Source organism: Rhodanobacteraceae bacterium (assembly GCA_016713135.1).
Classification (GTDB): domain Bacteria; phylum Pseudomonadota; class Gammaproteobacteria; order Xanthomonadales; family SZUA-5; genus JADKFD01.
The window spans coordinates 1-57671 of sequence record JADJPR010000007.1 but is presented as its reverse complement, the minus strand read 5'-3'; the positions used below and the strand labels follow the sequence as shown (position 1 = coordinate 57671).

The 57671-nt window shown below is 68.9% G+C and carries 41 protein-coding genes, 1 tRNA gene and 2 pseudogenes (1 of these 44 running past the window's edge); 20 read left to right on the top strand and 24 right to left on the bottom strand.

Annotation, left to right across the window (positions count from 1 at the left end):
- The 9 genes and pseudogenes from IPK27_08560 to IPK27_08520 all read right to left on the bottom strand — a co-directional run.
- A protein-coding gene (locus IPK27_08560; protein MBK8067671.1) for a choice-of-anchor D domain-containing protein crosses the window boundary here: on the bottom strand, positions 1 to 2455 show its 5' end (the start). Its footprint begins 4049 nt before the window's first position; only the first 2455 of its 6504 coding nucleotides appear in the window; the start codon lies at positions 2453 to 2455; the stop codon falls past the left edge of the window.
- A gap of 124 nt (positions 2456 to 2579) precedes the next feature.
- Complete coding sequence (locus IPK27_08555; protein ID MBK8067670.1) at positions 2580 to 3116, bottom strand: TlpA family protein disulfide reductase; 537 nt, start codon at positions 3114 to 3116, stop codon at positions 2580 to 2582.
- Positions 3113 to 5355: pseudogene (locus IPK27_08550) on the bottom strand (protein-disulfide reductase DsbD). The gene IPK27_08555 and the pseudogene IPK27_08550 overlap by 4 nt, the downstream one beginning before the upstream one ends.
- Positions 5356 to 5636: 281 nt before the next feature.
- Positions 5637 to 5957 (bottom strand): divalent-cation tolerance protein CutA, encoded by a 321-nt coding sequence (locus IPK27_08545; GenBank protein MBK8067669.1) that lies wholly within the window; start codon positions 5955 to 5957, stop codon positions 5637 to 5639.
- Between the two features lie 3 nt (positions 5958 to 5960).
- On the bottom strand, positions 5961 to 6242 hold the full coding sequence (locus IPK27_08540; protein MBK8067668.1) for a DUF493 domain-containing protein: 282 nt from the start codon (positions 6240 to 6242) through the stop codon (positions 5961 to 5963).
- Positions 6239 to 7447, bottom strand: coding sequence for a D-alanyl-D-alanine carboxypeptidase (locus tag IPK27_08535; protein ID MBK8067667.1), 1209 nt, complete (start codon positions 7445 to 7447; stop codon positions 6239 to 6241). Before IPK27_08535 ends, IPK27_08540 begins: the two co-directional genes overlap by 4 nt.
- A gap of 162 nt (positions 7448 to 7609) precedes the next feature.
- Entirely contained in the window at positions 7610 to 8419 is an 810-nt protein-coding gene (locus tag IPK27_08530) for a septal ring lytic transglycosylase RlpA family protein (GenBank protein MBK8067666.1), read from the bottom strand.
- Between the two features lie 222 nt (positions 8420 to 8641).
- On the bottom strand, positions 8642 to 9643 hold the full coding sequence (gene mltB, locus IPK27_08525; GenBank protein MBK8067665.1) for a lytic murein transglycosylase B: 1002 nt from the start codon (positions 9641 to 9643) through the stop codon (positions 8642 to 8644).
- A gap of 90 nt (positions 9644 to 9733) precedes the next feature.
- Complete coding sequence (locus IPK27_08520) at positions 9734 to 10084, bottom strand: helix-turn-helix transcriptional regulator (protein ID MBK8067664.1); 351 nt, start codon at positions 10082 to 10084, stop codon at positions 9734 to 9736.
- 116 nt (positions 10085 to 10200) lie between these two features.
- Between IPK27_08520 and IPK27_08515 the strand changes: the two genes are divergently transcribed.
- From IPK27_08515 to IPK27_08500, 4 genes are all read left to right on the top strand, one after another.
- Positions 10201 to 11472: an NAD(P)/FAD-dependent oxidoreductase gene (locus tag IPK27_08515; GenBank protein MBK8067663.1), complete on the top strand. Its 1272-nt coding sequence runs from the start codon at positions 10201 to 10203 to the stop codon at positions 11470 to 11472.
- 278 nt (positions 11473 to 11750) lie between these two features.
- Complete coding sequence (locus tag IPK27_08510) at positions 11751 to 11954, top strand: DUF2892 domain-containing protein (GenBank protein ID MBK8067662.1); 204 nt, start codon at positions 11751 to 11753, stop codon at positions 11952 to 11954.
- A 1-nt stretch (position 11955) separates the two neighbouring features.
- On the top strand, positions 11956 to 13026 hold the full coding sequence (locus IPK27_08505; GenBank protein MBK8067661.1) for an efflux RND transporter periplasmic adaptor subunit: 1071 nt from the start codon (positions 11956 to 11958) through the stop codon (positions 13024 to 13026).
- Positions 13019 to 16216 (top strand): efflux RND transporter permease subunit, encoded by a 3198-nt coding sequence (locus tag IPK27_08500; GenBank protein ID MBK8067660.1) that lies wholly within the window; start codon positions 13019 to 13021, stop codon positions 16214 to 16216. The genes IPK27_08505 and IPK27_08500 overlap by 8 nt, the downstream gene beginning before the upstream one ends.
- Positions 16217 to 16258: 42 nt before the next feature.
- Here the strand turns inward: IPK27_08500 and IPK27_08495 are convergent, their stop codons facing one another.
- The 8 genes from IPK27_08495 to glnA all read right to left on the bottom strand — a co-directional run bounded on the left by IPK27_08495 (position 16259) and on the right by glnA (position 26771).
- On the bottom strand, positions 16259 to 16516 hold the full coding sequence (locus IPK27_08495; GenBank protein ID MBK8067659.1) for a YkgJ family cysteine cluster protein: 258 nt from the start codon (positions 16514 to 16516) through the stop codon (positions 16259 to 16261).
- Positions 16516 to 17343 (bottom strand): shikimate dehydrogenase, encoded by an 828-nt coding sequence (aroE, locus tag IPK27_08490; GenBank protein ID MBK8067658.1) that lies wholly within the window; start codon positions 17341 to 17343, stop codon positions 16516 to 16518. Before aroE ends, IPK27_08495 begins: the two co-directional genes overlap by 1 nt.
- 310 nt (positions 17344 to 17653) lie before the next feature.
- A complete protein-coding gene (locus IPK27_08485; GenBank protein MBK8067657.1) occupies positions 17654 to 19009 on the bottom strand; it encodes a DegQ family serine endoprotease in 1356 nt (451 codons plus the stop codon).
- Positions 19010 to 19345: 336 nt separating this feature from the next.
- Positions 19346 to 21730 (bottom strand): TonB-dependent receptor, encoded by a 2385-nt coding sequence (locus tag IPK27_08480; protein ID MBK8067656.1) that lies wholly within the window; start codon positions 21728 to 21730, stop codon positions 19346 to 19348.
- A gap of 254 nt (positions 21731 to 21984) precedes the next feature.
- Complete coding sequence (locus IPK27_08475; protein ID MBK8067655.1) at positions 21985 to 22470, bottom strand: peptidylprolyl isomerase; 486 nt, start codon at positions 22468 to 22470, stop codon at positions 21985 to 21987.
- 210 nt (positions 22471 to 22680) lie between these two features.
- Positions 22681 to 24081, bottom strand: coding sequence for a nitrogen regulation protein NR(I) (ntrC, locus tag IPK27_08470; protein ID MBK8067654.1), 1401 nt, complete (start codon positions 24079 to 24081; stop codon positions 22681 to 22683).
- Between the two features lie 163 nt (positions 24082 to 24244).
- A complete protein-coding gene (locus IPK27_08465; protein ID MBK8067653.1) occupies positions 24245 to 25249 on the bottom strand; it encodes a PAS domain-containing sensor histidine kinase in 1005 nt (334 codons plus the stop codon).
- A gap of 112 nt (positions 25250 to 25361) precedes the next feature.
- Positions 25362 to 26771, bottom strand: a complete 1410-nt coding sequence (glnA, locus tag IPK27_08460; protein MBK8067652.1) for a type I glutamate--ammonia ligase — start codon at positions 26769 to 26771, stop codon at positions 25362 to 25364.
- 588 nt (positions 26772 to 27359) lie between these two features.
- Between glnA and rsmG the strand changes: the two genes are divergently transcribed.
- The 5 genes from rsmG (at position 27360) to IPK27_08435 (ending at position 32130) form a co-directional block, all read left to right on the top strand.
- Positions 27360 to 28007 (top strand): 16S rRNA (guanine(527)-N(7))-methyltransferase RsmG, encoded by a 648-nt coding sequence (gene rsmG, locus IPK27_08455; protein ID MBK8067651.1) that lies wholly within the window; start codon positions 27360 to 27362, stop codon positions 28005 to 28007.
- A gap of 70 nt (positions 28008 to 28077) precedes the next feature.
- Positions 28078 to 28524: a universal stress protein gene (locus IPK27_08450; GenBank protein MBK8067650.1), complete on the top strand. Its 447-nt coding sequence runs from the start codon at positions 28078 to 28080 to the stop codon at positions 28522 to 28524.
- 12 nt (positions 28525 to 28536) lie between these two features.
- Positions 28537 to 28890 carry a TraR/DksA family transcriptional regulator gene (locus tag IPK27_08445; protein ID MBK8067649.1) on the top strand — a complete coding sequence of 118 codons (354 nt, stop codon included), beginning with the start codon at positions 28537 to 28539 and terminating at the stop codon, positions 28888 to 28890.
- Positions 28891 to 29407: 517 nt separating this feature from the next.
- On the top strand, positions 29408 to 30121 hold the full coding sequence (locus IPK27_08440) for a response regulator transcription factor (GenBank protein MBK8067648.1): 714 nt from the start codon (positions 29408 to 29410) through the stop codon (positions 30119 to 30121).
- Entirely contained in the window at positions 30121 to 32130 is a 2010-nt protein-coding gene (locus IPK27_08435) for a PAS domain S-box protein (GenBank protein ID MBK8067647.1), read from the top strand. Before IPK27_08440 ends, IPK27_08435 begins: the two co-directional genes overlap by 1 nt.
- A 111-nt stretch (positions 32131 to 32241) precedes the next feature.
- Here IPK27_08435 and IPK27_08430 read toward each other — a convergent pair whose 3' ends face one another.
- Both IPK27_08430 and IPK27_08425 read right to left on the bottom strand, forming a co-directional pair.
- Positions 32242 to 34329 (bottom strand): TonB-dependent receptor, encoded by a 2088-nt coding sequence (locus IPK27_08430; protein ID MBK8067646.1) that lies wholly within the window; start codon positions 34327 to 34329, stop codon positions 32242 to 32244.
- Between the two features lie 194 nt (positions 34330 to 34523).
- Positions 34524 to 34724, bottom strand: coding sequence for a rubredoxin (locus tag IPK27_08425; GenBank protein ID MBK8067645.1), 201 nt, complete (start codon positions 34722 to 34724; stop codon positions 34524 to 34526).
- Positions 34725 to 34806: 82 nt separating this feature from the next.
- On the opposite strand from IPK27_08425, the gene IPK27_08420 reads away from it, so the two are divergent.
- The 5 genes from IPK27_08420 to IPK27_08400 all read left to right on the top strand — a co-directional run bounded on the left by IPK27_08420 (position 34807) and on the right by IPK27_08400 (position 41643).
- Complete coding sequence (locus IPK27_08420; protein MBK8067644.1) at positions 34807 to 35433, top strand: thiamine phosphate synthase; 627 nt, start codon at positions 34807 to 34809, stop codon at positions 35431 to 35433.
- 220 nt (positions 35434 to 35653) lie between these two features.
- A complete protein-coding gene (gene alr, locus IPK27_08415; protein MBK8067643.1) occupies positions 35654 to 36754 on the top strand; it encodes an alanine racemase in 1101 nt (366 codons plus the stop codon).
- Entirely contained in the window at positions 36751 to 39510 is a 2760-nt protein-coding gene (glnE, locus tag IPK27_08410) for a bifunctional [glutamate--ammonia ligase]-adenylyl-L-tyrosine phosphorylase/[glutamate--ammonia-ligase] adenylyltransferase (GenBank protein ID MBK8067642.1), read from the top strand. Before alr ends, glnE begins: the two co-directional genes overlap by 4 nt.
- A gap of 149 nt (positions 39511 to 39659) precedes the next feature.
- Positions 39660 to 41063: a glutamate--tRNA ligase gene (gltX, locus tag IPK27_08405; protein MBK8067641.1), complete on the top strand. Its 1404-nt coding sequence runs from the start codon at positions 39660 to 39662 to the stop codon at positions 41061 to 41063.
- Positions 41064 to 41280: 217 nt separating this feature from the next.
- Positions 41281 to 41643 (top strand): hypothetical protein, encoded by a 363-nt coding sequence (locus IPK27_08400; protein ID MBK8067640.1) that lies wholly within the window; start codon positions 41281 to 41283, stop codon positions 41641 to 41643.
- A 158-nt stretch (positions 41644 to 41801) separates the two neighbouring features.
- On the opposite strand, the pseudogene IPK27_08395 reads toward IPK27_08400, so the two are convergent.
- A pseudogene (locus IPK27_08395) lies at positions 41802 to 42759 on the bottom strand (ribokinase).
- Positions 42760 to 42899: 140 nt separating this feature from the next.
- Complete coding sequence (locus tag IPK27_08390) at positions 42900 to 44189, bottom strand: NupC/NupG family nucleoside CNT transporter (GenBank protein MBK8067639.1); 1290 nt, start codon at positions 44187 to 44189, stop codon at positions 42900 to 42902.
- Between the two features lie 211 nt (positions 44190 to 44400).
- Here IPK27_08390 and IPK27_08385 point away from each other — a divergent pair, with 211 nt between their 5' ends.
- Complete coding sequence (locus IPK27_08385; GenBank protein ID MBK8067638.1) at positions 44401 to 45840, top strand: diguanylate cyclase; 1440 nt, start codon at positions 44401 to 44403, stop codon at positions 45838 to 45840.
- A gap of 2 nt (positions 45841 to 45842) precedes the next feature.
- Here IPK27_08385 and IPK27_08380 read toward each other — a convergent pair.
- Positions 45843 to 45916 (bottom strand) — tRNA-Gly (locus tag IPK27_08380).
- A gap of 68 nt (positions 45917 to 45984) precedes the next feature.
- Here IPK27_08380 and IPK27_08375 point away from each other — a divergent pair.
- The 5 genes from IPK27_08375 (at position 45985) to sppA (ending at position 55886) form a co-directional block, all read left to right on the top strand.
- Positions 45985 to 49824, top strand: a complete 3840-nt coding sequence (locus tag IPK27_08375; GenBank protein ID MBK8067637.1) for a response regulator — start codon at positions 45985 to 45987, stop codon at positions 49822 to 49824.
- The gene (locus IPK27_08370; protein MBK8067636.1) at positions 49821 to 50732 is read left to right on the top strand and encodes a diguanylate cyclase; all 912 of its coding nucleotides are present in this window, start codon (positions 49821 to 49823) and stop codon (positions 50730 to 50732) included. Before IPK27_08375 ends, IPK27_08370 begins: the two co-directional genes overlap by 4 nt.
- A 29-nt stretch (positions 50733 to 50761) precedes the next feature.
- Positions 50762 to 50962 carry a sulfur carrier protein ThiS gene (thiS, locus tag IPK27_08365; protein MBK8067635.1) on the top strand — a complete coding sequence of 67 codons (201 nt, stop codon included), beginning with the start codon at positions 50762 to 50764 and terminating at the stop codon, positions 50960 to 50962.
- A gap of 46 nt (positions 50963 to 51008) precedes the next feature.
- On the top strand, positions 51009 to 53909 hold the full coding sequence (locus IPK27_08360; GenBank protein MBK8067634.1) for a diguanylate cyclase: 2901 nt from the start codon (positions 51009 to 51011) through the stop codon (positions 53907 to 53909).
- A gap of 117 nt (positions 53910 to 54026) precedes the next feature.
- Complete coding sequence (gene sppA / locus IPK27_08355; protein MBK8067633.1) at positions 54027 to 55886, top strand: signal peptide peptidase SppA; 1860 nt, start codon at positions 54027 to 54029, stop codon at positions 55884 to 55886.
- 319 nt (positions 55887 to 56205) lie between these two features.
- Here sppA and ilvC read toward each other — a convergent pair whose 3' ends face one another.
- Both ilvC and IPK27_08345 read right to left on the bottom strand, forming a co-directional pair.
- Positions 56206 to 57219 (bottom strand): ketol-acid reductoisomerase, encoded by a 1014-nt coding sequence (gene ilvC, locus IPK27_08350; GenBank protein ID MBK8067632.1) that lies wholly within the window; start codon positions 57217 to 57219, stop codon positions 56206 to 56208.
- A gap of 201 nt (positions 57220 to 57420) precedes the next feature.
- Positions 57421 to 57671 (bottom strand): dihydroxy-acid dehydratase (locus IPK27_08345; protein MBK8067631.1); only part of this gene is annotated, 251 nt, incomplete at its 5' end.

Below are 57671 nucleotides of genomic sequence, written 5' to 3'. Positions count from 1 at the left end.
TGAGGCTGGGCGCGGGGTCGTCGTTGAGGATCGTGCCGATACCCGAGTTGTCAACCGCGGTGGCTCCAGTCACGTTGCCGACAGCAACGAAGAATGCATCGACGAACTCGTCGCGCACATCGCCCACGACCGCCACGCTGAAGGTGTAGGTCGAGTTGCCCGCGGGGATCGTCTGGCCGGTCAGGGTCTGGGACACGTAGTCCTCCCCGGCCACCGCGCTGCCATCGCTGGTCGCGATGATGAAACTCACGCCGCCCGGAGGCGCTGGCGAGTCCAGCGAGACCGTGAAGTCGAAGGCCGTGGTTCCGCTGTCGCCTTCGTTCATGCTGACGTCGTTGATGCTGAGTCCGATCGTCCCGGTGCCCTGGATCGCGAAGTCGTAGGTGGCCTCGTGCGGGTCGTTGTTGGTGAAGCTCACCGTGGCGGTGTGCAGGCCTGCCGCGCTCGGGTTGAAAGTCACCTGGAAGGTGGTGCTGCCGGGGCCCGCGACCGGACTGGTCGGGTTGGCCGTGACTGTGAAGTCCGCGGCATGCGTGCCCGAAATCGTCGGGGTGTTGACCGTCAGGTTGGCCGTGCCAGTGTTCTGGATGGTGAAGGTGCGCACCACCGTCCCGCCGGAGATGGCGATGCTGCCGAAGTCGGTATGGTCGGTCGCCGATGGCGTGGCGTCCCCGTCGGCGATCGAGACGCCGTTGCCCTGGACGTTGACCTCCGGGTCAACCCCCGTGCCCTGGATCGAGAAGTTGTAGGGGTTCTCGTTGGCGTCATTGTTGCTGAAGCTGACCGACGCGCTGCGCAGGCCGAGCGCGCTCGGGTTGAAGGTCACCTGGAAGGTGGTGCTGCCGCCGGCTGCGACCGAAGCGGCGGGATTGGCGCTGACGCTGAAATCCGCCGCGTGTGTGCCACTGAGGGACGGCGTGCCCACGGTCAGCGAGGACGTGCCGGTGTTCTGGATGGTGTAGGTGCGCACCACGGTGCCGGACGCCACGCTCTGGCTGCCGAAATCGGTGTGGTCGGTCAGACTGGGCGTGGCGTCGCCGTCGGCGATCGTGGTCGAGTTGCCCTGGACGTTGGCCTCTGGCGAACCCGAGGCGGTGTATTTCATCGTGACCGCGTCCTGGTCACCCGCCGCGTTGGTCGAGTCGACCAGCACATAGACCACGTCCGGTGCGGCCACGACGATGCCTGGACTGCCGGTGTTGGGCGCCGAATCGCTGCGCCCGGCACGGTCATACTGCTTGTCCCAGACCAGTGCACCGGTGTTGCCGTCGTACTTGACGGTGTAATGGTCGGTGAAGTTCGGGCCGGCGTTGTTGATCGAGACCAGCCCCGTCACGTAGACGCCACCCGCCGAATCCACGGCAATGTCGCGCCCTTCGTCGGTCAGCGCACCTGTCGGGCCATCGACGATGTTCTGCCAGATGACTGCACCGGTCGCGCCATTGAGGCGCCCGCTCAGGATGTCGCGAGTGGCCACGACGCCCGTCGCATAACCCACGAACACCGGGTCGTTGCCGATCATCGCCAGACCAAAGGCCTGGTCCAGCGCGGACCCGGGACCGTTGATCATGCGTCGCCACAACTCGGTACCGTTGGCACCATTGAGCTTGATCACGCCGGCGTCGCCGGAAGGCACACCGGCGTTGTCCTGATTGAAACGGCCGGCGACCAGGACGTTGTCGGCACTGTCCACGGCGACGTCGAAACAGCGGTCGGTACCTGGGAGGTTGCCCACCAGCTGAATGCTCCACCGCTGGGTGCCGCTGCTGTCGTATTTGACGACCTGGCAGTCGGCGTTGCTGCCGTTGTTGCGCTCGCCGACGGTGATCACGCTGCCGGCCGAGTCGAAGATGACTTCAGCCGCGATGGTGTTGAGCGGACCAGAGAACGATTGCGCAAAATTCTGCGTGCCGGCTGCGGTGAATGAGCGCGTGTCGAAATTCGCACTCGACGTGCTGCTGCCGCGCACGGCTGCGGTCGCCACGTTGTTGGACGGGCCGATGGCGACACCGTGGACGCCATCGGCGGGGAAGGAGCCGGCCGCGTAGGTCTGCGTCCACTGGACGACACCGCTCACGGATGCGAGTTGGTTCACCTGTGCCGAGAGCGAGGAACTGCTGCCGGAGGAGCCACCGACAATGATGTCGCTGAGCGAGTTCGCCGCGATGTCGAGCGGCTGCCCAAGCTGGCCGGTGGCAAGGTCGCGAACCCACAGCGACGCGCCGCTGGCGCTGTTCAACTTCTCCACATGGGTGATCGTGTTGGCGCGCGCGACGATCGCTGGATGACCATCGGGCCCGAGCGCAATGCCGTTGGCAAGTTCGCTGGTGGCGCCTCCACCCGCATTGTAGACCGCGGTCCAGGCGACGGTGACCGGAAGGCCGGCCTTCACGCTGTCTGGCTTGGAGGCCGCGAAACTGGGCCCGGGGAGCAGCAAGGGGGCGACCACAAGCACCAAGGGAAGCCTCAAGTCGGCCATCGCGAGTCTCCCTCTGCAATAGGTCGCCAATACTGGCCTGCATCTCATTGCGCGTCCATAGGCCGCAAGGGATCCGCCTGCCTGAGGGAAGGGCCTCGGCTCAGTCCAGGACTGCGCGCAGATCGGCGCGAAGGTCCGCCTCGTGGTACTCCCCGAGCTTGCGCCCGTGCAAGCGGCCCTGCGCATCGACGATCACGGTGAACGGCAGCGCGTCGCGGTCGTTGCCGTAGGCGCGCATCAGCGCGAAGTCGCTCATCGATGCAAGCAGGATCGGGTAGTCGATGCCCATCTCGCCGACGTAATTGCGCACCGCCTCGGGCTCATCCAGCGCGATGCCCAGGACCTCGACCCGATGCGCGCCGAACTCCTGGCGCAGGGCTTGCAGCACCGGGATCTCGCGGCGGCAGGGCGCGCACCAGGGCGCCCAGAAGTTGATCACCTGGACCCGGCCGTCGAAGGCCTTGCGCGCCACGCGGCTGCCATCGAGCGCCGGCAACTCGAACTCGATCGCCGGCGCGCCGATCGACAGCGCCCCCGGCGGCGGATTCAGGCCGAACCAGGCATGCCCGGCCCACAGCCCGCCAGCGCCCGCAGCCAGCGCGGCAACCACGATGGCGGCCTGCGCGCGCAGGCTCACGGCTGGCCCGCCTGGGCGAGCGCCTCGGCTACCGTGCCCTGGGTCAGCAGCGCCGGCAATACGCGCGGGGCGCCGCCGTTCTTCGGAAACACCACGTACAGCGGCACACCGACCGCCTTGAAGCGCTGCAGGAAGGCGGTGATCGCCGGATCCTCGTTGGTCCAGTCGCCCTTGAGGTAGGCGGAGCCGGATTCAGCCAGCGCGGCACGGAAGGCGTCGGTCGACAGCACCAGACGCTCGTTGACCTTGCAGGTGGCGCACCAGTCGGCGGTCATGTTGACGAACACCGGGCGACCCTCGGCCTGCAGCGCGGCCAGGCGCTGCTCGCTGTAGACCTCCGACACGTCCTGCGCCGCGCCGCGGCTGCTGATCGCCGAGGCATCCAGGCTGGCGACGAAGCGCAGCGGGAACGCCGCAATCCCGAGCAGCAACAGCACCAGGCCCCAACGGCGCACCCAGGTGTGCTCGCGGTGGCGCTCGAACCACCACAGCGCCATCGCCAGCGCCACGCCGCCGGCCAGCACCGCCCCGGCGCCGTCCATGCCCACCTGGTGGCCCAGCACCCACAACAGCCAGACGCCGGTCAGGTACATCGGGAAGGCCAGCGCCTGCTTCAAGGTTTCCATCCACGCGCCGGGGCGCGGCAGTTTGTCGGCCAACGCCGGGATGAAGCCGATCAGCAGGAAGGGCAGCGCCAGGCCCAGGCCAAGCGCGAGGAAGATCGCCAGCGCCAGCCAGGCCGGCTGCGCCATCGCGTAAGCCAACGCGCCGCCCATGAACGGCGCGGTGCACGGGCTCGCCACCACGCAGGCGAGCACGCCGGTGAAGAACGCGCCCTTGGCACCCTCGTCCTCGGTCAGGTTCTGGCCGAGGCCACCGAGCGAGGCACCGAAGGCGATCACGCCGGACATCGACAGGCCGATCGCCAGCATCACGTAGACCAGCAGGCCGACAAACACCGGCTGCTGCAGTTGGAAGCCCCAGCCGAGCGCGGCGCCGCCGCTGCGCAGGCCGAGGATGGCCAGGCCGAGCGCGGCGAAGGACACCAGCACGCCGATGGTGTACCAGATGGCGTGGCGGCGCGCATAACCCGAACCGTGCGCGCCATTGGCCAGCCCCAGCGCCTTGAGCGACAGGATCGGCAGCACGCAGGGCATCAGGTTCAGCACCAGGCCGCCGAGAAGCGCAAACAGGAGTGCGGTCAGCACACCCATCGGCGGGTCCGCCGCGGCGCTTGCCGCGCCAGATCCGCCGTCCGCGCCCTCGTGCCCTCCTGCCCTCATGCCCTCGTCGTCAGCGCCCTTCCCGGCCGGCAGTTCCAGCGACAGCGTGCGCCGCATCACCGGGTAGCAGATGCCCTGGTCCTTGCAGCCCTGGTACTCGGCATGGATCTCGATGGTCTGCGCGGCCTCGGAGTCGCGCACCACCGGCAGCGGCAGCTCGAAGGACTCGAAATAGACCTGCACCTGGCCGAAGTGCGCGTCCTCGTGCGGCTTCGCCGGCGGCCACTGCGGGGTCAGCAGGCGCACGCCGGGGCCGCGGCGCTGATCTCGGTCTTGTCGCGGTAGAGGTAGTAACCCGGCGCGATGGTGAAGCGCGCCAGGATGGTATCGGGCCTTGATGCGATCGCCTCGAAGCGGAAGGCCTCGTCCTCCGGCAGTGCGTCCTGCACCGCACCCACCGCCGGCTGCCCCGGCAGCCCGAGGTTCAGCCCGCCGACCGGCGCGGTCTGCGGCCAGCCGGTCGGCTCCACCGCCCCACTGTTGCCGCCCGGCGGCAGGCGCACCTCGACCTGGGTCTTCTGCGGCGGGTAGCAGATGCCGATATCGGCGCAGCCCTGGTAGCGCACCTCCAGCCGGATCGACTCCTGGCTGGCCGGAAGCTCGGGCAGCGGCTGGGTCAGCACCAGCGACTGGCGATAGGTCTCGACATCACCGAAGAACTCGTCGTGCTTCTTCGTGCCATCGGGAATCACCAGCGGCGCCAGCTTCGGCTCGCCGCCGACCACCGCGACCGCGAAGCGATGGCGGTACAGGTAGTAGCCCTCGGCGATCGCGAAGCGCAGTTCCGCCGCATCGCGCGTCGGCGCGTCGGCGGTCAGCGCAAAGGCGCGCTCCACCGGCAGCAGGTCCGATTCGTCGACCGCGCAGGCCAGCGCCGGCAACAGCAGGCTGGCCAGCGCCAGCAGCCAGCGGGCGGTTCGGCGATGGGCAGAAGCGGGAGGCGGCTGGACGGTCATGGGCGGCAGGGCTGGAGGTCAGTCGGTCTCGGACCGGCGCAAGGGGGGAAAAGTTTCACGCGCACGAGGGCACGAGGGCACGAGGGCACGAGGGCACGAGGGCACGAGGGCACGAGGGCACGAGGGCACGAGAAGGCTCGCGATCTTCGGGACCATTGCAAGTAACCGATGGTACTGGCCTTCCAACTACTCGCAGTGAGAGTCGGCTGGATCTGGGATGAGGTCTTGGCGTGCCCTCGTGCCCTCGTGCCCTCCAAACGCCCTCGTGCCCTCGCAAGGTGCTAGCCCACACTCTCCCGCACCCACGCCAAGTACTCCGGCAACCCGCCGCTCACCGGGGTGGCGATGATCTCGGGCACCTCATAGGGGTGCAGTTCGCGCAGCCGCGCCTGGAGCGCTTCGAAGCGCGCCGCGGTGGTCTTGATTGCGAGCAGGGTTTCGCTGGCGGACTCGATCGCGCCCTGCCAGCGGTAGGTCGATTGCACCGGGCCGATGCGATTCACGCAGGCGGCCAGGCGCTCGCCGACCAGCGCGGCCGCGAGCGCCTCGGCGGCTTCGACCGGACAGCTGCACCAGACCAGCAGCAGGTCATCGGCGGCCATGGATCAGAGCCGGTAGACCACGTCCGGGTGCGACTTGATCACGAGGTACAAGGCTTCCAGTTCCTCGCGGGTCGCGACATGCACCTCGATGTGCAGCGACTGGTAACGCCCGGTGCGGCTGAAACGTTGCGCCACCGGCGTGTCGGTGCGGCGGGCCCCGGCGTCGGCGAGCGCCGCGAGGAGTGATTCGCGGAAGGCCGCGTGCGGCGGTCCCATCGCGATCAGCACATGCGCTGCCGGGAACTTGAGACCTCGCGGTTCTTCTTCGCCCTGCTGCGCGCTCATTCGGCGGCCTCTTCGTCATCCTCGAACCACAGCCAGAAGCCGTCGACCGTGCGCCGCCACAACCCGCCTTCCGGCGCTGCCGCGATCGCCACCAGCGGGCGGTCGACCAGCGGTTTGCCATCCAGGCTGACGCTGACATTGCCGACCTTCTGCCCGGCCTCGACCGGCGCGATCAGCAGCGAGGGCAGATCCATGCGCGCCTTGAGCTGCTCGTACTTGCCGCGCGGGATCACCACCAGCACGTCGTCGGCCACGCCCAGTTGCACGCTTTCGACCTCGCCTTTCCACACCTTGGGTTCGGCCAGCACCTGGCCCTTGGTGTAGAGCTTGTGCGTCTCGTAGAAGCGGAAGCCGTAGTTCAGCAGCGACTGACTTTCCTGCGCGCGGGTCTCCTCGCTCTTGCTGCCCATGACCACCGCGATCAGGCGCATCTCGCCGCGGATGGCGGAGCTGGCCAGGCAGTAGCCGGCCGATTCGGTATGCCCGGTCTTGATCCCGTCGACGCTCTCGTCGCGGCGCAGCAGCGCATTGCGGTTGTACTGGCGGATGCCGTTGAAGGTGAATTCGGGCGTGGCGTACCAGGCGTAGTACTCCGGGAACTCGGCGATCATCGTGCGCGACAGGATCGCGATATCGCGCGCGGTGGAGTAGTGCGCCGGATCCGGCAGGCCTGGCGCGTTGGTGAAATGCGAGTACGTCATGCCGATGCGCTGCGCATGCGCATTCATCTGCTGCACGAAGGCCTCTTCGCTGCCGGCCAGGTGCTCGGCCAGCGCGATGGTGGCGTCGTTGCCGGACTGCACGATCATGCCGAGCAGCAGGTCCTTGGCCGGCACTTCGCTGTTGGCATTGATGAACATGCGCGAGCCGCCGAGACCGCGCTTCCACGCGTTCTCGCTGACGCGCACCTTGTCGTCCAGCTTCAGGCGTCCGGCGCGCAGCTCGTGGAACAGCACATAGGCGGCCATGACCTTGGTGATGCTGGCCGGCTCGACGCGCTCATCGGCGGCCTGGTCCACGATCACCTGGCCGGTGGCATATTCCATCAGGATCGCCGACTTGACCGGCAGCGAGGGCGGATCCGGGATCGCCACGGCCATCGGCTTGGGAGTCGGCAATGCCGGCTGCGGCAGCGCGGGCGCTGGCGCCTGCGCGGCGAGCGCGGCGGAGAACAGCAAGGCAAGGGCAGGAAACAGATTCTTCATCGGCTTGTCGGATGGCGGCCCGGAGCGCTGGCGCCCGCGGGCAGGGAGGGAGAATGGGGACGCAGCGCCCGGGGCAGGCGCGGATGGGCGGCGACGCTAACCGATCGTCGCACGCCGTGCGTTAACCAATGCGGTCCGGAAAGTGGCGGATCCAGGATCCGCTCACGGCTGGTGAATCACCCTCGGCTCGCCAAAACCGCTGCGGCGCAGTCGCTCGCGTACCGCGTCCGCCGCCTGGATATCCGGCAACGGGCCGATCCGCACGCGCCAGACACGGCCGGACTCGGTACTCGCGGTGTAGACGCGCACTCCGTCGAACCCAGCCTGTATCAGCCGCTTGCGGTAGGCAATAGCGTTTGCACGGGTGCCGAAGGCCGCGATCTGGACCAGGATGCGCCCGTGCGTGGCGACCACCGGCGGCACCGGGCGGTCAGCGTTGACATCATCCCCAGCGTGCAGCACGCGGACCTCGACCGGCGCGGTGCCGCTGGTGTGCACCCCGAGCTTGACCGCTGCGGCGTAGGACAGATCGATCAGCCGGTTGCCGACGAAGGGCCCGCGGTCATTGATGCGCACCACCACGCTCTTGCCATTGTCCAGCCGGGTGACCCGCGCGTAGCTCGGCAGCGGCAGGGTCTTGTGCGCGGCGGTGAACTGGTACATGTCGTAGGGCTCACGCGTGCTGGTCAGGCGCCCGTGGAACTTGGTGCCGTACCAGGAGGCGGTGCCGCGCTCCACATAGCCGGCGCTGCGTGGCAAGACCTTGTAGCGCTTGCCCATCACCACGTAGGGCGAATGGTTGCCGTAACGCGCCAGCGGCTCGTCCTTCGGCACCGGCTCGGGAATCGCATCCACGTCGAAGGGCACGTTCGGCGGGCCGTCCAGCGGCTCGTAGCGATGCGGCGCGGAGGATTCGCGCGGCCCGCGCTCCGGCCCGCGCGAGGCGCAGGCGGCGAGCAGGACTGCCACCATGACCAGGATTGCCAGCCGCGAAGGCTCTTGGCCGCGAAGGACGCAAAGGACGCAAAGAAAAGCGAATGTTCTGGGCGGATGCTTTCACATCGTTGGAACAGCGGCGCGCTTCCAGGGCGTCGACGACTCGCTGAATGCCCGTGCTCTTCTTTGCGTCCTTTGCGTCCTTTGCGGACAAAAAAAACTGCCCCCGGCGTTCAGGCCCCACTGACCGGAAGCCAATCACGGCGCAATCCCGCCGGTGCGTTCGCGGATCGCCTGGGCCAGCTCGTGCACCGCCATCGCGTACATCGGCGAGCGGTTGTAGGTGGTGATCACGCGGAAATTGCGGAAGATCGCGAAATAGCCGAAGTCGGCGTCGGCGACCTCCAGCATCAGCAGGTTGCAGGCCTCGTTGGGGGCAATCGCGCTGCCGTCGGGCGGCTGGTAGCCCCACTCGACCAGCTGGCTCAGCGGGAAGATCGGGTCGAGGCCGGTGTCGCGCAGGCGGCGCGCGCCGGGGCCGGGGACCATCGCCGCGGTCACCGGGCCGCCGGGCACCCAGCCGTGGTCGCGCAGATAGTTGGCGATGCTGGAGAAAATGTCGTCCGGCGTGGTCCACAGGTCGATCTTGCCGTCGGCGTTGCCGTCCACCGCCCACTTGACGAAACTGGTCGGCATGAACTGGCCCAGGCCCATCGCACCGGCATAGGAACCCTGCACATTGGCCAGGTCCAGCTCGATATGGCGCTCCTTCGGCAGGTTCAGGAAGCGCACCAGCTCGCCGCGGAAGAAGGGCGCGCGCGGCGGGTAGTACAGGCCGAGCGTGGTCAGCGCGTCGATCACTTTCCACTTGCCCGTGATGCGGCCGTAGAAGGTCTCCACGCCGATGATCGCGACCACATACTCGGCTGGCACGCCGTAGGCCGCCTGGGCTTTCGCCAGCAGCTCGCGGTTGGCCTCGAAGTAAGCCGCGCCGCCGGCAATGCGCTCCTCGGTCATGAAGATCGGCCGGTAGGCATGCCAGGGCTTGACGCCCTCGGCCGGGCGGCTGATCGCGTCGATGATTGCCTGCTGGTAGGTGGCGCCCTGCAACAGCGCGCGCGCCTGCGCGGCCCGCGCCTCATCGCCCGCCGCCACTTCGGCGATCACCGCGTCCATCCCCGGGTGCTTCTCTGTGGCGGCGTCAGCCGCGCCGATGAGCTGGCACAGGGTCAGGGCCGCGAGGCAGGCGCGTCGGAGCATCGTCCACTCGATCAAGTCAGGAACGCGGCGGATGCTACCTTGACCGGTCGTGCAAGTTGTTCAGGACGTGTCACGTCCTGGGAGGCCGCTTCAGCCCGGTTCCGGCGCCGCCTGGGTGACCGGTTGGCCGCGCGGCCGGCAATAGATCCCGTGCAGCGCCGACAGCACGCTGGCGACCGCCTCGCTGGCGACGCGGTAGTAGATGGTCTGCGACTCGCGCCGGGTGGCGACCAGTTCGTCCTCGCGCAAGACGGCGAGGTGCTGCGACAGCGCCGACTGGCTGAGGTCCAGTTCGGCATTCAGCTGGCCCACGGAGCGTTCGCCCTCGAGCAGATGGCAGAGCACGAGGAGACGGTGCTCGTTGGCCATCGCCTTCAGCAGGCGCGCAGCGGCACCGGCATTGGTGCGCATCTGTTCCATGTCGAGCGCGTCCAGGCTCATCGCCGCCCTCCCTCAACAAAATGTCTAGTTGCTAATTTAGCATGTGATGATATGGTTGCGCGAGAGACCTGCGGGCGTTTCCGGGGTCTCGCACATCGACCTGGGAGGGAGCGGCAATGGCACATATCGTGGTGGTGGGCGCCGGCATCGGCGGCATGAGCGCAGCCTATGAGTTGCGCGGGGTACTCGGCAACGGTCACCGGATCACGGTCGTCGGCGACGGCCCGCGGTTCTCGTTCAACCCCTCCAATCCGTGGCTGGCGGTGGGCTGGCGCAAGCCGGCCGAGATCCAGGTGGAGGTGGGGCCGTACCTGGCGAAGAAACAGATCGACTTCATCCCCGAGGCCGCGGCAAACATCGACGCCGCCGGCAAACGGCTGACGACCGTCAGCGGACGGGCCTTGGAGTTCGACTACCTGGTGATTTGCACCGGCCCGCGGCTGGCCTTCGAAGAGATTCCCGGCTTCGGCCCGGTCAACGGCCATACCCAGTCCATCTGCACGACCGACCACGCGGACACCGCATGGGCGAACTACCAGGAGTTCCTGAAGAACCCGGGTCCGGTGGTGATCGGCGCGGTGGCCGGCGCGAGTTGCTTCGGCCCGGCCTACGAATTCGCGATGATCCTGGATGCCGATTTGCGCAAGCGCAAGCTGCGCAGCAAGGTGCCGATCACCTACGTCACCAGCGAGCCGTACGTGGGCCACATGGGCCTGGGTGGCGTGGGCGACTCCAAGGGCCTGCTCGAGGCCGAGTTCCGCCAGCGCCACATCAAGTGGCTGACCAACTGCAAGGTGCGCGAGTTCGCGCCGGACAAACTGGTCGCCATCGAGCACAACGACCACGGCGAGGCGGTGCGCGAGCACGAGGTACCGTTCAAGTTCGCGATGCTGATGCCGGCATTCACCGGCGTGGCCGCGGTGGCGGGCGTCGAAGGCCTGTGCAATCCGCGCGGCTTCACCCTGATCGACGATTACCAGCGCAATCCGAAGTACCCGTACATCTATTCCGCGGGCGTCTGCGTCGCCATCCCGCCGGTCGAGAAGACCCCGGTGCCGGTGGGCACGCCGAAGACCGGCTTCATGATCGAGTCGATGGTCACCGCCATCGTGCACAACATCAAGGCCGCCATCGAGGGCCGCGAGCCGCAGGCCAAGGCGACCTGGAACGCAATCTGCCTGGCCGACATGGGCGACACCGGCGCGGCCTTCGTCGCGATCCCGCAGATCCCGCCGCGCAATGTCACCTGGGCCAAGGTGGGCAAGTGGGTGCACCTGGCCAAGATCGCCTTCGAGAAGTACTTCCTGTCGAAGATGAAGAGCGGCAACACCGAGCCGATCTACGAGAAGTACGTGCTCAAGGCGCTGGGCATCGACAAGCTGAAGTGAGCTGGGCGGCGCTCTGGTTGTAACCAAGAGCGTTTGACGCAAAGGACGCAAAGGGGAAAAGCGAAGGACGCAAAGTAGAGCCTGCCAGACGGGCGCTCCTTGCGTCCCTCGCTTTTTTGCGTCCTTTGCGTCCTTTGCGTCAAAGAACACGCGCCTTGGTCGCGAGCGGGATGGGTGGACTCGTCGCGGGAACCTCGTCGGTCGCAAACCCCAAGTGCGCACTTGTCATTTATATTAGCTTCCACTATATTAGTCTCACCTAACCCAAGGAGACTGCCATGAACATTGACCGTTTCGTCTTCGCCTTCGCTGGCTCGATGATCCTGCTCAGCGTGTTGCTGGCACACCTCGTGTCGCCCTGGTGGCTGTTGCTCACGGCCTTCGTCGGGCTCAACCTGTTGCAGTCCGCCTTCACCGGGTTCTGCCCGCTGGCCCTGATCCTGAAGAAGGTGGGCATTCCTTCCGGACAGGCCTTCCGCTGACATGAAGCTCCGTCTCATCCTGCTCCCGTTCGCGCTTGCCGGACTCGCTGCCTGCGGCGGCACCGCGCCCCCGTCAGCGGCCGCGCCGCCACTCCCCGAACTGCCGAAACTGACCGTGCAGCCCGAGCAGGCGCCGCGCGAGCGCGTGTGGGATGGGGTGGTCGAAGCGGTCAACCAGGCCACGCTGTCGGCGCAGACCGCGGGCCGCGTGGTCGAGCTGCCCTTCGATGTGGACGACTACGTCGAGGCCGGCGCCGTGGTGGTGCGCTTCACCGATGTGGAGCAGCAGGCCGCGAGCCGCCAGGCGCAGGCGCAGTTGCGCGCGGCGCAGGCCGCCGCGCGCGAGGCCGAAGCCGAGTACACGCGCATTGCCGACATCTACCAGCGCAAGCTGGTGGCCAAGGCGCAACTGGACCAGGCCACCGCGCGCCGCGATTCGGCGCGGGCCGCGCTCGAGGCCGCACAGGCGGTCGTGCGCAGTGCCGGCGAGCAGGTCGATTACACCGTGATCCGCTCGCCGTACACCGGCATCGTCACCCAGCGCCATGTGCAGGTGGGCGAATCGGTGCGCCCCGGCCAGCCGCTGATCTCCGGGCTCTCGCTGGACCAGCTGCGGCTGGCCGTGGACGTACCGCAGAGCGATGTGAGCGCGATCCGGGCGCACAAGCAGGCCGCAGTGCTGCTGGACGGTGATGCCGCGCGCAGGGTCGCCGCGAGCGAAGTGATCGTGTTCCCCTACGCCGATCCGGTCACCCACAGCTTCAAGGTGCGGGTAGAACTGCCCAAGGAACAAACCGGGCTGCATCCCGGGATGACGGTCAAGGTGGCCTTTGTCGTCGGCGAGCGCGAGCGCCTGCTGCTGCCGGCCTCCGCGGTGGTGCGCCGCAGCGAGCTGACCGCCGTGTATGTGCTGTCCGACGGGCGCCTCGCACTGCGCCAGGTGCGCCTGGGGCACCACTTCGGCGATCGCGTCGAGGTGCTGTCTGGCCTGGCCGCCGGCGAGCAGGTGGTGACCGACCCGCTTGCTGCCTCCGCAGCCTTGGTGGCCAGCCGCGGGGCCGGCCATGAGTGATTCACTCGGCTTCTCCGGCCGCGTCGCGCGCGCCTTCCAGCAGAACCCGCTGACGCCGGTGCTGGCGCTGGCGGGTCTGCTGCTCGGGATTGCCGCCACGCTGATCACGCCGCGCGAGGAAGAGCCGCAGATCGAGGTCACCTTCGCCAATGTCTTCGTGCCCTTCGTCGGCGCCGAGGTGGCGGACGTCGAGAACCTGGTGACCTTCCCGCTGGAGCAGAAGCTCACCGAAATCGAGAGCGTCAAGCACGTCTATTCGATGAGCCGCGCCGGCATGGCGATGCTGACGGTCGAGTTCGTCGTCGGCGAGCCGCGCCGCGACGCGATCGTGCGCCTGTACAACCAGGTCTATTCCAACCAGGACTGGCTGCCGCAGGGTCTGGGCGTGGGCCAGCCGTTGATCAAGCCGATGGGCATCGACGATGTCCCGGTGATGAGCCTGACGCTGTGGAGCGACGACCCAGCCCGCGGCGCCACCGAGCTTGCGGAAGTGGCGCACACGCTGGAAACCGAACTCAAGCGCGTGCCGGGAACCCGCGATGTCTACACCCTCGGCGCACCGGAGCGCGTGGTGCTGGTGGAACTGGACCCGGCCCGCCTGGCGGGTTTCGGCCTGACCGCGGCGGAACTCGCCGGGGCACTCGGCGCCGCCAACCAGGCCGCCGATGTGGGCGCACGCATTGGCGAGGACCGTGCGGTGCCGCTGACCGTGGGAACCTGGCTCGGCGATGCGACCGAGGTGAGCGAACTGGTCATCGGGCTCAAGAACGGCCAGCCGGTGTACCTCGCGGATGTGGCCTCGATCCGCCAGGGCGGCGACCTGCCCACGCGCTATGTCTGGCACCAGCCCCGGGGCGGTGCGAGCGCGCCGGCGGTGACGATCGCCATCGCCAAGCAACCTGGACGCAATGCCGCCGACATCACCGGATCCATCGCGCGCCGCATCGAGTCGATGCGCGGCACCGTGATCCCGGACGGCATCCAGGTCGAGATCACCCGGGACTACGGCCAGACCGCCACCGACAAGGCGCAGAAGCTGATCCAGAAGCTGGTGTTCGCGACCCTGTCGGTGGTGCTGCTGGTGCTGTTCGCACTCGGCCGGCGCGAGGCCATCGTGGTCGGCACCGCGGTGGTGCTGACCCTGGCGCTGACGCTGGCCGCCAGCTACTTCATGGGTTTCACGATCAACCGCGTCAGCCTGTTCGCGCTGATCTTCTCGATCGGCATCCTGGTCGACGATGCGATCGTGGTGGTCGAGAACATCCACCGCCACATGGCGCTGGGCGGCAAATCGCTGGTCGAGGCGATTCCACCGGCGGTGGATGAGGTCGGCGGGCCGACCATCCTTGCCACCTTCACCGTGATCGCCGCGCTGCTGCCGATGGCCTTCGTCAGCGGCCTGATGGGCCCGTACATGCGCCCGATCCCGATCAACGCGAGTGTGGGCATGCTGCTGTCGCTGGCGGTCGCGCTGGTCGTGACCCCGTGGCTGTCGCTGAAGCTGATCCGGCATCAGGCCGCCGATGCCGCGCATGGCGACCCCGGCGCCGCGGTGCCGAGCCGCCTGCAACGCTTGTTCGACCGCATCATGCGTCCCTTCCTCGAAGGCGCGCAGGCGGCGCGCAGGCGCCTCGTGCTGTTCGCCGCGATGCTCCTGCTGGTGGTCGGCTCGGCCGGCCTGGCAGTGGTCCAGTTGGTGGTGCTGAAGATGCTGCCCTTCGACAACAAGAGCGAGTTCCAGGTGGTCCTCGACATGCCCGAGGGCAGCACGCTGGAAACCACCAACCGGGTGCTGGCGGAACTTGCGGCGGAAGTCGGCAAGCTGCCGGAAGTCGCCAGCGTGCAGGGCTACGCCGGCACCTCGGCGCCGGTCAACTTCAACGGCCTGGTGCGCCAGTACTACCTGCGCGAGGGCGCCCATGTCGGCGACCTGCAGGTCAACCTGGTCGACAAGCACCACCGCAGCCGCAAGAGCCACGACATCGCGCGCGCCGCACGCCCGAGTCTGGCCGCCATCGGCGCGAAATTCGGCGCCTCGGTCAAGGTGGTCGAGGTGCCGCCCGGCCCGCCGGTGATGTCGCCGCTGGTGGCCGAGGTCTACGGCCCGGACGCCGCGCGCGGCCGCGAACTGGCGCGCAAGCTCGCCGGGCAGTTCGCCCAGCAGGAAGGCATCGTCGACATCGACACCACGGTCGAGGCCGATGCACCGCGCCAGATCGTGGTGGTCGACCGCCAGCGCGCCGCGCGCCTGGGCGTGTCGCAGGCGCAGATCGTCGCCGCGCTCGGCACCGCACTCGGCGGCACCGACGCCACCTGGCTGCGCGACGGCGCCGCCAAGTACCCGGTGCCGGTACGCCTGCGCCTGCCGGCCGGCGATCAAGCGGAACTGGACCGGTTGCTGGCGCTGCCGGTCCGCGCGGACAGCGGCGCCCTGGTGCCGGTCTCGGAACTGGTGCGCGTGGTCGACAGCCGCTGGCAGGCCTCGGTCTACCACAAGGATCTGCTGCCCATGTCGATGGTGTTCGCCGACGAGGCGGGCGAACTGGACAGCCCGCTGTATGGCATGTTCGGCATCGTCAGCGCGATCGGCGAGAAAGGCATCGACGGCACGCCGGTCGAGCAGTACTTCTTCCGCGCGCCGGAGGACACCACCGGCTTCTCGATCAAATGGGACGGCGAGTGGCAGATCACTTTCGAGACCTTCCGCGACATGGGCCTGGCCTACTCGGTGGGCCTGGTGCTGATCTACCTGCTGGTGGTCGGCCAGTTCCGCAGTTATGTGGTGCCGCTGATCATCATGGCCCCGATCCCGCTGACGGTGATCGGCGTGATGCCCGGCCACGCCCTGCTCGGCGCGCAGTTCACCGCCACCAGCATGATCGGCATGATCGCGCTGGCCGGCATCATCGTGCGCAACTCGATCCTGCTGGTCGATTTCATCAACCAGCAACTCGCCGAAGGGCGCGCGCTGGTCGCAGCGGTCATCGACTCGGTGGCGGTGCGCGCCAAGCCGATCGCGCTGACCGCGGTGGCGGCGATGTCCGGCGGGGTGTTCATCCTCGACGACCCGATCTTCAACGGCCTCGCGGTCTCGCTGATCTTCGGCATCTTCGTCTCCACCGTGCTGACGCTGGTGGTGATCCCGGTGCTGTATTTCGTGCTGCTGCAGCGGAAAGCCGCACGCGCGTAGGCCGGGCGCGGGTGCCGGTGAAGCGCTGCGCGCTACACCGGCCTACACCGGTTGCGTCGCGGTCTCAAGCGCGCCGAGGTAGGCAAGGGCTTCGAAGCGGTCCGCACCGCACATCAGCGGCTCCGGTCGCAGCGCCAGGCACACGGCGGGACGCTCGGGCTTGCCGAACAGGCGGCAGCGCATCGCCTCATCCAGTTGCACGCAGGGCACGCCGGCCGGCTTGCCCTGCGGCATGCCCGGGATCGGAGTGCTGATCGAAGGCGCGATGCAGCAGGCGCCGCAGCCAGAACGGCAGTCCATCAGGCGTCGACCAGCTTGCGCAGCGCCGCCAGCACCGGGCCAGTCTGCGGGCGCACGCCACGCCAATGGCGGAAGGACTCGGCGGCCTGCTCGACCAGCATGCCGAGGCCATCGTGGGCGCTGGCGCCGGCCGCGCGCATGGCAGACAGGAATGGCGCCGCGCTGGCACCATAGCCGAGGTCATAGGCGATGGTGTCGGCATCGACCAGCGAGCCGGGCAGTTTCAGGCCGCCATCGCCGCGGAAGGCGGAGGTCGCATGGATCAGCACATCGGCCGCGCCCAGGCTGGCCAGTTCGTCCAGCGCCCAGGCCTGCACGATGCCGAGCGCGCCAGACTCGAAGGCCAGTTCCAGCGCCTTCTCCGGCGTGCGGTTGACGATCACGATCTCGCGCGGCAACGCCGCCAGCAAGGGGCCGAGGATGCCGCGGGTGGCGCCGCCGGCGCCGAGGATCACGATCCGGCGCCCAGCCAGCGGCACGCGCAGCCGTGTCAGGTCCGCCATCAGGCCCACGCCGTCGGTGTTCTCGCCGCGCCAGCGCTGGTCCGGCAGCCGCACCAGGGTGTTCACCGCCCGCGCGCGCTGCGCCGCCTCGCTCAGCTCATCGCACAGAGTGGCCGCCTGCTCCTTCAGCGGCAGCGTGACGTTGGCGCCGAGCCCACCGGCCTCGCCAAAATCCCACAGCGTCTCCTCGAAGCGCTCGGGCGGCGCGTCGATCGCCTCGTAAGTCTGCTCGTAGCCGAACTGCGCGGCGAACTGGGCGTGGATCCACGGGCTCTTCGAGTGGGCGATGGGGTGGCCGAAGACGGCGTAGCGGTCCAAATCGATTCCTTGCGGGGCACGGGGCACGGCGGGGCACGGGGCACGGGGCACGGGGCACGGGGCACGGGGCACGGGGCACGGGGCACGGGAAGGCTCGCATGCCGGAGCGGGTCTGCAAACTGCCGGTTCTGCGAAATCGGGGATGCGTAGGCCGTAGTGCTGCGCAGCAGCTCTGCGGCGCCTTGCTGCAGCGGTGCCGGGGAACACGCCCGCGGCGCCTACCTCGGCCTACGCATATCGCGAGCGGAGCGCGGACAAGCAGCGCGCGCGAGGTCTCCCCGTGCCCCGTGCCCCTTGCCGCGTGCCCCGCTACCCGCTACTCGATCGGCAGGTAGTACGCTCGGCGCCCGCGGTACAGCGAGAACAGGATCTGGCGCGGCTGCCGGCCGAGCAGTTTGGTCAGCGCGGCCAGGTTCTCGACCTCATAACGGTTGACGCCGAAGATGATGTCGCCCGCAGCCAGACCGTTGCGCGCGGCGACGCTGCCATCGGTCACCGACAGCACCTTGATGCCGCTGATCCCGGCCTGCTTTTCGCGCTGGCTGAGTTCGCCGAAACGGGCGCCGGCGAGGCGCGGGTCGAGTTTCTCCCCGGCCAGTTGCTGCGCGCTGGAGGCAATCAGCGTCAGTTCCGTCGAACGCAGGCCGTTCTCGCGCAGGAATTCCACGGTCAGCGCCTTGCCGATCGGCAGCAGGCCCTCGATGTTGGCCAGCTCATCCGCGCTCGCCACCGGCTTGCCGTCGATCTTGGTGATCACGTCGCCAGCTTGCAGCTTTGCCTTGTCGGCCGGCGAATCGGGCACCACCTGGGTCACCACCGCGCCACGGCCTTCATCCAGGCCGAGCGCCCGCGCCAGCCGGGCGTCCAGGTCCTGCGCCTGCACCCCGAGCGAGCCACGCTTGACCTCGCCGAAAGCCATCAACTGGTTCATCACGTTACGCGCCAGGTTCGACGGGATCGCGAAACCGATGCCGACATTGCCTCCCGACGGGCTGAAGATCGCGGTGTTGATGCCGACCAGCTCGCCGCGCAGGTTGACCAGCGCGCCACCGGAGTTGCCGGGGTTGATCGAGGCGTCGGTCTGGATGAAGTTCTGGTAGCCCAGGCCGCGCAGGCCGCTGCGACCGAGCGCGCTGACGATGCCACTGGTCACCGCCTGGCCCAGGCCGAAAGGATTGCCGATGGCGACCACGAAATCCCCCACGCGCAGGCGGTCGGAGTCGGCCAGTGCCAACGCCGTGAGGTTTTCGGCCGGGATGCGTACCACCGCGACATCGGTGTCCGGATCGCGCCCGATCACCTCGGCATTCAGCGTGCGCCCGTCGTGCAGCGTGACCGTCACCTCGTCGGCGCGCTCGATCACATGGTTGTTGGTCAGCACCAGGCCGCGCGCCGCATCCACGATCACGCCCGAGCCCAGCGACTGCTGCACCCGTTCCTGCGGCACATCCGGCATGTCGAAGAAGCGGCGGAAGAAAGGGTCGTCGAAGAAGGGATTGCGCACCTGGATGCGGGTCTTGCTCGACACGTTCACCACCGCCAGCGTGGTCCGCTCGAGCATCGGCGCGAGTGTCGGCAAGGGCTGGCCGTCGACCTCGGCCGGCAGGGTGGCGAAGGCCGGCGCCGCGATGGCGAAGGCACAGGCAGTCAGGCAGGCACGGATCAGGTTCATGGCTGCTTTTCCAGCGATGGAGGCGATGCCGCTTGGACCGTGGGTTGCGGGGAAAGTTGCGGATCCGGTCTTTGGTCCGCAAAGGACGCAAAGGACGCAAAGAAGAGCCGGGGATGAAATATCTGGAACGGGACCCCAGCTCGCGCGGCGCCGTCCATGCCTGCGCTTCGCTGTTCTTTGCGTCCTTTGCGTCCTTTGCGTCCTTTGCGGACAGAAAGTCAGGGTTGGGTCTCGTCGACAGTCATCCAGTGCGAGTGCAGTCAATCCGACGCTCCCCTGAACGCGAAACCCCGGCACCAGGCCGGGGTTTCGTGGGTCGAACCGAAGCTGCGCGGCTCAGAAGAACCGGCTGTGCACGCGGAAGAACCAGGAGGCGCCGTTGAGGCCGAACTGCACGGACTCGTAGACGTGGCCGTTGTCGGTCTCGTCCGGGTTCTGGCGGGTCGGCTTGGTGTCGAAGACATTCGCCGCGCCCAGGGTGAACTTGGTTGCTTCCGAGTAGCTGTAGGTCAGGCTGACGTCGGCCGAGGCCTTCGCGTTGTACTGCTGGTTCGGCACCGGCGGGCCGCTGAAGGTGCCGAGGGTCTGTTCGCCGAACCAGATCAGCTTGACGTTGGCATTCCACTGCTCGCGGGTCCAGTCGAAGCCGAGCACGCCTTTGCTCTCGGGCGCGCCGTTCTCGATGAACAGCCGCTCGCGCTCGCTGAGCAGCACGTCCTCGCGACCGACCAGCGCCGGCGGTGCGTGGATCGAGGTGACATCCGTCTCGCCATAGTTGAAGCCGAGGTAGGTGGTCAGCTCGCCGTCCCACAGGGTCGAGTCGTAGGCGGCGGTCAGGTCGATGCCGCGCGTGCGGGTGTCGATCGAGTTGACGAAGAACTGCGCCTCACCCACGCCGAGGTCGGCCAGGATGTCGCCGATGTTCGGGTCATCCGTGTTGAAGCGGCCGGACAGCACGATGCGGTCGTCGATGTCGATCTGGTAGGCATCGAGGGTGAACGACAGCGAGTCGCTGGCGCGCCAGGTGAAGCCCAGCGTGCCGCTCATCGACTCTTCCTCGGTGAGGTCCGGGATACCCGCCGCCCGCGCGATCTCGCCGCCATTCGGCGCCAGCAGCACGTCCACCGGCTCGCCGCTGATGAAGTCGGTGAAGGTGGACGAGAAGAAACGCTGCTGCAGCGAGGGCGCGCGGAAGCCCGAGGACACCGAGCCGCGCACGGTGAAGTCCTCGGTGGCCTTGTAGGCCAGCGCGATCTTGCCGTCTACGGTCGAGCCGAAGTCGCTGTAGTCCTCGAAGCGCACGGCGAAATCGGCAATGAGCTGCTCGGTCGGGGTCACTTCGACGTCCACATAGGCAGCGTAGTTGTCGCGGTTGGCGTCGGTCTCGTCGCCCGGCTGGAAGCCCGGGAAGCCCTGGCTGCCGGCGTTGCCGCCGCCGGGGCCGTCGGCGTCGATGTAGGAGCCCGGCTCACCGGCGAAGATCTGGTAGTTCTCGTCGCGGTACTCGCCGCCGAAGGCGACGTTGGTGCCGCCCCAGAGGTCGTCGAAGTAGCGCGAGAAATCCAGGTTGGTGGTGAACTGGCGGAAGGAGAAGCCGCCGGCGTCGAAAGCGGTGTTGCTGACCGCCGGGCGCTGGTTCAGCAGCTCGAAGTTGGCGATCGAGGCGTTCAGCGTGTTGGTGATGTCGTAGAACAGTTCGTTGTAGCCGTAGGTGGCAGAGAAATCCGCGTTCCAGTCGGCCACCAGGCCGCGCGCACCGAGGGTGGCGAAACGGTCTTCGAGATCCCCATTGATGAAAGGCACGAAGCCATCCGGATACATCGCCAGCGAATTGCGCGAAGGCACATCGTCCACGCCGTCGCGCGCGAAGGCGCCGGAGGAGGCACGGCGGTTCTGGATACCGGCGGTGAAGTACAGGTCGGCCGTGTCGGTCAACGGAATTTCGCTGTTGATGTTCAGCGTGCCCTGCTCCACCGCGCTGTCGCCGATGGTGCGCGGGTTGCCGCGAGGCTCCGAGCGGTCCGAGCGGTTGCGGTCGAGGAACTCGCCGGTCACCGAGAAGATGCCACCGTCGCCGACCTCGACGCCGCAGTAGCCGGAGTACAACTGGTTCTCGCCATCGCCCTTGGAATACTCGCCGTAGCCGGCGATTGCCTCGCAACCCCTGTCCTTCTTCATCATGATGTTCATGACGCCGGCGATGGCGTCCGAACCGTATTGCGCGGCGGCGCCGTCGCGCAGCACCTCCACGCGGTCGATCGCCAGCGTCGGGATGGTGTTGAGGTCGGTGCCGGTGTTGCCGCGATTGCGCGCGCCGAACAGGTTGACCAGCGAGGTGGTGTGGCGGCGCTTGCCATTGACCAGCACCAGGGTCTGGTCCGAGCCCAGGTTACGCAACGCGGCGCCGTCGACCAGATCCGCGCCATCGGCGCCGGTCTGGCGGGTGGAGAAGAAGGACGGCACGGTGAACTGGAGCGACTGCGCCAGATCGAACTGGGCCCCGCGCTCGGCAATCTCCTGCATCGTGATCACATCGACCGGCACCGGCGATTCGATGTCGGAGCGGCCGATGCGGCGCGAACCGAGCACCGTCATCTGATCGAGCACCTTGGCTTCATCGGCCGCGGGCTCAGCCTCATCCTGCGCAAGCACCGCCGGCGCGGCCACCGAAAGACTCATCGAAGCGGCCGCCAGGGCCAGCCACAGACGCGAACGCTGCATGATCGTCACTCCTCGTGAACGGAAAGAAAGTGCGAATTATGCGTTAACTTTTCGTTGCCCGGAGAGGAAGGTGGGAAAGGCGGGGCTGGGGACTGGGGGCTGGGGCGCGCTGCCCAAGTTGCAGGGCAACCCGGCTGTGCGCCCGCGAAGGGAATTGTCTGACCCGGGGAGACGCGCGCACGCGCCCCAGCCCCCAGTCTCCAGCCCCGCTTCTGCGTCCCCAGCCCCGCTTGCGCGATCAGCGGCCCACCCGCTCAGTGGTGATGCCCGCCGTCGCCATGCACATGTCCGTGCGCCAGCTCTTCCTCGGTGGCGTCGCGGATCTCGACGATCTCGATATCGAAGGACAGGTCCTTGCCGGCCATCGGGTGATTGAGGTCCACGTCGATGACGCTCATCCCGATCTTCAGCACGGTCACCGGGCGCGGGCCGTGCTGGGTCTGCAGCATGACCGTCAGGCCAGGGCGCAGCGCGACATTGGTCGGGAAGTACTTCTTCGGCACGCGCTGGGTCAGCGCCTCGTTGCGCTCGCCGTAGGCCTCGGCCGCCGGCACAGTGACCTCGAAGCGGTCGCCGACGTTCTTGCCGATCAGCGCCTGCTCAAGACCCGGGATGATGTTGCCCGCCCCGATCAGTGCCGCGATCGGCTGCCCGCCCTCGCGCGAGGACTCCATCGGCGGCTGGCCGACTTCGGCGACGCTGTAGTGGAAACGGATGACTTGCTGCGGAGCGTCGCTCATGGGGCGGGCCTGGGGGTGCGGTAAGGGGGGGCGTAGGCTAGCGGGATCGCCGGGACCACGGTAGGGGAACGGAACAGCTGTCCCCACACCCGGTCGGCGCCGGTTGTGGGTTGTGAGTTGTGGGTTGTGGGCAGCAAAGCCAGCGCTCCCCCGCGAGCTGAGTCGGGTGCGAAGGGTGCCCACAACCCAGAACCCAGAACCCGGAACGCTTCACCGCTTCTTCGGTCCCAGCTTCCGGGTCAACGTATTCCGTCCGCAGCCGAGACGCCTGGCCGCCTGCTGGCGGTCGCCGCCGGTGACTTTCAGGGCTTCGTCGAACAGCACCTGTTCCAGGCTGGCCTTGGCGGCTTCCAGCAGGTCCGGGGTTTCCAGGTCGAGTTGCTGCCGGGCCCAGTCGGCCAGCGGCTTTTGCCAGCCGGGGTCGATGCCGCTGCCCTGCTCGCTGCGGCGGACTTCCTCAGGCAGGTCGCCGGACAGGATCTGCGAGCCGGGCGCCATCAGCACCAGGCGTTGGCACAGGTTGCGCAGCTCGCGCACATTGCCGGGCCAGGGATAGCGGGTCAGCGCGCGGGCGGCGTCCAGCGACAGGTGCTTGGGCGCCACGCGCATCTCGCGCGCGGCCTCGGCAAGGAAGCGTTCGGCGAGGCGCTGCACGTCGGCGGCGCGCTCGCGCAGCGGCGGCAGGTGGATGCGCATCACGTCCAGCCGGTGCAGCAGATCGGCACGGAACTCGCCGCGCTCCACTTTGGTGCGCAGGTCCTGGTGGGTGGCGGCGATCACGCGCACATTGGCGCGGATCAGCTCGCGCCCGCCGACGCGGTAGAACTCGCCCTCGGCCAGCACGCGCAGCAGGCGCGTCTGCAGGCCGATCGGCATGTCGCCGATCTCGTCGAGGAACAAGGTGCCGCGATCGGCCTGCTCGAAGCGGCCCTGGTGGCGCCGGGTGGCGCCGGTGAATGCACCCTGCTCGTGCCCGAACAGCTCGCTTTCCAGCAGCTCAGGCGCGATCGCCGCGGTGTTCAGCGCGATGAACGGCCCGTCCGCGCGCGGCGAGTGCCGGTGCAGCGCGCGCGCGATCAGTTCCTTGCCGGTGCCGGTCTCGCCGGTGATCAGCACCGACAGATCGGCGCGCGACAGCCGGCCGATGGCGCGAAACACCTCGCGCATCGCCGGGGTGTCGCCGACCAGGCCCTCGTCCGACCAGTCGGTCTCCGCGGCCGGCAGCTCGCGCGCGGTGGCGCGTCGCGCCATGTCGATCGCGCTGTCGATGTCGAAAGGTTTGGGCAGGTAGTCGAAGGCGCCACGATGGAATGCCGCGACCGTGCTCGGCAAATCGGTGTAGGCGCTCATCACCACCACCGGCAGCGTGGTGCTGCGCTGGCGCAGCTTGTCCATGAACGCCATGCCGTCCATCCCCGGCATGCGCACATCGGTGAAGATCAGGTCCGGCGTGCGCGACAGCAGGGCGCGCAGCGCTGGCTCGGCTGCATCGAAGCTTTCAACCGTGAACCCGGCCCCGGCCAGCGCCTTTTCGAGCACGAAACGGATCGAGCGGTCGTCGTCCACCAGCCAGACGGTGCGGCGGGGCGCGGGGCGCGGCAGGGCGCTCATGCCTGATTCCCGGGTTGTGGGTTGTGGGTTGTGGGTTGTGGGCGGCAAAGCGGGCAAGACCGCGACCCAGCCGCGGTGGCACCGGGTGTGGCGGCCCACAACCCAGAACCCACAACCCACAACCGGGACTTCAGGGAGGTGAGTCTCTCCAGACACGACGCCCTCATGCCTGCACCGGAATCAGCAAGCTGAAAGTGGTCGCACCGGGGCGCGAGACGTAGGCCAGGGTGCCGCCATGCTCGCGCGCGATGGCGAGTGCGACCGGCAGGCCGAGGCCGGTGCCTTCGTCGCGCCCGGTGACGAAGGGCAGGAACAGGCTTTCGCGCAGGTTCTCCGGCACCCCGGGGCCGTCGTCGCAGACATCGATGCGCAGGGCCAGGCGGCAGGTGCGGTCGCCGATGCGCGCCCGGCGTTCGGCGCGGGTGCGCAGGCGGATGGTCTTGGCGCCCGACTGCAGCGCGTTGCGGGCAAGATTCAGCAGCGCCTGGGTCAGGCGGTCGGGATGGCCGTCGATGTCGGGCAGGCTGGGATCGTAGTCGCGGATCACTTCGCTGCGCCCGGCGGCCTCGGCACCGATCAGCGTGCGCACGCGCTCGAGCACCTCGTGAACGTTGAAACTCTGGCCGGCGTGCGCGACGTCCGGCTTCTGCAGCAGGCGATCGACCAGCCGGCGGATGCGATCGGCCTCGGCGCGGATCACCTGGGTGTATTCCTTCAGCGACTTCTTCGGCAGCTCGCGCTCCAGCAGTTGCGCGGCGCCGTGCAATCCGGCCAGCGGATTCTTGATCTCGTGGGCCAGCGCGCGAGCCATCTGCTGCGCGGCGGGCTCGGGCGCCTGGACCACGCCTTCGCCCAGATCCTGGTCGTGCTCGCTGAGCGCGTGCATCTCGATCAGCACCGCCGGCTCGCCATTCCATGGGAGCGGCGACAGCGCCACGTCGAAGCGCCGCGGCGCCTCGCGCTTGAGTTCCAGCAGCAGGCGCCGCGCGACGATGCGCGTGCGCTGCTCGAACACGCGCCCCACCAGGCCCGGCAGGGCATCATCGCCGATGGCAAGGTCGGCGACCGGCGTGCCGATGATCCGGCGCTCGCACCAGGTCTCGGTCAGCACCGCATTCGCCCAGGCCACGCGCCGCTGGCGATCGACGATCGCCAGCGGTGTGGTCAACTGGTCCAGCAGCGCGGGCGGGGGAGCCGCCGCGCCGCCGGTACTCGCTGCGCGCAGGCCGGCGTCGTTGTCGAACATCGGCGCTGCGCGCAGGGGCCGCATGGTCCGCGCCTCAGATCGAGTAGTACTGCAGGAACTCGATCGGGTGCGTGTGCATCCGGATCGCGGTGACTTCCTTCATCTTGAGCTCGATGTAGCCATCGATGAAGTCGTCGCTCATCACGCCGCCGGCCTTGAGGAACTCGCGGTCCTTGTCGAGCGCTTCCAGCGCCATGTCCAGCGAGTGGCACACGGTCGGGATCAGCTTCTCCTCCTCCGGCGGCAAATCGTACAGGTCCTTGTCGGACGGCGCGCCCGGGTCGAGCTTGTTCTTGATGCCGTCGAGGCCCGCCATCATCAGTGCGGTGAAGGTCAGGTAGCCGGAGTTGACCGGATCCGGGAAGCGCACTTCGATGCGACGTGCCTTCGGGTTGGACACCCACGGAATGCGGCAGGAGGCCGAACGGTTGCGCGCCGAGTAGGCCAGCAGCACCGGCGCCTCGAAGCCCGGCACCAGGCGGCGATAGCTGTTGGTGGTGGAGTTGCTGAAGGCGTTGATCGCGCGGGCGTGCTTGAAGATGCCGGCGATGTAGTGCAGCGCCAGCTTCGACAGGCCGCCGTACTCGTTGCCGCTGAACAGGTTCTTGCCGCCTTTGGCGAGCGACTGGTGCACATGCATGCCGCTGCCGTTGTCGCCGACCAGCGGCTTGGGCATGAAGGTGGCGGTCTTGCCGTGCTGGTGCGCCATGTTCTTGATGACGTACTTCAGCGTCAGCAGTTCGTCGCCCTTCTTCACCAGGGTGTTGAAACGGGTGCCGATCTCGCACTGGCCGGCGTTCGCGACCTCATGGTGATGCACTTCGACCGGAATCCCGAGCGCTTCGAGCGTCAGGCACATCGCCGCGCGCAGGTCATTCAGCGAATCCACCGGCGAGGTGGGGAAGTAGCCGCCCTTGACGCCCGGACGATGGCCGGTGTTGCCATGCTCGTACTTCTTGCCCGAGTTCCACGCGGCCTCTTCGGAGTCGATCTCGAAGAACGAGCCCTTCATCTGCACGTCGGCGCGGATGCTGTCGAAGATGAAGAACTCCGGCTCCGGGCCGAAGAAGGCGGTGTCGCCGATGCCGGTGGTCTTGAGGTATTCTTCGGCGCGCTTGGCGATGCCGCGCGGGCAGCGGCCGTAGGGCTGCATCGTCGACGGTTCGAGCACGTCGCAGCGGATCACAGCGGTGGCTTCTTCGGTGAACGGATCGAGGAACGCGGTGGACGCATCCGGCAGCAGCACCATGTCGGATTCGTTGATGCCCTTCCAGCCGGCAATCGACGAGCCGTCGAACATGCGGCCGTCCTCGAAGTCCGCATCGTCCAGCGTGCTCGCCGGAATCGACAGGTGCTGCTCGCGGCCGGACATGTCGGCGAAGCGCAGGTCGACGAACTTGACGCCGTTGTCCTTGATGAGTTTCTTGACTTTCTCGATCGACATGGAGGTCTCCAGGCGGGGGTTTGGGGAATGCCGGCAGGCTTGTGCAATCGTTGTGCCATGCACAAATTCCTGCGAAATCAATGCGCTGCCCTCGCATTGTGCATGCAGAAGGTGCACAATGGGGCCCATTTGCACCAGTATGGTGCTGAATCCATGAGCGCGCCAGCGCGACCTTGGTCGCGTGCGCGATGCGGGTGCATGGGGCTCCGGGTTGTGAGTTGTGAGTTCTGGGTTGTGGGTTGAGGGCGGCAAGAGCCGGTGTGCCGATAACCGGCGAGTGCGGCTCCAGCCGCGATCTTTCCGGCAGCCGCGGGAAAGATCGCCCCCCCCCCCCCCGCCGCTCGCCCCCGGGGGTCCTTTTCGCCCCGGAGGAGCGAGGCCGCCCTGGGGCGTCGGCCGACAAAGTCGGCTCCCACCGGAGCCACGGTGAGCGAGCTTCGCTTCCCAGAACCCACAACCCAGAACCCACAACCCCGGTTCGGCCCCCAACCCGCAACCAAAAACCCGTGCCCGGCCCACCACCCGGTCCTTTGCGGCGCCCGCCCGGCGCCTCATCATCCGGTCCAGACCCACTCAAGACCCGGACCCATGTCCATCCCCGCCTCCTGGCATGACCGCCTCGCACAGCGCCTCAATGAGCTCCGCCTGGCGCTGGACGCTGCGGCGCAGCAGCGGCTGCTCGATTACATCGCGTTGCTGCTGCAGTGGAACGCTGCCTACAACCTGACCGCGGTGCGCGAGCCGCTGGCAATGATCGACCGCCACCTGGTCGACGCGCTGGCGGTGCTGCCGCATGCGCGGGGGCCGGATCTGGCCGATATCGGTACCGGCCCCGGGATCCCCGGCCTGGTGCTCGCGCTGGTGCATCCGTACGAGCGCGTCTGGCTGGTCGACAGCAATGGCAAGAAGGCGCGCTTCCTGCGCGAGTGCCTGCGCCGATTCCCGTTGCCCGCCGTGAGCGTGCATGAGGCGCGCGCGGAGTCGCTGCGCGATGAGGCAGGCTTCCGCCAGGTGATTTCGCGCGCCTATGCGGAGCTGGCCGATTTCGTCGCGAGCACGCGCCAGATCCTGGCGGGCGATGGCTGCTGGCTGGCGCTCAAGGGCAAGCGCCCCGACGCCGAGATCGCGCGGCTCCCGGGCGACATCGAGGTGATGGCGATCCACCGACTGGACGTGCCGGGCGCCGATGGCGAGCGTCATCTGCTGGAACTGAAGCTGCGCCGTCCGCGGAATTGACCGAGGTCAATTCGCGAATCCGCCCACTGGCTAGTCTTGGCCACCGGCGGGTCGGGAAGGAGGTACGCCGATGTACAGCCACATCCTGGTTCCGGTGGATGGCAGCGCGCTGTCGGACAAGGCGCTGGACCACGCACTGCAACTCGCCCGCGGCATCGGCGCGCGCGTCAGTACCCTGCATGTCGTGACCAATTTCGTCGGCGATGCCGGATTCGAGGTACCGCTGCTGGCCGACACCGCGCGCGAGGCCTTCCAGCAGCGCGCGATCGACGAGGCGGAAGCCATCCTGGCGCGCGCCGTGCGGCAGGGGGAGGCGCAGGGCGTGGCGGTGCTCACGCACTTCGTCCTGTCTTCCGATCCCTCGCGCGTGATCGTCGATGAAGCCGATCGGCGCGGCTGCGACCTGATCGTGATGGCTTCGCACGGGCGCCGCGGCCTGGAGGCCCTGCTGCTCGGCAGCGAAACCCAGAAGGTATTGACCCACTGCAAGGTCCCGGTCCTGGTGGTCCGGGGCTGACCGGAGTTGACGATGAAGCACCTCACGCGCATCCAGATCGGTGCGCTGCGCGAACAGATGCTGGCGCGCGAAGCCTTGCTCGCCAGTGAGATCGAGCGCGTGATGGCAGAGCGCAGCGCGCGCGAACCCGAGGGCCGCGAGGTGGACCCCGGCGTAGTCGACCTGGACTCGGCACTGGCCATCGCCGATGTGCTGCGCGACCAGCATGAGGTCGACCACATCCGCGCAGCCCTCGGGCGGATGGATCGCGGCACATACGGACGCTGCCTCAGTTGCGGCACCAGCATCCCGCTCGAGCGCCTGCGCGCGCAGCCGGATGCAGAGTACTGCCATGTGTGCCAGACGCGGGCGGAGGGCGGCGGGTGAGGGGATGGGTTGTGGGTTGTGGGTTGTGGGTTGTGGGTTGTGGGTTGTGGGCAGCGAAGCTCGCATCCCGAGAGACCGGTGGGAGTTCCAGTCGCCCCTGCCGGTGCGCTTGTTCGCGCATCGAACCGTGACTCTCGCAAGATTGCGGACTCTGTTTTTGGACGCAAAGAAGATCAAACGCGGTAGAGCGCCGAGGTATCCCCGGCATTTGCTGTCTTTGCGTCCTTTGCGTCCTTTGCGTCCTCAATCACAGGGTCGTCGTTCGGCACAAGCGGAGCGTGTAGGAAATTCAACATCTTGTCGCACGTTCGGTGAGAACTGACTCCGTCGGCGATCTTGCCGCGGTCGCAAGCAACGGATCGCGGCTGAAGCCGCTCCCACCAGCCATCGGCGCGCCAGCTGTTGCCGCCAACAACCGACAACCAACAACCGGCCACCAAGCCGCGGACCAGCCCAAGGCTTACAACTCAGCCCATATCGCGCCAGAATCGGGACCCTCGCCATCCCGTAGCGCATGATGTCGCCAGCTGCCGAGATCCTGATCGTCGACGATGAAGCCGAGATCCGGCAATTGCTGCGGATCTACCTCGGCGCGCAGGGATTTGCAGCGATTGAAGCGGACAGCGCCGGAGCTGCGCGACGCCTGCTGGAGAAGCAACGCCCGGATTTGGCGCTGGTCGACCTCGGCCTGCCGGACGAAGACGGGTTGACCCTGATCCGCCACCTGCGCGAACGGCACCAGTTGCCGATCATCATCCTGACCGGACGTGGCGACACGATCGACAAGGTGGTGGGGCTTGAGCTTGGCGCGGACGACTATGTGACCAAGCCCTTCGACCTGCGCGAGCTGCTGGCGCGCATCAAGAGCGTGCTGCGGCGCGCCGAAGCGACACCGCGCGAACCGGCAGAACCCGATTTCCTGCGCTTTTCCGGTTTCGAACTGCGCCTGCGCGAGCATCGATTGTGCAGTGCCGACGGCGCCGAAATCCCATTGACGCACGGTGAGTTCAAGCTGCTCGCGGCACTCGCACGCAACGCGCAAAAGCCGCTGTCGCGCGACGAGATCCTGGACCTGACGCATGGCCGCGAGGCGGGTCCCTACGATCGCACCGTCGACATGCAGATCACCCGTTTGCGGCGCAAGCTCGGTGAGGATCCCAAGTTGCCCAGCCTGATCCGCTCGGTGCGCGGCGTCGGCTACATGCTGTCCTGCCCCGTGGAGATTGCCTGATGGTGCCCGCCGACTCGCGCCTGCTCGAAGCGCTGGCCGATGCCGCGCCCGATGCCCTGCTGGTAGTCGACGCCAACGGCCGCATCCGCTATGCCAACCTGGCCACCGAGGCGATGTTCCTGTACGCGCCCGGCGCGCTGGTCGGCGCGGCGATCGAGGTCCTGATCCCCACTCGCTACCGCAACCGCCACCGGGTCGACCGCACGCGCTATGCGACGGATCCGAAGAGCCGGCCGATGGGCCTGAACCTGGACCTGGTCGGCCGCCGCCGCGACGGCAGCGAGATCCCGGTCGAAGTCAGCCTGAGCCCGCTCGCGGTGCAGGGCGAGCGTCTGGTAGTGGCCGCGGTCCGCGATGTCACCGAGCTCAAACGTTCGCGCGAGTTGCTGCGCCGCAGCCAGCGGCAAATGGCGTTGGCGCGCCTGGCCGAGCAGGCCGTGAGCACCGGCGGCACCGAGGCCTTCTGCGCCCAGATGCTGAAGGTACTGGTCGAGCAACTGAAGCTCAGCCACGCGGGCGTCTGCGAGCGCGGCCACGAAGGGCACCATGTACGCTTCATCGCAACCCAGGGTTGGACCGATGCCGACGCCCTGGCGACGATCCGCCGCGTGCTGCCGCCGGCGCGACTGCGGCGCCTGCTCGAGGGCCAGGTGCAGCAATTGCTGGTCGCGCCGGGCAAGGCGGCGCAGCGCGATCCGGAGGCCTACCTGACCGGCGCGATCATGCCGCTGCGTGGGCCCTCCAAGATTCACGGGTTGCTGTCGCTGTTCCGCCGGGCCGACGAACCCTTGAGCGAGGACGAATGCCTGTTCGCGCAGAGCGCCTGCCACTTGGCCGCCGCGGTGTTCGAGCGCCAGCAGCAGCAGGGGCTGCTGCTGCAGGCGTCCAAGATGGAGGCGCTCGGCCAGCTGACCGGCGGCGTGGCGCACGATTTCAACAACCTGCTGACAGTGATCGCCGGCAACTTGCAGATCCTGGAGGACGTGCTGCTGGATCGCGCGGATGCACGCATGCTGGTCGATTCGGCCGCGCGCGCCGCGCGCCGCGGCGCGGAACTGACCGGCAAGCTGCTGGCTTTCTCGCGCAAGCGCCAGCTGACGGCCCAGGCGGTCGATTGCGCCCAACTGCTCGGCAGCATGCGCGATCTGCTTCGGCGCACGCTGGGCGAGGGCATCGAGCTGCGCTACCGGATCGAGCCGACCCTGCACCGCGCGCTGGCCGATCCCGGTCAACTGGAGAGCGCGGTGCTGAACCTGGTGCTGAATGCGCGCGACGCGATGCCGCGCGGCGGAACGCTGACACTGTCGGCGCACCAGCGCGATCGCCTGCGCCTGGCGAAAAGCGGTGCCGACAGCGTGATCATCGAGGTTAGCGACAGCGGGGAGGGCATGTCCCGCGAGGTGATCGCCCGCGCGCTGGAGCCCTTTTTCACCACCAAGGCGGCGGGCAAGGGCACTGGGCTCGGGCTCAGCATGGTGTACGGCTTCGTCCGCCAATGGGGCGGCGATGTGCGCATCTACAGCGAACCCGGCATGGGCACCACGGTGCGCCTGCTGTTGCCCGCGGCGCCCGGCGAGGACGCACCCACGGTGCTCGAATCGCGCGGTCAGAAACTGCGCGGCAATGAACACATCCTGGTGGTCGAGGACGACCCCGAGGTCGCCGCCATCGCCCAGGCGCAGCTGCGATCGCTTGGCTACCGCGTGGCCGAGGCCGCCAACATCGCCGGCGCACTGGCGGCCCTCGCAGCACATCCGGACATCCGCATGGTGTTCACGGATGTGGTGCTGCTCGGCGGCGAAACCGGCTTCCAGTTGGCCGACCGATTGCGCCGCGAATTCCCCGGACTGCCGGTGCTGTATTGCTCGGGATACGCCGAAGCCGCGCTGGAAGACCACTTCGGTGCCGGCGAGCGCCCGCGCATCCTGGCCAAACCCTATGCCCGCGAGGACCTCGGAGCGGCGGTGCGGCAGGTGTTGGATGGGGCGAAAGTGGGTGTGGTTTCCTGAGACGCCAGCGCAAGCAAGGTAAAAAGTGAAAGGTGAAAGGAGGAGCGGCGGCGCGGGCCGAGCCTTTTTCACTTTTCACTTTTCACTTTTCACTTTTCGCAGCATCGGCCCTCACCATGCCCAATCCACCCCCACCCACACACTGCGCCCCGGCGCAGTTTCGTAGTAGCGTCGGGCGCCGTCGTTGACGATGGCGGAGGCGCTGTAGCGGCGGTCGAACAGGTTGTCGACACGCACCAGCGCGCTGGCGAGACCGAAGCCGCGCAGGGCGAAGCGTTTCTGCCAGCGCAGGTTCCAGATCGCGTAGCCGGGCACCTTGTCGGCTACCCGGTCCGAGGCTGGGGTTGGCGACAGCGCCTGCCATTCGAGCGCAGCGCTCCAGTCGCGCCCGGCGGTGTACCCCAGTTCCACGCGCGCGCTGCGGTCCGGCACGCCCGTCAGCGGCTGGCCCGCGGCGACCGTAACCGCCTGCGGTGGACATGGCAAGGGCCGCGCCGGGCAGTTGCTGTAGCCCTCGCGATAGCGCGCATCGATCAGGTTGGCGACTCCGCGCAGCTGCCAGGCCTGCGCCAGGCGCCAGTCGGCTGCGATTTCCAGGCCATCGCGACGGGTGGCGCCGGCGTTGCGGAAGCTGGTGCGCCCGCCCAATGCGCTGTCGACCACGATCTCGTCGTCCATCTCGACGAGGAAGGCGGTCAACTCCGCGCGCAACGCATCGCCAGCCCACGCAAGGCCGAGCTCGGCCTGGTCTCCCATCGCGGGTTTCAGATCGTCATTGAAGCCGCCATCGCCGTCTTCACGGTAGGCCAGTTCCGCCAGCGTCGGCAGCTCCTGGGTGCGACCCACCGCTGCGTGCAGTTGCCACTGCGGATCGATGCGCCAGCTCGCACCGACCACCGGCAGCCAGGCATCCGCCGAATAGTCGCCGCTGTCGTCCGGGTTGCCAGGCGCGATGAAGCGGTCGTCGCTGCGATAGTCGGCGAGCGTGCGCCGCACGCCGGCGCTGAAGCGCCAGGCATCGCCCGGCATCAGGTCGAGGCGCAGCATGGCGTCGCGCGCATCGCTCGCATTCGTCTCGTCGCGCCGCAGCGCACCGCGCACGCCCAGGCGGTCGCCCACGAAGTTCTCGTAACCACGCCGATCCTCGGCGAGGCGCTCGTCGCGCAGTTCCGCGCTCAGCTCGGCATCGGCAAAGGACCATGCTGCGCGATGCAGCCAGCGCAGCGACCAGCCGTGGTAATCGCGCTCGAGGTCGACGATGCCGCCGCCATTGGTCGGCAGTTGCTGCGCCTGCACGCTGACGCTCAGCACCTGGTCGATGCTGCGCTGGCCGGCGTAGGCGGCGAAGCTCAATTCGGAATCCCCGAAATCGTGCTGCCAACGCGCACCGAGCTGGGACTGGCGCGCCGACTTGCGGGTGCCGAACTGCGCGGCCAGCGGGTTGGAAGCCTCCGGATCGGCATCGAATTCGGCCCGTGTCAGGCCCTGCGGATCCTCGGAGTCGGGCTGGACCTGGGTGTGCAGCGACAGTGCCAGCGCATCGCGCTCGCCGATCTCCCAATCCAGCCGCGCCGCGCCGAGCGTGCGCGTGGCGGCGCTGCGTGCGCGCACGCCATCGGTCTCGTAATGGTTGCCGGAGACACCGAGGCGCAGTGCCTCACCGGTGTCGGCAGCAATCCCGATACGGCGCTGGCCGTTGCTGCCGAGCGCCAGGCTGACGCGGTCGCCATCGCGCTGGACGCCGCGCACGCCGTCGACCCGCAGGTAGGCGCCGCCATTGCCGTACAGCGCCGCGAACGGACCGCGGACCAGCGTCATGCGTCCGCCGGACGCGATGTCCAGGTGGCCGATCTGGCTCTGGCCATCCGCCGCGGTGGCCGGGATGCCGTCGTACTCGATGCGCAGCCCGCGCACGCCGAAGGGCGAACGCGCACCGAAACCGCGCACCTGGATCTGGGTGTCCTGCGCCTCGTTGTAGCGCTGCCGCGCGATCACACCGGGCAGTTCCGACAGCGCCTCGGCGATGTCGGTCGCCGCGCGCCGCTGGCGCAACTCATCGAGGTCCACCTGCTTGCGCCGCTCCGGCCGCCGCGCATCCTCCTCCGGCGCCCGCTCCTCGGCGATCACCGGCGGAAGCGGCGTTGCGGGCACTTCTGGGGTCGCAGTGGTGAGCGCGAAAGCGAGTGCGATCGGATGCATGGGGCTGGTTGTTGGTTGTGGGTTCTGGGTTGTTGGAGCCAAGCGCTTCGAGACCGGTGGATGCCTACCAGCCGCCGTGCGTGTCAGGGCGTCCGCCGCACCAGTCGCGCAGGGGCACGGGCTTCGCTGCCCACAACCCACAACCCCTTCGACACCCCAGACCAAAGACCGCGCACGCCCACAACCCGCTTCGATCACGCTTCGATCATGTCGAAATCCGCCTTGCCCACGCCGCAGTCCGGGCAGGTCCACCAATCCGGCACGTCGGCCCAGCGGGTGCCGGGGGCGATGCCTTCGGCGGGGCTGCCGACCGCTTCGTCGTAGATGTAGCCGCACACCACGCACACCCAGGTGCGCCAGGGGCCAAGGCCGTCGGTGGGTTCGCCTGCACTCATGGGATCGATTCCGGGTCAAAAAAAGGTCGCGAATTCTGGCATAAGCTCGCCACGACACCGTGAACCTGCCGCGCCGCTGCCGATGAATCCCTCCCTGATCCGTGGCCTGTATGCCCTGGTCGATACGACCTGGCTGGCGCCCGCGGCGCTGACCGACGCGACCGCGGCGGTGATCCGCGGCGGCGCGCGCCTGGTGCAGTACCGTGACAAGGACGCGAGCCCCGCCGAGCGCGCCGAGCGCGCCCGCGCGGTGTTCCTGGTGTGCCGCCAGATGGGCGCAATCTTCATCGTCAACGACGACGTGGAACTGGCCTTCGAACTGATGGCGCACGGAGTGCATGTGGGCGAGCACGACGCCACGGTCGCCGCCGCCCGCGCGCGGCTGGGCCCGCTCGCGATCGTCGGCGCCTCCTGCTACGACAGCGTGGTCAACGCCCAGCGCGCCGCCGACGCCGGCGCCAGCTACCTCGCCTTCGGCGCCTTCTTCCCCACCCGCACCAAGGCCCACACTCGCGAGGCCTACCCGGTGCTGCTGCGCAAGGCCCGTGCCTTAGGCCTGCCGCTGGTGGCCATCGGCGGCATCACCCCCGACAACGCGTCCGAACTGATCGTCGAGGGCGCCGATGCGATCGCGGTGGCGGGCGGGTTGTATGCGACGCCGGATATCGAGGGCGCGGCGCGGCGGTATTCGGGGTTGTTCGAGGGGTAGTGGGGAAATCCGGGTTGTGGGTTGTGGGTTCTGGGTTGTAGGCAGCAAGAGCGCGCAAGACCGATGCGAAGCCGCGAGCTCCTGCCGCCCAGAACCCGGAACCCACAACTCACAACCGGCCGCCAGGCCCACCTGCCCCCACAATGCCCCACCCCATCCTTGCAAGCTCGGCGCGCCTTGGGCGAACCTGCGCGCCAGCATTCACCACCCTGCCCTGCCGATGCGTGCCACCACTGCCACCATCCACCTCGAAGCGCTGCGCCACAACCTGAAGCGGGTGCGCGCGCTGGCGCCGCGGGCGAAGGTGATGGCGGTGGTCAAGGCGGATGGCTACGGCCACGGTCTGGAGCGCGTGGCGCAGGCGCTGTCGGCGGCCGATGCCTTCGGCGTGGCCACCCTCACCGACGCCGAGCGGGTGCGGCGCGCGGGGCTGAATCATCGCGTCGTACTGCTCTCGGGCTTCGACGAGCCGCGCGACCTGGCGCTGGTGCGCGAGCTGCGCATCGACTGCGTGCTGCACCATGAATCGCAGCTGGCGATCCTCGAACGCCATCCGCCGCAGGCGCCGATCTCGCTATGGATCAAGCTCGACACCGGCATGCATCGCCTGGGCTTCGCCCCGGAACAGGCACGGCGGGTGTACGAGCGCGTGCGTGCGCTGGCTCCGCTGGCGGAGATCCGCTGGATGACCCATTTCGCCTGCGCCGACGATTACGACACCGAGCGCACCGAGGCGCAGATGGCGCGCTTCCGTGCCGCCATCGGCGACCTGCCCGGCGAGCGCAGCCTGGCCAATTCGGCCGCAGTGCAGGCCTTCAGCGCCAGCCACGGCGACTGGGTCCGCCCCGGCGGCATGCTCTACGGGTTGTCGACCTTTGCCGGCCGCACCGGGCGCGATCTCGGCCTGCAGCCCGCGATGAGCCTGTCGACGCGCCTGGTCTCGGTGCGTCAGCTCGCGGCGGGCGAGGCGGTGGGCTATGGCGCCACCTTCGTCTGCCCGCAGCCGATGCGTATCGGCATCGCCGCCGTCGGCTACGGCGACGGCTACCCGCGCCATGCGCCGGGCGGTACGCCGGTGCAGATCGCGGGCAAGAACGCCCCGGTGATTGGCCGCGTGTCGATGGACCTGCTGGCGATCGACCTGACCCACGTGCCCGCGGCAGACATCGGCAGCGAGGTGCTGCTTTGGGGCCCGGAGCTGCCGGTGGAGCAGGTGGCGGAGGCCGCCGGCACCATCGGCTATGAGCTGGTCTGCGGCGTTACCCGGCGCGTGCAGTTCGCTGCGGCCGAGGATCTCGGCGACATCAGCGCCGCCGCGTGAGCGCCACGCTGCCAGCGCACTGGAGCGAGTGGATCGCCGAGCGCCGCAGGGCGCTGGACGCGTCGGAGGCCGCGCCCGCGCTGGATGGCGTGCTGCTGACCAGCGACTTTGCCTTCGAGGAATTCCGCCGGCGCCCTGACCTCCTTGGCCTGGTCGATGGCAGCGCAGCCGTCGGCACGCCGCCCCGCGCCGATGACCCCGATCTCGGCAGCGCACTGCGGCGCTTTCGGCGCGCCGAGTCGCTGTCGATCATCGTCGACGATGTGCTCGGGCGCGACGGTGTCGAGCGCACGCTGGAACGCGCCACAACGCTGGCCGAGCGCTGCATCGAGGTGGCCTTCGCCGCGGCGCGCGCGGAGCTGGTGGCGCGCCACGGCGAGCCGCGCGACGAGCACGGCGCGCTGCAGCCGGTGGTGGTCTATGGCCTCGGCAAGCTCGGCTCGCGCGAGCTGAACTTCTCCAGCGACATCGACCTGATCGCAGCCTTCCCGCGCGCCGGCGAGACCGACGGCCGGCGCTCGCTGGACAACGAGGATTTCTTCGCGCGGCTGGTCCAGCGCGCCAGCGCGCTGCTCGGCGAGACCACCGCCGAAGGCTTCGGCTACCGCGTCGACTGGCGTCTGCGGCCCTTCGGCACCGCTGGGCGCCTGGCGCTGTCCTTCGACGCGATGGAGGACTACTACCAGCGCGAGGGCCGCGAGTGGGAGCGCTTTGCCCTGCTGCGTGCGCGCCCGGTGGCGGGCGACCTGGCGGCCGGCCGCGAATTGCTGGAACGCCTGCGGCCCTTCGTCTGGCGCCGCTATTTCGACTACGCGGCGCTCGAAGGTCTGCGCGAGCTGAAAGCGCTGGTCGATGCCGAGGTGCGCCGCCGCGAGCGCGAGCAGGACCTGAAGCTCGGCCCCGGCGGCATCCGCGAGATCGAGTTCCGGGTGCAACTGGAATCGATCATCCGCGGCGGCCGCGACCCGGCGCTGCGCAATGGCAACACGCTGGATCTGCTGGCGCTGCTCGGCGAGCGCGGCGTGATCGATGCGACCGAGTCGGCTGCGCTCGCCGATGCCTACCGATTGCTGCGCCGGCTGGAAAACCGGGTGCAGATGTACCGCGACGAGCAGACCCATGTGCTGCCCGAGGATCCCGCCACCCGCGAACGCTACGCATGGGCGCTGGGCTACCCGGATTTCGATGCGCTGATGGACGTGCTCGACGGCCACCGCAAGGTGGTCAGCGGCGCCTTCGAGCGCTGCCTGCCGCTGGCCGCGAGCGGCGGTGCCGCGCCCGCGGGCGGTGGCGCCGATGCTGCGCTCTGGCGCCGGATTGCGCCGGCGACCGAGCAGGGCGCAGCGGATGCCGCGGCGGCGCAGGATCCGCGCGGCGCGCTGCTGCTGCGCCTGGCCGACACGCCCACGGTGCGCGCGATGAGCGCGCGCGGCCGCGCCCGGCTGGACCGCATCGTGCCGCTGGTGCTCGCCGCCTGCCGCCAGCGCGGCGGCGATGCCACGCTGCAGCGCTGGATCGATTTGCTCGCGGCGATCGCCGGGCGCACCAGCTACCTCGCGCTGCTCGCCGAGCGCCCGGCACTGATCGACCGCGTGCACGACCTGCTGCTGGCGAGCGCCTGGCTTGGCCGCGCGCTGGCGCAGTCGCCGATCCTGCTCGACGATCTGCTCGACCCGCGCCTGGCGCTGGAACTGCCCAGTCGCGAGGAACTGCGCCAGCGCCTTTCGCTGGAGCTGGCGGCGGTGGATCCGGGCGACACCGAACACGAGCTCGAGCGCGTGCGCCAGTTCCAGCAGAGCGCGCGGCTGGAACTGGCGCTGGCCTTCCTCGACGGCCGTTGCGACGCGCGGCGCACCGCCGCCGGCCTCGCCGACATCGCCGACCTCGCCATCGAGCGCCTGCTCGGCTTCGCCCTGCGCGACCTCGCGGCCCAGCATGGCACTCTGCCGGGCCTGGGTAGCGACGGCGGCATCGCGGTGATCGGCTACGGCAGCCTGGGCGGGCGCGAGCTGAACTTCAGCTCGGACCTGGACCTCGTGTTTCTGTACGACGACACGCTGCAGGCGGCGGAGAGCGGGGGCGCGCGACCGCTCGACGGGCAGCGCTACGTGGCGCGCGTGGGCCAGCGCCTGCTGCACCTGCTGACGGTGCAGACCGCCTTCGGCCCGCTCTACGAGATCGACGCGCGCCTGCGCCCGAATGGCAGCAAGGGCCTGCTGGTGACGCCACTGTCCGCCTACGCCAGCTACCAGCAGGGCGAGGCCTGGCTGTGGGAACACCAGGCCCTGGTGCGCGCGCGCTTCGTCGCCGGCGATCCGGCCCTGGGCACGGAATTCGATGCCCTGCGCACCCGCGTGCTGCTGCAGCCGCGCGACCCAGCCGTGGTCGCGAAGGAAGTCACCCAGATGCGCGAGCGCTGGCGCGAGGCGCTGGACCGCAGCACCCCGGAACTGTTCGACCTCAAACAAGGCCGCGGCGGCGCGGTGGACATCGAATTCGTCGCGCAACAGGCACTGCTGTCGCTCGGGCGAGACGCCGGCGCGGCACCGCCTACCGATACCGCATCACTGCTGGAATGGCTCGCCAGCCAGGGCGCACTCGCCGGCGACCGCGCGCAAGCGCTGGCCGAAGCCCACGCGCGCCTGCTCGACCGCGGCCTGCGCTGCGCGCTGGCGTTGGAGAAGCGGCTGGTGCCCGCTTCGGAGGGACGGGGGTTGGCGGCTCCAGCGACGCAGGTTGTGGGTTCTGGGTTCTGAGTTGTGGGCGGCAAGGGCTCGCATCCCGGGACTGTTCGGGTCCTGGCAGCTTGGCGGCCCACAACCCACAACCCAGAACCCACAACCATCCCCGCCGTCCCCGCCTTGCGCTAACCTTCCCGCCCCCCGAAAACCCACGCACACGCCGCATGACCGCCGTCCGCACCCGCTTCGCCCCCAGTCCCACCGGTTTCCTGCATGTCGGTGGCGCGCGCACTGCGCTGTTCAGCTACCTGGAGGCGCGCCGGCATGGCGGGCAGTTCATCCTGCGCGTGGAAGACACCGATCGCGAGCGTTCGACCGATGCCGCGGTGCAGGCGATCATCGACGGCATGGCCTGGCTGGGCCTGGAGCACGACGAAGGCCCGTTCTACCAGACCCAGCGTTTTGACCGTTACCGCCAGGTGGCGCATGAACTGCTGGCGGCGGGCAAGGCCTATCACTGCTGGATGACCAAGGAAGAACTGGAGGCGATGCGCGCCGACCAGGAAGCGCGTGGCCTGAAGCCGCGCTACAACGGCTACTGGCGCGAGCGCAAGGACACCCCGCCGGCCGGCGTGACCCCGGTGATCCGCTTCAAGAATCCGCTGCACGGCGAGGTGGTGGTCGACGACCGCGTGCGCGGCCGGGTGGTGTTCGACAACGCCGAACTGGACGATCTGATCATCTGGCGCTCGGACGATTCGCCGACCTACAACTTCGGCGTGGTGGTGGACGACGCCGACATGCGCATCACCGACGTGATCCGCGGCGACGACCACCTGAACAACACGCCGCGGCAGATGAACATCTACGACGCGCTGGGCAAGCCGATCCCGCGCTTCGCGCACCTGCCGATGATCCTCGGGCCGGATGGCGCCAAGCTCAGCAAGCGCCACGGCGCGGTCAACGTGCTCGGCTACCGCGAGGACGGCTTCCTGCCGCAGGCGCTGCTGAACTACCTGGTGCGCCTGGGCTGGTCCTACGGCGACCAGGAGATCTTCTCGATGGCGGAGATGATCAGCCTGTTCAGCGCCGACGACGTCAACCACTCGGCCAGCCGCTTCGATGTCGAGAAGCTGCGCTGGCTGAACCAGCACTACCTCAAGACCATGGACCCGGCCGCGGTGGCGCCGGAGCTGCGCTGGCACCTGGCGCGCGCTGGGCTGGATGCGGACACGGGCCCCAAGGCCGAGGACATCGTCATTGCCCTGCGCGAGCGGGTGCACACGCTGAACGAGATGGCCGACAAGGCGCGCGTGTGGTTCGGGCCGCTGCAGGCCTACGACGATGCCGCGGTGGCCAAGCACCTGACCGCCGCCGCGCGCGTGCCGCTGGAAGCTGCGCACGCGGCACTCGCCGGCGTGCAGGGCTGGAGCGCCGCCGCGGTGCACGACGCGCTGAACGCCGCCGCGACGGGCCTGGGCGTGGGCCTGGGCAAGGTCGCCCAGCCGCTGCGCGTGGCGATCACCGGCACCCAGGTCAGCCCGTCGATCGACCACACCGTCTACCTCGCAGGACAGGCCGAGGCGCTCCGGCGCATCGACGCGGCACTGGGGAAACTGCCGGCGTGACTGTTACGAGGGCACGAGGGCATGAGGGCACGAGGGCATGGGAGCGCCCGGGCCGCGATCGCTGTCCCCTGGCGGGCCTGCCGAGTGGTGCGCCTCTGAACACCGCCTGGCCTTCGCCGTCCATCGCCAGGCCGGGGCCCTACGATGACCCCGCGCCGCCGCGGCACCGCGATCGACCGGCGCACGCCGACGACCGCCTGGTCGCCGGCAGCCACGCGTGCTTCGGCTGGGTGATGGCGGTGGTGCGGCGCTGGTGGCGTGGTGGGCCTGGCGGCAAGGGCCATGGGCGCCTGGCTGGGACTGGCCGGCATTCTGCTGGCGCTGGCTGGCGAGCCTCGCGCCCAGCCTGCTGGCGCCGCTCAACCGCGCCTGGATGGCGCTCGGCCACCTGCTCGGGCGCATCATCAGCCCGATCATCATGGGCCTGATCTTCTTCGGCGTGGTCACGCCGATTGCCATCGTTGCGCGCCTGCGCGGCGTCGACCCGATGCGCCGTCGCTTCGATCCGGCGGCCCGAAGCTACTGGATCGAACGCGATCCGCCGGGGCCGGATCCGGGCACGATGGAGCGGCAGTTCTAGGGAAGCGGGAAAATGGAAAAAGGAAAATGGAAAAGGGTAGAGCCAGCCTGAGGCGCGCCGGGGCTTTCCGCTTTGGTTGAGCACACCAAAAGCCGAATCTGGCCGGCTTCTTCCTTTTTCCCTTTTCCTTTTTCCCTTTTCCTTTTCCTCCTTCCGCTTCACCCGAAACGCACTGCCACCTCGGCGCGCGTCGGCATCGCCGGCGCGGTCCCGTGGCGCTCGACGCTGAGGGCGGCCACCCGGTTCGCGTGGACCACCGCTTCGCGGAACGGGGCGCCTGCGGGAGCGAGCGCCAGCGCTGCGGCAAGGCCACCGGAGAAGGCATCGCCTGCGCCGGTGGAATCGACCGCCTTCACGCGTTCGCCCGGCACGCGGTAGTACGGCGCAACATCGCCGCGATGCGTGCGCCCGTGGCTGACAAAACACCCTTGCGCGCCGAGCGTCAGCACCACCGTCGGCACCCCGGTGCAGCGGCACAGCGCGTGCAGGTCCAGATCATCCAGCGCCCACGGCGCGTCCACCGCATCCGGCACCCCGAGCAGGCGCAGCAGCGCCGCAAATTCGGTTTCGTTCGGGGTGATCACATCAGCCAGCGCCAGCACCTCCGGGGTGAGCGCGGGATGCAGCGGCGCCGGGTTCAGCAGCGCCAGCGCGCCCACTTCCCGCGCCCGCCGCAACACCGCGGCGACCACGTCGAGGGTGGTCTCGAGCTGCGTCAGCACCACCCGCGTGCCCGCGCCGATGGCCGCCGCAGCGCGCGCCGGCTCGAGGGACTCGTTGGCGCCGAGATCGACCACCAGCAGGTTGTGCCCCTGCGCGTCGACCACGATGCTGGCGGTGGCCGTGGGCACACCCGCCACCACCTGCCAGTCGCAATCCAGCCCCTGCTCCGCTGCGAAACGCTGCGCCTGCGCCCCGAGCGCATCGTCACCGACTGCCCCGACGAAGCGCACGCCGGGCACCCTGGCGCAGGCAGGCAATCGCCTGGTTGAAACCCTTGCCCCCCGGCCCGGTCGCGAAACGCCCGATGCGTGTTTCGCCGACGGCGGGCAGACGGTCGGTGCGCCAGCAGAGGTCCTGGACGTAGGAGCCGGGGATGAGGACGGCGGGAGTCATCGAGCGGTCATGGGTTGACGGGTTGTGGAACGTAAAGCGTAAACCGTCAATGGGTGCGGCGGATTGCACGCCCGCCGCAACCCGAACCGGCGACCCACACTGCCCACCTTCACCCTGCTTGCCGGCTCACGCCCGCCCCCTCACCCAAAACTCGTCAACACCCCCGCAATGGTCGCGGTCATGAAGGTCGCCAGCGAGCCGCCGAGCACGGCGCGCAGGCCGAAGCGGGCGAGGTCGGCGCGGCGCTCGGGGGCGAGGCCGCCGATGCCGCCGATCTGGATCGCGATCGACGAGAAGTTGGCGAAGCCGCACAGCGCGTAGGTGGCGATCAGCTTGCCCTTGTCGGTGAGCATCACGCCATCGACGCCGTTCTGGATGATGTCCGCCAGCTGCAGGTAGGCGACGAACTCGTTGATGACGATCTTCTGGCCGATCAGGCTGCCGACCACGGTGGCGTCCTGCCAAGGCACGCCGATGATCCAGGCGATCGGCGCGAGCAGGTAGCCGAGGATGGTGGCCATGTCGGTCGGCTTGCCCAGCCACTGGGCCAGGCCGGTCACGTCGCCGATCCAGGTCAGCGGCCAGTTGATCAGCGCGATCAGGGCGATGAAGGCGAGCAGCATCGCGGCGATGTTGAGGGCCAGCTTGAGGCCGTCCGCGGCGCCGGCGGCGGCGGCGTCGATGATGTTGCTGGCGGTCTTCTCGACCTCCATCTTGACCGTGCCGCGGGTCAGCGGCGTGCCGGTCTCCGGGATCAGCACCTTGGCGATCACCAGGGTGGCCGGCGCGGCCATGATCGAGGCGGCGAGCAGATGCTTGGCGTAGAAGGCCTGCTGCACCGGATCGCTGCCGCCGAGCATGCCGACGTATGCGGCGAGCACGCCGCCGGCGATGTGTGCCATGCCGCCGATCATCATCGTGATCAGCTCGGATTCGGTCATCTTCGGGATGTACGGGCGCACCGTCAGCGGCGCCTCGGTCTGACCGATGAACACGCTGGCGCACACGCTGGTGGTCTCGGCACCGGAGACGCGCATGACCTTGGTGATCGCCAGCGCCATGATGCGCACCACCCACTGCATCACACCCAGGTGATAGAGCACGCCCATCAGCGCGGCGAAAAAGATGATCGTCGGCAGCACCTGGAAGGCGAAGATGAAACCGAACTTGCTGGTGTCCATCAGGCCGCCGAAGATGAAGTTCGAGCCGGCGGAGACGAAGCTCAGGACCTTGACGAAGCCCTGGCCGAGTGCGTCGAACACATCCTTGCCGCCAGGCACCAGCAGTACCAGCGCGGCGAAGGCGATCTGCAGCGAGATGCCGGTCAGCACCAGGCGCCAGTCGACCGCCCGGCGGTTGAGCGAGAACACCCAGGCGATGCCGATCAGCGACGCCAACCCGAACAGACCGAAAAACACTCCACCCAGCATCGCGCTCTCCCCGCCATCGAATGGGCCACACCCCATGCGGCCAACCGGGCGAGACTAGGCGAGGCGTGAATGCGGCGCAAACGCGCCGTTGGCGGTGTTCCATCGCGCCGCGGCGACCGCGCCGGCGCCCGCGCCGCCCGCGCGGATCGGCCGCGTGCCCTCGTGGACCATCCGGGCTAGCATTCGCGCTTTCCAGCCACGGTGGCACCGCATGGCCGCAGCAGGGCAAACCGCAGAGCCGCACGCTTCGCGCCGCCGCCTTGGCATCGGCCGCCGCCTGTTCTACACCCACCTGCTGGTGGCGCTGCTGGTGGCTTTCGGCCTGGGCACCGTGTTGCACTTCGCGGCGGAGGCCGAGCTGCGCGCCTCGCTGAACCAACGGCTGGCGGACAATGCGGCGCTGGCTGCGGATGCACTGGGCAGCAGCAACTGGGACACGGTGCGCACACGCGCGGATACCCACCGTCCCGAATACATCGAACTGGTCCGGCGGATGCAGGACATCATCGGTCGCAGCCCCGCCATCGAGCGCCTGCTGGTGGTCCGCGAGGACGCCGACAGGCTGGAAGTCGTCGCCGACTCGCTGGGCGCGGTCCGCGGCCATTCGCCGGGGGACTCGACGCCCGCGGCACTGCGATCGATCGCCGCAGGCGCCAGCGTGGCGCGACCACTGAATGACGTGGTCGACGGTTTCAACGCACTCTCGCCGCTACCGGGTCAAGGTTCGGGCTATCTGTTGCTGCTGCGCGTCCCAGTCGACGACATCGACGACAAACTGGAGAAACTGCGGGCCAAGTCGACTGTTTCCTTCGTGCTGGCGGTGGTCCTGGCGCTGGCGATGAGCATGTGGCTGGCGCAGTCCGCGCGCCGCGTGCTGCGCGCTTTCGCGATGCGATTCCGCCAGATCGCCGAGGGCAAGCTGGACCAGCGACTTGACCTCGGCGGCAATGACGAATTCGCGGACCTGGCGCTGGCGCTGGAAGACATGACCTCCCGCCTGGCCGCCTCCCAGCGCGACCGCGAGGGCGCGCTCGTCGATCTCAAGGCCGCGCGCGACCGCCTGGAGGGCATGGTGCGCGAACGCAGTGTGGAGCTGGAGAAGCTCAACAACATGCTGCGCCAGGAGATAGAGCAGCGCTGCCAGCTGGAAGCCGCCCTCGCCGAGGCCGCCGCAACCGATTCGATGACCCGCCTGCTGAACCGTCGCGGCATGCTCGAAGCGCTCGAGCACGCGGTCGAGCAGGCGCGCCGGCAGAAGGGCTCGTTCATAGTCGCGGTCGCGGACATCGACCACTTCAAGCGCATCAACGACCAGTTCGGGCATTCGGTGGGCGACCAGGTGCTGGTCGCCGTCGGACGGCGCCTGAAACAATCGCTGCAAGATCACGACGCCGCCGGCCGCTGGGGCGGCGAGGAGTTCCTGCTGCTTTGGCCGGGCATGGGCATCACCGAAGCCGAAGCCCGCGCGAACCAGTTGCGCGAGGCGATAGCCAGTTCGGCAATCTACGCCGGCGGTCCGCAGATCACGATCAGCCTGGGATTGGCGGAGTTCACCGGGCTGGATTCGCTGGACCGCTGCATCAACCGCGCAGACCGGGCGCTTTACCGCGCCAAGATGGAAGGGCGCAACCGGGTCTGCGTCGCGGTCTGAGTTGGAGCGGGTGATGGGAATCGAACCCACGTTAGCAGCTTGGGAAGCTGCAGTTCTACCATTGAACTACACCCGCGTGGCCTGCGCATTCTACCGATCGCGGCGCGCCTCGCCAGTGGCTGCGCCCACAGGTAGGATGCTGCCATGGGCGGCGATTCTCGAACAGGGCGAGGTCCCGGGACACGACTGGCGCGTGCGCTCGGCGTCGCGCATTGGTCGCCGTGGCCGCTGGTCGCCATCGGCCTCTTCATCATCGGCGCCGGACAGGCATTTGACCTGCACCGCCAGTACCGCGAAGCGGCCGCCCACGAGCAGGAACGGCTGGCCGCCAGCGCGACTCAGGGCGCGCATGCGGTGGAGCAACGCCTGGGCAACCTGGCTCGCACGCTGGCACGCCTGGACTCGGCGCTGCGCGCCAATCCGCAAGATGCCACACTGATCACGGAGGCCGTGGCCGGCCTCGATCCGCAGCTCGGCGCCCTGCTGGTGTTCGACACCGACGGCACCGTCGTCGCCAGCTCCAATCCGGACCTGCACCGGCGCACGGCCGCAGGGGCGCCGTTCCTCGCATTCACGCGCGCCGATGCGGAACCTGAGCCACGCTTGCACGCCGCGCCGATGCCGTCGTCCCTGGGCACCCAGGGCTGGCTGCTGGCGCGCGCCTGGCGCGATGCAGAAGGCAACCACCGCGGCGCGCTCGCTGCGGTGGCGGGTGTGGACTACCTGCTCGGCGCGCTGCCGGACCCCGGCGGCAGCGGCGGCGCGATCGAACTGGTCGATGCCGATGCGACGGTGATCGCGGCGCATGCGGGCACGCCTGGCGATGCCGATGCGCTGACGGCGCAGGCGCGTATTGCCCCGACGCTGCATTCGCTGGACCGCCCGTGGAGCGTGCGCACAGCGCGCAGCAAGGCGGCGGTGTTCTCCGCCTGGCAGCGACAGGCGCGCTTCGGGCTGTTGCTGTGGCTGCTGGTGGCGGTGGTGGCGGTGACTGCCGGCATCGTTGCCACCCTGCGGCGCAACGAGATGAAGCGCCTGCGTGGCCTGCACCAGCGCTTGCTGCAGGGAGTGGACGAAGGCCTCGCCGGAATCGACCAGGACGGGCTGATCCGCTTCGCCAATGCCGCTTTCGCGCGCCATGTCGACAGCCGTCCGGGCGATCTGCTCGGCACTGATTTGCGCAGCCTGGTGCGCTGGACCGCCAGCGCCCATGGCGAGGTGGATCCGGTGAGCGCGGTCCTCAGCGCCAGCCTTCCGCGCCATGAGGGCCTGTGCGAACTGGGTCCCGCGCGCCTGCGCGCCACGGTCACGCCGACGCGCGAGCAGGGCGCCGTGACCGGCGCGCTGCTCGCCTTCGCCGACCCACTCGCGGGCGCCGGCGATGCCGGCAACGCGCGCAGCCCGGCCGACCGCCTCTATCGCACGCTGTTCGATTTGTCGCCGGACGGCGTCCTGATCGTCGACCTGGACAGCGAACTCCCGCTGGCCTTCAACCCTGCCGCCACGCGCATGCTCGGGCACGATGGCGACGCCTTCGCGCGCCTGAAGGTGCGCGAGCACGAGGCCAACGCCGCGCCGATGGACACCATCCGCAACATCGCGCGGGTGCTGGCCGAGGGCCGGGTCGAGTTCGACACCCGCTACCGCCGCCAGGACGGCAGCATCTGCGAGGTCCAGGTGCTGGCGCAGACCATCGAGTTCGGCGGCCGTCCGGCGCTCTACTGGATCTTCCGCGATGTCACCGGGCACCGTCGCGCCACCAGCGAACTGCGCGAACACGCCGCGCTGATGCAGGCGCTGGTCGACCACCTGCCGCTGCCGATGCGGGTGTTCGAACAGCGCAAGCTGGTGCTCGTCAACGCGCGCTGCCAGGCCGAGCTTGCGCCGGTCGAGAGTGGCATCGATGTCGAGCAATGGCTGCATCAGGCCTGCGCCGATGCGGACGCCTGCGCGCCCTTCCTGATGCACTGGGAGCGGCTGGACGCCAGCGAGGACCACAAGGCCGGGGTGGAGCTGGCGCTGCGCGACAAGAGCGGCCATCCGCGCATCCACGACGTGCACGCGGCGCGCGTGGGCACGCGCACGCTGCTGCTGATGGTGGACCTGACCGAGCGCCGGCTGGCCGAGCAACGGCTGGAGGAAGCGCGCGAGCTGGCCGAACGCGCCAACCGCGCGCGCAGCGAGTTCCTGGCCAACATGAGCCACGAGATCCGCACGCCGATGACCGCGATCCTCGGCTTCACCTACCTGCTGCGCAAATCCGAACTCAGCCAGTTGCAGCGCGAGCAGACCAGCCGCATCGACAGCGCCGCGCGTACCCTGCTGGCCATCCTCGACGACCTGCTGGATTACTCCAAGCTGGAGACCGGGCGGATCAACATCGAGCAACGCCCCTTCCTGCTGCGTGAAGTGCTCGGCGAGATCGAGCTGGTGTACGCCGCGAGCGCTCGCGACAAAGGGCTCGGCTTCGAATTCGGCATCGATCCTGGTGTGCCGGTCGCGCTGGTGGGCGACCCGCTGCGCCTGCGCCAGGTGCTGTGGAACCTGGTCGGCAACGCGATCAAGTTCACCGAGCACGGCGGCGTCAAGGTGCAGGTCTCCGGCAGCGCCGACGCCGACGGCCAGGTCGACCTGGTGCTTGCCGTCAGCGACAGCGGCATCGGCATCGAGCAGGAGCAGATCAAGCGGGTGTTCGAGCCCTTCTACCAGGTGGAAGCCGCTGCGGCGCGGCGCTTCGGCGGGACCGGGCTCGGCCTGCCGATCACCCAGTGGCTGGTCAACCTGATGGGCGGCACCCTGGAGGTGGACAGCACACCCGGGCGCGGCAGCGAATTTCGCGTTCGCCTGCGCCTGCCGCGCGCGGCGAGCGCCCCGGCCAGCGAACCCGGCACGCGCGACCTGCCGGCCGAAGGCGCTGCGCTGCGGCTGCGCGGGCTCTCGGTCCTGCTGGTGGAGGACCATCCGATCAACCGCCACGTCGCGCGCGAGATCCTCGCCGGTGAGGGCGCCGAGGTGGACGTGGCCTGCGATGGCCAGGAGGCGATCGCCCGGCTGCGCAGCCACGCTTCCGCTTTCGATGCGGTGCTGATGGACATCCAGATGCCGCGCATGGACGGTTACGAAGCCACCCGCGTGATCCGCGAGACCCTCGGCCTGAAACAGTTGCCGGTGATCGCGATGACCGCCAACGCCGGCCCGGAGGATCGCGCGCAGAGCCGCGAGGCCGGTATGGACGACCACATCGCCAAGCCTATCGATGTGCAGACCCTGGTCGCGACCGTGCTGCGGCATGCACGCCCGGGAGGGCCGTCGCTGGAAACCCTGGCGGTACCTGTGCGCGGCGTCGCGGTGGCCACCGAGGAACCGCCGGTGCTGGCGCTGGAGCAGGCGCTCGCGCGGCTCGCCGGGCATCGCGCGCTGTATGCGCAGATGGCGCGGCTGTTCGCCCAGGAGCAGGGCGAGTCGGTGCGCCGGCTACGCGAGGCGCTGGCGCAGGGCGACCGTACCGAGGCCGCGCGCGCGGCGCACACCCTCAAGGGCGTCGCCGCCACTCTCGGCGCCGAGGCGCTGTCCACCATCGCCGCCAAGCTGGAGCGGGCGCTCAAGCGGCGCACCGAGCCGGACGAGCTGGAACGCATGAGCGACCAGCTCGGCGAGCAGCTGGCGCTGGCGATCGTGGCGCTGGAACGCGCCGCCGAGGAACTCGCGCCGGCCGCCGACGAGGCCTTGCCGCTGGCCGAATTCGACCGCAGCGCCTTCGAGGAACGCCTCGACGCACTGGTGCTCGCGCTGGTCGACAGCAACATGGCCGCGCTCGACCACTACGCCGAGCTGCGCGCGCTCGCCACCGATGCTCTGGTGACGCCGCTGCGCTCGGTCGAGGAAGCCCTCGGCCGGCTCGACTTTGGCGTCGCCCTGGACGCCTGCCGCCGCGTCGAGCATGCGCTCGACGGTCTCGCCACGCCGACCGAGGAAGCCCAATGACCCCGCCCGTGACCGGCGAGCGCCCGCGCATCCTGGTGGTCGACGACCAGCCGACCAACATCCAGACCCTGTACCAGGTGCTCAAGGGCGACTACGACGTCGCCATGGCCACCGACGGCAGCCAGGCGATTGCGCTGTGCCAGCGACGCCCGCCCGACCTGGTGCTGCTGGACGTGGTGATGCCCGGTCTCGATGGCTTCGAAGTCTGCCGCAGGCTGAAACAGGACCAGGCCACCCGCGACGTGCCGGTGATCTTCGTCACCGCGCGCGACAGTACCGAGGACGAAACTCAGGGTCTGGAGGTCGGTGCGGTCGATTTCATCACCAAGCCGGTCAACCCGCCGGTGGTGCGCGCCCGCGTGCGCACCCACATCGATCTGAAACGCCAGGCCGACCTGTTGCGCTCGATGGCCTTCAACGACGGGCTGACCGGCGTCGCCAACCGCCGCTGGTTCGACGAACGCCTGCAGATCGAGTGGTTGCGTTGCCGCCGCAACAAGCTGCCGATCTCGCTGATCCTGCTCGATCTCGATCACTTCAAGGCCTTCAACGACCACTACGGCCACCAGGCCGGCGACGACTGCCTGCGCGCGGTCGCCGCGGCGATGAAGTCGCGCCTCGGTCGCCCGGCCGACCTGCTGGCGCGCTATGGCGGCGAGGAGTTCGTCTGCCTGCTGCCGGAAACCCCGGCCGACGGCGCCCGCGCGAAAGCCGACGACCTTGGGCGCGCGGTGCTGGACCTGGCACTGCCGCACGCCGGTTCCGCTACCGCGCCGGTGGTGACCATCAGCCGCGGCGTCGCCACCGCGGCGCCGGCGGTCGATGGCAGCGCCAGCGAACTGCTGGCGCGCGCCGACGAACACCTGTACGCCGCCAAGCGCGCTGGCCGCAACCGCACCGAAGCATGACTCAGCCTGATCCGTCGACACCCGCCATGATCCCGATCCGCCTGAACGGCGATGAACGCCAGGTTCCCGCCACAACCACCATCGCCGGCCTGCTCGAACTGGCTGGCCACGGCCAGCGGCGGGTTGCCGTCGAGTGCAACGGCGAAATCGTGCCGCGCAGCCTGCACACCACCACCGTGCTCCAGGCTGGTGACCGCCTGGAGATCGTGCAGGCCATCGGTGGCGGCTGAGGGAGCCGCAAACGTATCCGACCGGCCGTTCGCGGCTGCCGTGCGGTTGCATCCGAGCCGCTTGCGCGCGCGGATCACCACCCTCGCACTGTGCGCCTGGCTGCTGCCGACGAGCACAATCGCCGACGTCGGGAATCCGCTGGCCAACGACCTCGTCAGCCTGCGCCAGCTCGGATCGGCCGCGGGATTGCCCCAGTTGACGGTGTTCGCGCTGGCCGAGGACGCCGCTGGCCACGTCTATGCCGGCACCCAGGACGGGCTGTCGCGTTGGGATGGAAGGCGCTTCGTCGGCGTGCCGCTGGCCGGCGGCGCGCGCGACTGGGTGACCCACCTGCATCGCGGCGTGGCTGGCCTTTGGATCGGCACCGACGGCAATGGCCTGCAGCACCTGCAGGGTGGCCAGGTGCGCGAAGTGCTGGCGGACGATGGGCAGCGGCTACCGTCGATCGAGGCCTTCGCCGATGACGCCGGGGACGGACTGCTGGTGGGTACGCCGCAGGGACTGTTCCGCTGCCTGCCCGCCAGTTGCCGCGCGCTGCCCGGCACGCACGACCTGCAAGTGGCGGAGTTGCTGCGCGACGGCGCCGGAAGGCTGTGGGTGGGCACCAACATCGACGGCCTGTATCGCTTCGACCCGGCGCCGGAGGGCGGATATCGCCGCAGCGACTTCCACCTCGGGCGCAGCGACGGGCTGCCCAACGATGCGGTACGCGCGTTGCTGCTCGATCCGCAGCAGCGCCTGTGGATCGGTACCGGCCGCGGCCTTGCGCGCTGGGACGGTGCCCGGCTGCAGCGCTGGATGCAGACCGGAGACACGCCCCTCGGCGGGGTCACCGCGCTGCGCCAGTTGTCCCAGGGCGAGGTGCTGGCGGCGCTGTGGGGCCGCGGGATGGCGCGGATTCGCAGCGACGACTCGCTCCAGGTGATCGGCACCCTCGAGGGAATGCCGGACACCTACCTGCACGCGCTGCTGCTGGGCGGCGACCCAGCGGATCCGATCGTCTGGGCCGGCACCGGTTCGGGTGGCGTCCTGCGCCTGGAGCCCGGGCGCTGGCGCAGCTTCGACGAACGCCACGGCCTGCCGCAGCGGGTAGTGGTCGGCGTCGGTGAATGGCCGGAGGCGGACGCCACGCGCACCCTGTGGGCCGGCACGCTGGGCGGCGCTGTCGCGCTGCGCGGCGGACGCTGGGCGCCGCTGCTGCCGCCGGCCTACCGCGACCGCATCGTCTACGACGTGCTGTCAGATCCCCGTGGCCGCCGCTGGTACGCCACCCACCGCGGCCTGCTGCTGGAGGAGCACGGCCGCTGGCGTGCGCTCGAATCCGACGAAGCGCAGTTGCCGGCGACCTCGGTAGACCAACTTGCATGGGTCGGCGGGCGCGTGTGGTTGGCCACCGGGCATGGCCTGGCGGCCATGCGCGACGACGGCCAGGCGGAGCGCCTGCTGCGCGACATCCCCAATGGCGAGGACCTCGCAGTGCGCGCGATGCTTCCGCTGGCCGCGGAGGGCGACGTCCCGCGGGTGCTGCTGGCCAGCAGCCTCGGCCTGGTGCTGACCGACGGCCGCGCCCTGGTACCCGCCGGCCGCGACTGCAGGCCGCGCGGAACGGTTTACGACATCGAGCGGCTGGCGAACGGCGAGATCTGGCTCGGCACCCGCGATGGCGCGCTGCGGCTGGACCTGGACAGCGCCGAACCGCGCTGCATCCCGGTGGCCGAGCCGCCCGGCGGCGCGCTGACCGTGTACGAGATCGCCCAGGATCGCGCCGGGCGGGTGTACCTGTTCGGCTACGACGGAGTCCGCCGGATCGACGATCCCACCGCGGCGGCGACGGACAGCTCGAAAGGCTACCGGCGTTTCGGCCTCGAGGACGGACTGCCGTCGCTGGAGTTCAACCGCGATGCGCTGGTGGATGCCGGCGGACGCTTGTGGGCCGCCAACGCCGACGGGCTGGTGGCTTTCGACCCCGACGCCCAGCTGCGCGCGCCGCAGCGCGCGCGCCTGGCGCTCGATGCGCGCAGCGATGGCGCACCACTGGAACCTGGCGCGCGCCTGGCAGCGGGCCACGGCGAGATCGAGTTCGCCCCCAGGCTGCTGTCCTTCCGCCACGAGCACCTGATCCGTTACCGCACCCAGCTGGTCGGGCTCGATCCACAAGCGGGCGCCTGGCTGGCCGATGGCGACCGCCGCTACCCGCGACTGCCTCCCGGCGACTACCGCTTCGAGGTCAGCGCACGCGACGCCGCCGGGCGCATCCACGGACCGGAGGCGGTCGCCTTCAGCGTCGCCGCGCCGTGGTGGCAGCAGCCGCTGGCGCTGCTGCTGGCGGCACTCGCGCTGCTCGGTGCCGGGCTCGGACTCGGCCGGATGCGTGCCCGCGCCCTGACCCGGCGTGCCGCGCAACTGGAACAACTGGTGGCGGAACGCACGCGAGAACTGGCGCTGGCGTCGAGCACCGACCCGCTGACGCAGGCGTGGAACCGACGCTATTTCCACCAGCAGGTGAGTGCCTGGCTGCGCGAAGCCGGCGACCCCGGACTGATGCTGCTGCTGATCGACATCGACCACTTCAAGCAGATCAACGACCGCCACGGTCACGCCGCCGGCGATGCGGTACTGGTCGCGGTTGCTGCGCGCCTGCGGCAGTCGGCAGGCGACGCCGGCGAGCTGATCCGCTGGGGCGGCGAGGAGTTCCTGATGGTGCTCCGCGCGGTCCCGCCGGCCGCGGCCGAGGGGCGCGTGGCCGGGGTGCTGCAAGCGGTGGCGGCGAGCCCGGTGGACTTCGGCAGCGAAGCCATCGGCGTGCGCTGCTCGATCGGCTACACCCGCTGCCGCCCGCCGGCCGTCGGCATCGACCAGCACATCGACCTGGTGATCCAGCGCGCCGACCGCGCGCTCTACGCGGCCAAGCAGGCCGGGCGCAACCGCGCCGTCGCCGCGGACTGAATTGCCCGCCGGGTGCACCACGGTCCATGACCTACGGGACATCGGCGGCTCGCGGCGAAACCGTATCATGCGCCGACCGCGCGCCCTGCCCGCGCCCCGTATCGTTGAGGAGTTGCAATGACCGAGAAGCGTCCCGGATTCCTGCGCCGGCTGGTTGGCGGCCTGTGGAATGGACTCGATTTCACCCGTCGTCTGGTCGTGAACCTGGTGTTCCTGGTGATCCTGGTGCTGGTGGTCTCCGCGATGTTCGGCGGCGGCGAAAAAGCGCTCAAGGAGAAGACCACGCTGGTGCTCGCCCCGAAAGGCGAGATCGTCGAGCAGTATTCCGGCAGTCCGGCTGACGTGGCGCTGTCCAAGGCGCTCGGCGAGGAAGTGCCGCAGACCCAGCTGCGCGACATCCTCAAGGCGCTCGACAAGGCTGCGACGGATGACAAGATCGCCCAGGTGATGCTCAAGCTCGACAGCTTCGGCGGCGCCGGCGTCAGCACGCTGCGTGAAGTCGGCCGTGCTATCGACGCCTTCCAGAAGAGCGGCAAGAAGGTGATTGCCTTCGGCGAATACCTCGACCAGGGCAGCTACTACCTCGCCGCGCATGCCGACGAAGCCTATGTGCATCCGGAAGGCATGGTGCTGCTGGAAGGCCTCGGCCGCTACCGCAACTACTACCGCAGCGCGCTGGACAAGCTCGGGATCCAGATGCACGTGTTCCGCGTCGGCACCTACAAGAGCGCCGTGGAACCCTATTTGCTGGACGGCCCGTCCGAGGCCGCGCGCGAAGCCGACGCCTACTGGCTCGGCGATGTGTGGAACGTATTCCTGGAGGACGTGGCCAAGGCGCGCGGGCTGGACGCGGCCGAACTACGCCGCGGGATCGACGAGCTGCCGCAGCGCGTGGCCGCCACCGGTGGCGACATGGCCCAGCTGGCGCTCGACGAGAAGCTGGTCGACGGCCTGAAGACCATCGACGAGATGCGCGCGATGCTGATCGCCAGCGGCGCCAAGGACGACGAGAAAGAGACCTTCCGCCAGATCGGCATGGACGACTACCTGAAGCGCTTCCCGGCACCGGCCGCCATCGGAGACGCCAAGCAGATCGGCGTGATCGTGGCCCAGGGCGAGATCATCGACGGCAGCCACCCGCCGGGCACCATCGGCGGCCACAGCACCTCCGAACTGGTGCGCAAGGCGCGCGAGGACAGGAACATCAAGGCGGTGGTGGTGCGCGTCGATTCCCCGGGCGGCAGCGGTTTCGCCTCCGAGCTGATCCGCCGCGAACTCGAACTCACCCGCGCCGCCGGCAAGCCGGTGGTGATCTCGATGGGCGACGTGGCTGCGTCCGGCGGCTACTGGATCTCGATGACCTCGGACACGATCTACGCCGAACCGACCACCATCACCGGTTCGATCGGCATCTTCGGCTTGTTCCCGGATGCCAGCAAGACCATGGACACCCTTGGCCTGCACACCGAAGGCACCACCACCACCTGGCTGGCCGGCGCGCTCGATCCGCGCCGCCCGCTGGATCCGCGCGTCGGCGAGCTGCTGCAGTCGGTGATCAACGCTGGCTACCAGGATTTCATCGGCAAGGTGGCGACCAGTCGCGGCAAGACTCCGGAAGAAATCGACACCATCGCCCAGGGCCGCGTGTGGAGCGGCAGCCAGGCGCTGGAGCGCGGCCTGGTCGACCAGCTCGGCGGCCTCAATGACGCCATCGCCGATGCGGCCGAGCGCGCCAAGCTCGGCAGCGACTACCAGTTGGTGTACGTGGAAAAGGAACTGTCCGGCTTCGAGAAGTTCATGACCAGCTTCGCCGCCCGAAGCCGCGCGATGGTCAGCGCGAGCATCGCCGACGCCCTGCTGCCGGGCTGGATGCAGCCGCAGATGAGCGGCCAGTTTGCCCAGGACCTGTCGCTGCTGAAGGGCTGGGAAAAGCGCCCGATGGCGACGTATGCGTACTGCTTCTGCGAAGTGAAGTAAGGCTCTGCAGCCCGTCCGGCACTTGGGTGCTGGGCGGGTTTTGGGTTGTGGGTTGTGGGTTGTGGGTTGTGGGCCGCAAAGCTCGCACTCTGCGAGCCAGTGGGAGCCGACTTTGTCGGCGATCTTCTGCGGACGGCCGCAGGGAGAAGATCGCGGCTGAAGCCGCTCCCACAGGAGCCCGCTGTTGGCGCTGCCGCCGACAACCGACAACCGCCGCGGTCTGGCCCGTCGGCAATGAGTTCCCAGAACGCACAAAGGCCCGGGTCTCCCCGGGCCTTCGCTTTTCACCAATACCAACACCAACAACTCACACCTCTGGTTACGCCGCCTTTTCCTGCGCGCCGGCCTGGAGCCAGCTCATGCGCGCGCGCAGGCGCTTGCCGACGGATTCGATCGGGTGCGCCAAGTCGCGTTCCAGCAGGGCCTTGTAGTTCGGGCAACCGTTCTGGTTCTCGGCGATCCACTCGCGCGCGAAGGTTCCGTTGCGGATCTCTTCCAGCACTTCGCGCATTGCCTTGCGGCTGGCACCGTTGACCACCCGCGGGCCGCGGGTCAGGTCGCCGTACTTGGCGGTGTCGGAGATGAACTGGTGCATGCGCGCCATGCCACCTTCGTACAGCAAATCGACGATCAGCTTGAGTTCGTGGAGCACTTCGAAATAGGCCACTTCCGGCTGGTAGCCGGCCTGCACCAGGGTCTCGAAGCCGGCCTGCACCAGCTCGGTGGCGCCACCGCAGAGCACCGCCTGCTCACCGAACAGGTCGGTCTCGGTCTCTTCCGCGAAAGTGGTTTCCAGCACGCCCGCATGGGCGGATCCGACGCCCCAGGCCCAGGCCAGCGCGCGCGCCTTGGCGGTGCCGGTGGCGTCCTGGTGCACCGCGATCAGGCTGGGCACGCCGCGGCCTTCCTCGTACTGGCGGCGCACCAGCTTGCCCGGCGCCTTCGGCGCGACCAGCGCGACGTCGACATCCTTCGGCGGCGTGATCGTGCCGTAATGGATGTTGAAGCCGTGCGCGAACATCAGCAGGGTGCCGGCCTTGAGGAAGGGCGCGACATAGGCCTCGTAGGCCTTGGGCTGCTCGGTGTCCGGCAGCAGCAGCGAGATCACATTCGCATCCTTGCACGCGGTCGCGGCGTCCTTGGGCTTGAAGCCATCGGCCTCGGCCTGGGCCCAGGTCTTGCCGCCCGGCCGCAGCGCGATGGTCACATCGAAGCCGGAATCCTTCAGGTTCATCGCCTGCGCGCGGCCCTGGCTGCCATAGCCCAGGATCACGATGCGTTGGCCCTTCAGGGCTTCCGGTTGCACGTCTTGGTCGGAGTAGAGTTTGGTCATGGTCGGGCCTCGGGGCTGGGGTGATGGACTGGGGCAAGCAAGGGAAAATGGAAAAGGGAAGAGCGGGCCAGGGGTGGATTGTGGGGGTGGCGTAGGGGCCTGGTGGGGGGAGCGAATTCGTATTCATTGAACCCAAGCATCGCGCCACGAGGCTCTTGCCTTCCCCTTTCCCTTTTTCCCTTTCCCCTTTTCCCGCTTCACTCATAGGCGCTCCGCGATGGGTGGGCGCCCTTCCGACGCCGAACCCACCAGCTGCGCGTACTTGGCGAGCACGCCGGAGGTTTCGGACGGGGGTTTGGGCACGTAGCTGCGGGCACGCTCGGCGAGCGGGGCGTCGACATCGAGCACGCGCGCGTCGACGTCGAGGGTGATCGTGTCGCCATCGGCGATCAGCGCGATCGGGCCGCCCTTCGCGGCTTCCGGGGCGACATGGCCGACCATGAAGCCGTGGG

What these genes read in the sequence shown, in the direction of transcription:
- IPK27_08545 (MBK8067669.1), bottom strand. Translation starts at nt 5,957, where the DNA reads ATGGCCGCCGATGACCTGCTGCTGGTCTGGTGCAGCTGTCCGGTCGAA.
- IPK27_08540 (MBK8067668.1), bottom strand. Translation starts at nt 6,242, where the DNA reads ATGAGCGCGCAGCAGGGCGAAGAAGAACCGCGAGGTCTCAAGTTCCCG.
- IPK27_08535 (MBK8067667.1), bottom strand. Translation starts at nt 7,447, where the DNA reads ATGAAGAATCTGTTTCCTGCCCTTGCCTTGCTGTTCTCCGCCGCGCTC.
- IPK27_08530 (MBK8067666.1), bottom strand. Translation starts at nt 8,419, where the DNA reads ATGGTGGCAGTCCTGCTCGCCGCCTGCGCCTCGCGCGGGCCGGAGCGC.
- mltB (MBK8067665.1), bottom strand. Translation starts at nt 9,643, where the DNA reads ATGCTCCGACGCGCCTGCCTCGCGGCCCTGACCCTGTGCCAGCTCATC.
- IPK27_08520 (MBK8067664.1), bottom strand. Translation starts at nt 10,084, where the DNA reads ATGAGCCTGGACGCGCTCGACATGGAACAGATGCGCACCAATGCCGGT.
- IPK27_08515 (MBK8067663.1), top strand. Translation starts at nt 10,201, where the DNA reads ATGGCACATATCGTGGTGGTGGGCGCCGGCATCGGCGGCATGAGCGCA.
- IPK27_08510 (MBK8067662.1), top strand. Translation starts at nt 11,751, where the DNA reads ATGAACATTGACCGTTTCGTCTTCGCCTTCGCTGGCTCGATGATCCTG.
- IPK27_08505 (MBK8067661.1), top strand. Translation starts at nt 11,956, where the DNA reads ATGAAGCTCCGTCTCATCCTGCTCCCGTTCGCGCTTGCCGGACTCGCT.
- IPK27_08500 (MBK8067660.1), top strand. Translation starts at nt 13,019, where the DNA reads ATGAGTGATTCACTCGGCTTCTCCGGCCGCGTCGCGCGCGCCTTCCAG.
- IPK27_08495 (MBK8067659.1), bottom strand. Translation starts at nt 16,516, where the DNA reads ATGGACTGCCGTTCTGGCTGCGGCGCCTGCTGCATCGCGCCTTCGATC.
- IPK27_08485 (MBK8067657.1), bottom strand. Translation starts at nt 19,009, where the DNA reads ATGAACCTGATCCGTGCCTGCCTGACTGCCTGTGCCTTCGCCATCGCG.
- IPK27_08480 (MBK8067656.1), bottom strand. Translation starts at nt 21,730, where the DNA reads ATGCAGCGTTCGCGTCTGTGGCTGGCCCTGGCGGCCGCTTCGATGAGT.
- IPK27_08475 (MBK8067655.1), bottom strand. Translation starts at nt 22,470, where the DNA reads ATGAGCGACGCTCCGCAGCAAGTCATCCGTTTCCACTACAGCGTCGCC.
- ntrC (MBK8067654.1), bottom strand. Translation starts at nt 24,081, where the DNA reads ATGAGCGCCCTGCCGCGCCCCGCGCCCCGCCGCACCGTCTGGCTGGTG.
- glnA (MBK8067652.1), bottom strand. Translation starts at nt 26,771, where the DNA reads ATGTCGATCGAGAAAGTCAAGAAACTCATCAAGGACAACGGCGTCAAG.
- rsmG (MBK8067651.1), top strand. Translation starts at nt 27,360, where the DNA reads ATGTCCATCCCCGCCTCCTGGCATGACCGCCTCGCACAGCGCCTCAAT.
- IPK27_08450 (MBK8067650.1), top strand. Translation starts at nt 28,078, where the DNA reads ATGTACAGCCACATCCTGGTTCCGGTGGATGGCAGCGCGCTGTCGGAC.
- IPK27_08445 (MBK8067649.1), top strand. Translation starts at nt 28,537, where the DNA reads ATGAAGCACCTCACGCGCATCCAGATCGGTGCGCTGCGCGAACAGATG.
- IPK27_08440 (MBK8067648.1), top strand. Translation starts at nt 29,408, where the DNA reads ATGTCGCCAGCTGCCGAGATCCTGATCGTCGACGATGAAGCCGAGATC.
- IPK27_08435 (MBK8067647.1), top strand. Translation starts at nt 30,121, where the DNA reads ATGGTGCCCGCCGACTCGCGCCTGCTCGAAGCGCTGGCCGATGCCGCG.
- IPK27_08430 (MBK8067646.1), bottom strand. Translation starts at nt 34,329, where the DNA reads ATGCATCCGATCGCACTCGCTTTCGCGCTCACCACTGCGACCCCAGAA.
- IPK27_08425 (MBK8067645.1), bottom strand. Translation starts at nt 34,724, where the DNA reads ATGAGTGCAGGCGAACCCACCGACGGCCTTGGCCCCTGGCGCACCTGG.
- IPK27_08420 (MBK8067644.1), top strand. Translation starts at nt 34,807, where the DNA reads ATGAATCCCTCCCTGATCCGTGGCCTGTATGCCCTGGTCGATACGACC.
- alr (MBK8067643.1), top strand. Translation starts at nt 35,654, where the DNA reads ATGCGTGCCACCACTGCCACCATCCACCTCGAAGCGCTGCGCCACAAC.
- gltX (MBK8067641.1), top strand. Translation starts at nt 39,660, where the DNA reads ATGACCGCCGTCCGCACCCGCTTCGCCCCCAGTCCCACCGGTTTCCTG.
- IPK27_08390 (MBK8067639.1), bottom strand. Translation starts at nt 44,189, where the DNA reads ATGCTGGGTGGAGTGTTTTTCGGTCTGTTCGGGTTGGCGTCGCTGATC.
- IPK27_08385 (MBK8067638.1), top strand. Translation starts at nt 44,401, where the DNA reads ATGGCCGCAGCAGGGCAAACCGCAGAGCCGCACGCTTCGCGCCGCCGC.
- IPK27_08375 (MBK8067637.1), top strand. Translation starts at nt 45,985, where the DNA reads ATGGGCGGCGATTCTCGAACAGGGCGAGGTCCCGGGACACGACTGGCG.
- IPK27_08370 (MBK8067636.1), top strand. Translation starts at nt 49,821, where the DNA reads ATGACCCCGCCCGTGACCGGCGAGCGCCCGCGCATCCTGGTGGTCGAC.
- sppA (MBK8067633.1), top strand. Translation starts at nt 54,027, where the DNA reads ATGACCGAGAAGCGTCCCGGATTCCTGCGCCGGCTGGTTGGCGGCCTG.
- ilvC (MBK8067632.1), bottom strand. Translation starts at nt 57,219, where the DNA reads ATGACCAAACTCTACTCCGACCAAGACGTGCAACCGGAAGCCCTGAAG.